Source organism: Stenotrophomonas sp. 05L414_2, from assembly GCF_056397905.1.
This window is the reverse complement of record NZ_JBFTOJ010000003.1, coordinates 1-54,943: the sequence shown is the minus strand read 5'-3', so window position 1 is coordinate 54,943 and position 54,943 is coordinate 1. Positions and strand designations below refer to the sequence as shown.

53 protein-coding genes are annotated in these 54,943 nt (G+C 66.6%); 27 read left to right on the top strand and 26 right to left on the bottom strand.

Annotation, left to right across the window (positions count from 1 at the left end; translation table 11 throughout):
* The coding region (locus AC1DJN_RS01180; protein WP_478038612.1) for a PepSY domain-containing protein at positions 1–243 on the bottom strand (243 nt) is incomplete at its 3' end.
* A 156-nt stretch (positions 244–399) separates the two neighbouring features.
* On the opposite strand from AC1DJN_RS01180, the gene AC1DJN_RS01175 reads away from it, so the two are divergent.
* Positions 400–834 (top strand): PepSY domain-containing protein, encoded by a 435-nt coding sequence (locus AC1DJN_RS01175; RefSeq protein WP_478038610.1) that lies wholly within the window; start codon positions 400–402, stop codon positions 832–834.
* Positions 835–961: 127 nt separating this feature from the next.
* On the opposite strand, the gene AC1DJN_RS01170 is transcribed toward AC1DJN_RS01175, so the two are convergent.
* From AC1DJN_RS01170 to AC1DJN_RS01160, 3 genes are all read right to left on the bottom strand, one after another.
* Positions 962–1,453, bottom strand: coding sequence for a hypothetical protein (locus tag AC1DJN_RS01170; protein ID WP_025874569.1), 492 nt, complete (start codon positions 1,451–1,453; stop codon positions 962–964).
* 125 nt (positions 1,454–1,578) lie between these two features.
* Positions 1,579–2,787, bottom strand: a complete 1,209-nt coding sequence (locus tag AC1DJN_RS01165; RefSeq protein WP_312964959.1) for an NAD(P)/FAD-dependent oxidoreductase — start codon at positions 2,785–2,787, stop codon at positions 1,579–1,581.
* A gap of 12 nt (positions 2,788–2,799) precedes the next feature.
* Positions 2,800–3,294, bottom strand: coding sequence for a lipocalin family protein (locus AC1DJN_RS01160; RefSeq protein ID WP_033832422.1), 495 nt, complete (start codon positions 3,292–3,294; stop codon positions 2,800–2,802).
* A gap of 182 nt (positions 3,295–3,476) precedes the next feature.
* Here AC1DJN_RS01160 and AC1DJN_RS01155 point away from each other — a divergent pair, with 182 nt between their 5' ends.
* Together AC1DJN_RS01155 and AC1DJN_RS01150 are read left to right on the top strand one after the other, a co-directional pair.
* Positions 3,477–3,725 (top strand): hypothetical protein, encoded by a 249-nt coding sequence (locus AC1DJN_RS01155; RefSeq protein ID WP_025874572.1) that lies wholly within the window; start codon positions 3,477–3,479, stop codon positions 3,723–3,725.
* Positions 3,726–3,815: 90 nt separating this feature from the next.
* Complete coding sequence (locus AC1DJN_RS01150) at positions 3,816–6,242, top strand: DUF3772 domain-containing protein (protein WP_442251422.1); 2,427 nt, start codon at positions 3,816–3,818, stop codon at positions 6,240–6,242.
* Between the two features lie 667 nt (positions 6,243–6,909).
* Here the strand turns inward: AC1DJN_RS01150 and AC1DJN_RS01145 are convergent.
* Complete coding sequence (locus tag AC1DJN_RS01145) at positions 6,910–9,015, bottom strand: phosphoglycerol transferase I (protein WP_313115216.1); 2,106 nt, start codon at positions 9,013–9,015, stop codon at positions 6,910–6,912.
* A 261-nt stretch (positions 9,016–9,276) separates the two neighbouring features.
* Positions 9,277–10,920 (bottom strand): ABC1 kinase family protein, encoded by a 1,644-nt coding sequence (locus tag AC1DJN_RS01140; protein WP_223483053.1) that lies wholly within the window; start codon positions 10,918–10,920, stop codon positions 9,277–9,279.
* A 212-nt stretch (positions 10,921–11,132) separates the two neighbouring features.
* Between AC1DJN_RS01140 and AC1DJN_RS01135 the strand changes: the two genes are divergently transcribed.
* Positions 11,133–12,059 (top strand): DUF808 domain-containing protein, encoded by a 927-nt coding sequence (locus tag AC1DJN_RS01135; RefSeq protein ID WP_025874576.1) that lies wholly within the window; start codon positions 11,133–11,135, stop codon positions 12,057–12,059.
* Positions 12,060–12,581: 522 nt separating this feature from the next.
* Here AC1DJN_RS01135 and AC1DJN_RS01130 read toward each other — a convergent pair.
* On the bottom strand, positions 12,582–14,120 hold the full coding sequence (locus AC1DJN_RS01130) for a GGDEF domain-containing protein (RefSeq protein WP_312965195.1): 1,539 nt from the start codon (positions 14,118–14,120) through the stop codon (positions 12,582–12,584).
* A gap of 106 nt (positions 14,121–14,226) precedes the next feature.
* Between AC1DJN_RS01130 and AC1DJN_RS01125 the strand changes: the two genes are divergently transcribed.
* The 3 genes from AC1DJN_RS01125 to AC1DJN_RS01115 all read left to right on the top strand — a co-directional run bounded on the left by AC1DJN_RS01125 (position 14,227) and on the right by AC1DJN_RS01115 (position 16,218).
* Positions 14,227–14,862 carry a Rossmann-fold NAD(P)-binding domain-containing protein gene (locus AC1DJN_RS01125; protein WP_478038607.1) on the top strand — a complete coding sequence of 212 codons (636 nt, stop codon included), beginning with the start codon at positions 14,227–14,229 and terminating at the stop codon, positions 14,860–14,862.
* Complete coding sequence (locus AC1DJN_RS01120) at positions 14,862–15,569, top strand: helix-turn-helix transcriptional regulator (RefSeq protein ID WP_025874579.1); 708 nt, start codon at positions 14,862–14,864, stop codon at positions 15,567–15,569. Before AC1DJN_RS01125 ends, AC1DJN_RS01120 begins: the two co-directional genes overlap by 1 nt.
* Before the next feature lie 262 nt (positions 15,570–15,831).
* A complete protein-coding gene (locus AC1DJN_RS01115; protein ID WP_478038605.1) occupies positions 15,832–16,218 on the top strand; it encodes a VOC family protein in 387 nt (128 codons plus the stop codon).
* A gap of 184 nt (positions 16,219–16,402) precedes the next feature.
* Here AC1DJN_RS01115 and AC1DJN_RS01110 read toward each other — a convergent pair whose 3' ends face one another.
* Genes AC1DJN_RS01110 through pdhA form a run of 4 tightly spaced genes read right to left on the bottom strand, consistent with a single transcriptional unit; the run spans position 16,403 to position 20,291 of the window.
* On the bottom strand, positions 16,403–17,797 hold the full coding sequence (locus AC1DJN_RS01110; protein WP_099785666.1) for a dihydrolipoamide acetyltransferase family protein: 1,395 nt from the start codon (positions 17,795–17,797) through the stop codon (positions 16,403–16,405).
* Positions 17,794–18,147, bottom strand: coding sequence for an SH3 domain-containing protein (locus AC1DJN_RS01105; RefSeq protein WP_025874583.1), 354 nt, complete (start codon positions 18,145–18,147; stop codon positions 17,794–17,796). Before AC1DJN_RS01105 ends, AC1DJN_RS01110 begins: the two co-directional genes overlap by 4 nt.
* 1 nt (position 18,148) lies before the next feature.
* Entirely contained in the window at positions 18,149–19,216 is a 1,068-nt protein-coding gene (locus AC1DJN_RS01100) for an alpha-ketoacid dehydrogenase subunit beta (protein WP_025874584.1), read from the bottom strand.
* Complete coding sequence (pdhA, locus tag AC1DJN_RS01095) at positions 19,209–20,291, bottom strand: pyruvate dehydrogenase (acetyl-transferring) E1 component subunit alpha (RefSeq protein ID WP_032976633.1); 1,083 nt, start codon at positions 20,289–20,291, stop codon at positions 19,209–19,211. The genes AC1DJN_RS01100 and pdhA overlap by 8 nt, the downstream gene beginning before the upstream one ends.
* Before the next feature lie 325 nt (positions 20,292–20,616).
* Here pdhA and AC1DJN_RS01090 point away from each other — a divergent pair, with 325 nt between their 5' ends.
* From AC1DJN_RS01090 to AC1DJN_RS01075, 4 genes are all read left to right on the top strand, one after another.
* A complete protein-coding gene (locus AC1DJN_RS01090) occupies positions 20,617–21,492 on the top strand; it encodes a tryptophan 2,3-dioxygenase (protein ID WP_025874586.1) in 876 nt (291 codons plus the stop codon).
* Positions 21,493–21,671: 179 nt separating this feature from the next.
* The gene (locus AC1DJN_RS01085; protein ID WP_025874587.1) at positions 21,672–23,171 is read left to right on the top strand and encodes a peptide MFS transporter; all 1,500 of its coding nucleotides are present in this window, start codon (positions 21,672–21,674) and stop codon (positions 23,169–23,171) included.
* Positions 23,172–23,187: 16 nt separating this feature from the next.
* Complete coding sequence (locus AC1DJN_RS01080) at positions 23,188–23,790, top strand: thioredoxin family protein (protein WP_312964845.1); 603 nt, start codon at positions 23,188–23,190, stop codon at positions 23,788–23,790.
* Between the two features lie 120 nt (positions 23,791–23,910).
* A complete protein-coding gene (locus AC1DJN_RS01075) occupies positions 23,911–25,050 on the top strand; it encodes a hypothetical protein (protein ID WP_032976635.1) in 1,140 nt (379 codons plus the stop codon).
* 131 nt (positions 25,051–25,181) lie between these two features.
* Here the strand turns inward: AC1DJN_RS01075 and AC1DJN_RS01070 are convergent, their stop codons facing one another.
* Together AC1DJN_RS01070 and AC1DJN_RS01065 are read right to left on the bottom strand one after the other, a co-directional pair.
* Positions 25,182–25,409, bottom strand: coding sequence for a hypothetical protein (locus tag AC1DJN_RS01070; protein WP_478038603.1), 228 nt, complete (start codon positions 25,407–25,409; stop codon positions 25,182–25,184).
* Positions 25,410–25,945: 536 nt separating this feature from the next.
* A complete protein-coding gene (locus AC1DJN_RS01065; RefSeq protein ID WP_049467584.1) occupies positions 25,946–26,440 on the bottom strand; it encodes a MarR family winged helix-turn-helix transcriptional regulator in 495 nt (164 codons plus the stop codon).
* Between the two features lie 129 nt (positions 26,441–26,569).
* Here AC1DJN_RS01065 and hppD point away from each other — a divergent pair, with 129 nt between their 5' ends.
* Together hppD and hmgA are read left to right on the top strand one after the other, a co-directional pair.
* Positions 26,570–27,682 (top strand): 4-hydroxyphenylpyruvate dioxygenase, encoded by a 1,113-nt coding sequence (gene hppD, locus AC1DJN_RS01060; RefSeq protein ID WP_301869906.1) that lies wholly within the window; start codon positions 26,570–26,572, stop codon positions 27,680–27,682.
* A 78-nt stretch (positions 27,683–27,760) separates the two neighbouring features.
* Positions 27,761–29,059, top strand: coding sequence for a homogentisate 1,2-dioxygenase (gene hmgA, locus AC1DJN_RS01055; RefSeq protein ID WP_032976636.1), 1,299 nt, complete (start codon positions 27,761–27,763; stop codon positions 29,057–29,059).
* A gap of 206 nt (positions 29,060–29,265) precedes the next feature.
* Here hmgA and AC1DJN_RS01050 read toward each other — a convergent pair whose 3' ends face one another.
* Positions 29,266–29,802, bottom strand: coding sequence for a hypothetical protein (locus tag AC1DJN_RS01050; protein WP_282279471.1), 537 nt, complete (start codon positions 29,800–29,802; stop codon positions 29,266–29,268).
* Positions 29,803–29,926: 124 nt separating this feature from the next.
* Here AC1DJN_RS01050 and AC1DJN_RS01045 point away from each other — a divergent pair, with 124 nt between their 5' ends.
* Together AC1DJN_RS01045 and AC1DJN_RS01040 are read left to right on the top strand one after the other, a co-directional pair.
* Positions 29,927–30,571, top strand: a complete 645-nt coding sequence (locus AC1DJN_RS01045; RefSeq protein WP_049467575.1) for a hypothetical protein — start codon at positions 29,927–29,929, stop codon at positions 30,569–30,571.
* A gap of 73 nt (positions 30,572–30,644) precedes the next feature.
* Positions 30,645–31,604: a sodium:calcium antiporter gene (locus AC1DJN_RS01040; RefSeq protein ID WP_312964400.1), complete on the top strand. Its 960-nt coding sequence runs from the start codon at positions 30,645–30,647 to the stop codon at positions 31,602–31,604.
* A gap of 108 nt (positions 31,605–31,712) precedes the next feature.
* Here the strand turns inward: AC1DJN_RS01040 and AC1DJN_RS01035 are convergent, their stop codons facing one another.
* The 8 genes from AC1DJN_RS01035 to AC1DJN_RS01000 all read right to left on the bottom strand — a co-directional run bounded on the left by AC1DJN_RS01035 (position 31,713) and on the right by AC1DJN_RS01000 (position 39,568).
* Positions 31,713–32,099: a Na+/H+ antiporter subunit G gene (locus AC1DJN_RS01035; RefSeq protein ID WP_025874597.1), complete on the bottom strand. Its 387-nt coding sequence runs from the start codon at positions 32,097–32,099 to the stop codon at positions 31,713–31,715.
* Positions 32,096–32,380, bottom strand: coding sequence for a K+/H+ antiporter subunit F (locus AC1DJN_RS01030; protein WP_025874598.1), 285 nt, complete (start codon positions 32,378–32,380; stop codon positions 32,096–32,098). The genes AC1DJN_RS01035 and AC1DJN_RS01030 overlap by 4 nt, the downstream gene beginning before the upstream one ends.
* A complete protein-coding gene (locus AC1DJN_RS01025; protein WP_478038601.1) occupies positions 32,377–32,883 on the bottom strand; it encodes a Na+/H+ antiporter subunit E in 507 nt (168 codons plus the stop codon). Before AC1DJN_RS01025 ends, AC1DJN_RS01030 begins: the two co-directional genes overlap by 4 nt.
* Positions 32,880–34,415 carry a monovalent cation/H+ antiporter subunit D gene (locus AC1DJN_RS01020; protein ID WP_478038599.1) on the bottom strand — a complete coding sequence of 512 codons (1,536 nt, stop codon included), beginning with the start codon at positions 34,413–34,415 and terminating at the stop codon, positions 32,880–32,882. The genes AC1DJN_RS01025 and AC1DJN_RS01020 overlap by 4 nt, the downstream gene beginning before the upstream one ends.
* Positions 34,412–34,789, bottom strand: a complete 378-nt coding sequence (locus AC1DJN_RS01015) for a Na+/H+ antiporter subunit C (protein WP_025874601.1) — start codon at positions 34,787–34,789, stop codon at positions 34,412–34,414. The genes AC1DJN_RS01020 and AC1DJN_RS01015 overlap by 4 nt, the downstream gene beginning before the upstream one ends.
* The gene (locus AC1DJN_RS01010; protein ID WP_442251369.1) at positions 34,789–37,617 is read right to left on the bottom strand and encodes a monovalent cation/H+ antiporter subunit A; all 2,829 of its coding nucleotides are present in this window, start codon (positions 37,615–37,617) and stop codon (positions 34,789–34,791) included. Before AC1DJN_RS01010 ends, AC1DJN_RS01015 begins: the two co-directional genes overlap by 1 nt.
* Positions 37,618–37,949: 332 nt before the next feature.
* Positions 37,950–38,435, bottom strand: coding sequence for an Mpo1 family 2-hydroxy fatty acid dioxygenase (locus tag AC1DJN_RS01005; protein ID WP_025874603.1), 486 nt, complete (start codon positions 38,433–38,435; stop codon positions 37,950–37,952).
* 206 nt (positions 38,436–38,641) lie between these two features.
* Positions 38,642–39,568 carry a phosphoribosylaminoimidazolesuccinocarboxamide synthase gene (locus AC1DJN_RS01000; protein WP_032976644.1) on the bottom strand — a complete coding sequence of 309 codons (927 nt, stop codon included), beginning with the start codon at positions 39,566–39,568 and terminating at the stop codon, positions 38,642–38,644.
* Between the two features lie 144 nt (positions 39,569–39,712).
* Here AC1DJN_RS01000 and AC1DJN_RS00995 point away from each other — a divergent pair, with 144 nt between their 5' ends.
* The 5 genes from AC1DJN_RS00995 (at position 39,713) to yegS (ending at position 43,119) form a co-directional block, all read left to right on the top strand.
* Entirely contained in the window at positions 39,713–40,042 is a 330-nt protein-coding gene (locus AC1DJN_RS00995; RefSeq protein WP_025874605.1) for a J domain-containing protein, read from the top strand.
* A gap of 57 nt (positions 40,043–40,099) precedes the next feature.
* A complete protein-coding gene (gene rpe / locus AC1DJN_RS00990; RefSeq protein WP_025874606.1) occupies positions 40,100–40,774 on the top strand; it encodes a ribulose-phosphate 3-epimerase in 675 nt (224 codons plus the stop codon).
* A 60-nt stretch (positions 40,775–40,834) separates the two neighbouring features.
* A complete protein-coding gene (locus AC1DJN_RS00985; RefSeq protein WP_025874607.1) occupies positions 40,835–41,314 on the top strand; it encodes a GNAT family N-acetyltransferase in 480 nt (159 codons plus the stop codon).
* A 26-nt stretch (positions 41,315–41,340) separates the two neighbouring features.
* Positions 41,341–41,928, top strand: a complete 588-nt coding sequence (locus AC1DJN_RS00980) for a hypothetical protein (protein ID WP_033832404.1) — start codon at positions 41,341–41,343, stop codon at positions 41,926–41,928.
* Between the two features lie 258 nt (positions 41,929–42,186).
* Positions 42,187–43,119, top strand: a complete 933-nt coding sequence (gene yegS / locus AC1DJN_RS00975; protein WP_059065388.1) for a lipid kinase YegS — start codon at positions 42,187–42,189, stop codon at positions 43,117–43,119.
* A gap of 8 nt (positions 43,120–43,127) precedes the next feature.
* On the opposite strand, the gene AC1DJN_RS00970 is transcribed toward yegS, so the two are convergent.
* Positions 43,128–43,985 carry an ankyrin repeat domain-containing protein gene (locus tag AC1DJN_RS00970; protein WP_282279462.1) on the bottom strand — a complete coding sequence of 286 codons (858 nt, stop codon included), beginning with the start codon at positions 43,983–43,985 and terminating at the stop codon, positions 43,128–43,130.
* Positions 43,986–43,996: 11 nt separating this feature from the next.
* Positions 43,997–44,869 carry an ankyrin repeat domain-containing protein gene (locus tag AC1DJN_RS00965; protein ID WP_282279461.1) on the bottom strand — a complete coding sequence of 291 codons (873 nt, stop codon included), beginning with the start codon at positions 44,867–44,869 and terminating at the stop codon, positions 43,997–43,999.
* 103 nt (positions 44,870–44,972) lie between these two features.
* Here AC1DJN_RS00965 and AC1DJN_RS00960 point away from each other — a divergent pair, with 103 nt between their 5' ends.
* From AC1DJN_RS00960 to AC1DJN_RS00930, 7 genes are all read left to right on the top strand, one after another.
* Complete coding sequence (locus tag AC1DJN_RS00960) at positions 44,973–47,354, top strand: Tle-like phospholipase domain-containing protein (protein ID WP_478038597.1); 2,382 nt, start codon at positions 44,973–44,975, stop codon at positions 47,352–47,354.
* 176 nt (positions 47,355–47,530) lie between these two features.
* Entirely contained in the window at positions 47,531–49,006 is a 1,476-nt protein-coding gene (gene trpE, locus AC1DJN_RS00955) for an anthranilate synthase component I (RefSeq protein ID WP_282279459.1), read from the top strand.
* 67 nt (positions 49,007–49,073) lie between these two features.
* Positions 49,074–49,856: an SIMPL domain-containing protein gene (locus tag AC1DJN_RS00950; RefSeq protein ID WP_032976650.1), complete on the top strand. Its 783-nt coding sequence runs from the start codon at positions 49,074–49,076 to the stop codon at positions 49,854–49,856.
* Between the two features lie 2 nt (positions 49,857–49,858).
* Complete coding sequence (locus AC1DJN_RS00945) at positions 49,859–50,446, top strand: anthranilate synthase component II (protein ID WP_025874614.1); 588 nt, start codon at positions 49,859–49,861, stop codon at positions 50,444–50,446.
* A gap of 16 nt (positions 50,447–50,462) precedes the next feature.
* Complete coding sequence (gene trpD, locus AC1DJN_RS00940) at positions 50,463–51,494, top strand: anthranilate phosphoribosyltransferase (RefSeq protein WP_025874615.1); 1,032 nt, start codon at positions 50,463–50,465, stop codon at positions 51,492–51,494.
* A 74-nt stretch (positions 51,495–51,568) separates the two neighbouring features.
* On the top strand, positions 51,569–52,363 hold the full coding sequence (trpC, locus tag AC1DJN_RS00935; RefSeq protein WP_059065380.1) for an indole-3-glycerol phosphate synthase TrpC: 795 nt from the start codon (positions 51,569–51,571) through the stop codon (positions 52,361–52,363).
* On the top strand, positions 52,360–53,076 hold the full coding sequence (locus AC1DJN_RS00930; RefSeq protein ID WP_282279457.1) for a haloacid dehalogenase-like hydrolase: 717 nt from the start codon (positions 52,360–52,362) through the stop codon (positions 53,074–53,076). The genes trpC and AC1DJN_RS00930 overlap by 4 nt, the downstream gene beginning before the upstream one ends.
* Before the next feature lie 151 nt (positions 53,077–53,227).
* On the opposite strand, the gene AC1DJN_RS00925 is transcribed toward AC1DJN_RS00930, so the two are convergent.
* Positions 53,228–53,989 carry a sulfite exporter TauE/SafE family protein gene (locus tag AC1DJN_RS00925; RefSeq protein ID WP_025874618.1) on the bottom strand — a complete coding sequence of 254 codons (762 nt, stop codon included), beginning with the start codon at positions 53,987–53,989 and terminating at the stop codon, positions 53,228–53,230.
* A 137-nt stretch (positions 53,990–54,126) separates the two neighbouring features.
* A complete protein-coding gene (gene crp, locus AC1DJN_RS00920; RefSeq protein WP_025874619.1) occupies positions 54,127–54,816 on the bottom strand; it encodes a cAMP-activated global transcriptional regulator CRP in 690 nt (229 codons plus the stop codon).
* Between the last annotated feature and the right edge of the window lie 127 nt (positions 54,817–54,943).

The following is a 54,943-nucleotide window of genomic DNA, read 5'->3' as shown; positions in this document are numbered from 1 at the left end:
GTCCAGCTCCACCACCACGCCGTCGGCGCGCAGGATCTCCACTTCGTACACGCCATCGTCCAGTTCCACTTCCAGCAGCTGGCCGGGGTGGCGCTTGAGCGCATCGCGCACCACGCCTTCCAGCGGCACGTAGCGGCCTTGCTGCACGGCGCGGCGCGCGACCTGCTGCGCCGGGTCTTGGGCAGGGCCGGCGGCGGTCGGGGCGCTGGCCAGGGCCAGCAGCAGGGACAGGGAGGGCAGGATCGGCACGTGAGTGGCTGGAAGCATGGGAACAAGTGACAGGCGCGAGTGTGCCGCGGCCGACTAACGGTTGGCTAACAGCGCCGGCTAGGCCGCTGTTAACCACGCCGTGCATCGTGGCGTTGCCGGGATGGTCCGRCACCGAACAGGAGAACCCCCATGTTGAAGTCGCTCACCCTCGCTACCGTTGTCGCCCTGGCCGTGGCCCCCGCCGTACAGGCGGCACCGCTGGGCATGGCCCAGGTCGAACAGACCCTGCGCAAGGCCGGCTACACCCAGATCCATGAGATCGAGCGGGATGATGGCCTGTGGGAAGCCGATGTCAGCCGTGCCGACGGTCGCTTCAGCGAGGTGTATGTGGACCCGAAGACCGGCGAGATCTTCGACGAGCACGAYRGSCGTGCRCAGCTGAGYACCGAGCAGGTGCTGGCCAAGGCGCAGTCGCAGGGSCTGCGYGAGATYCATTCGCTGGAACGCGAYGGTGCGACGTGGTCGCTGGAAGCGCGCAATGCCCGCAACCAGAAGGTGGAAGTGCGCCTGAGCGGTCATGACGGCCGCATCCTGCACAGCGAGCGCGATGGCTGGCTGGATTGACGCCTGCTTCGGGAAGGTGTGTCGACCAAGGTCGACACCTACCTGGTAGAGCCGGCCGCTGGCCGGCTGCTGCACGGTGTTTCCGGGATCAGGAGGTACCCGGCCAGCGGCCGGCCCTACCGTGCGCTTACCAGCCGTAAGGCGGCGGGTAATCCCAATAGCCCGGGCCACCACCGTAATACCCACCACCGCCGTACGGCCCGAAGAAGCCCGGGCCCTTGCCTTCGCTCACGTGGATGTTGACGTTGACCCCACGGGTCTTGCCTTCATCGTTGGTGTAGTTCTTGCTGAGATTCAGCGTGGCGGCGTTGTAGTGGGTGTTGCCGTAATTCTTGGCATAGCCGATGCCGGTGGTGAAGCTGCCGGAGACCTTGACCTTGTCGTCCTGCACGTCGGCGATCCTGCCGTCGCCATGCACGCGCGGGCCGGTCTTGTCGCCGTAGAACGTGCCGGGCGGATCCTGTTGCAGCGTCGGATCGTTGAGATAGCGCATAGGCGTCTGCGGCACGGACAGGTCCAGGCCGGACGCCTGCGGCGCGGTGGCGCCGGCGGCGGACTGCGCCAACGCGGTCCCGGGCAGGGCGGCCAAGCACAGCAGCAGGGTCAGGGGGCGGATCATGACGGCACTCCAGCGCAGAGGGGCCGCGCAGCACGCGGCGGTACAGGCCGACGCTAGCAGGCGTTGCTTGAATGATGCCTGTCGGCGCCCGTTTGCGGTAGAGCCAGGCCATGCCTGGCTTCACGCTACAACCGCCCGAACCCGAACAGGTCCTGGAGCGGGTGCCGGCGCCGCTCGATCCGTGCCCGCAGCAGCCCGGCGCCGATCATCGAATAGGTGATGCCATTGCCACCATAGGCCATGGCGAACTGTACCCGTGGCCCCCATTGCGCATGCGGCCCGAAGAACGGCAGGCCGTCAGCGGTCTCGGCAAAGGTGCCCGCCCATGAAAACGCCGGAGTCGGCTGCAGGTGCGGGAACCATTGCAGCAGCTGCTTCATCAGTTTGCGGGCCTTGCTGTCCACCCGGCCATCGCGGCGGGCGGGAATATCGATGGCATCGTCCAGCCCGCCAACCAACAACCTGCGGTCGCCAGTGGCACGCAGGTACAGGTAGGGGCGCGCGCTCTCCCAGACCATCGTGCGCTGCAGCCAGCCCAGCTCGTCGGCGTTGATCGGGTCGGTGATGAAGGCGTAGCTGCTGCGGTTGCGGGCCACGCGCGGGTCCAGCCACTGCTGGTTGGCATAGCCCATCGCCAGCACCACGTGGCGGGCGCGGATCTGCATGCCGGATTCGGTGCGGGCGGTTACGCCGCGCGCAGTGGGAGTGAGGGCATGCAGAACGGTGCGGTCATGCACCGCGCCGCCGCGCCGCTGCAACCGCCGCAGCAGCCCGTAAGTGAAGCAGTAGGGATCAACCCGTGCGGCCTGGCGGGTCAGCAGGGCGCCTCCGGCATCGACGCTGAAACGTTCCTGCAGCGCATCCCGGTCCAGCCAGCGCGCATCCAGGCCGATGCCACGGCGCGCCTCGCCTTCGGCCATCAGCCGCGGTACGTCACGGCGGCGGCTGGCCAGGTACAGGCTGTCCATCTGCTTGAAGTCGACGTCCTTCAGGCCGCGCGCGACCTCGCCCAATGCAGGGATCGCGTCCGCACAGGCCTGGTAGGCCAGCGCCGCAGCGTCCTGGCCATACTGCGAGGCCAGCTCCAGCAGATGGGTATCGATCTCGTACTGCAGCAACGCGGTACTGGCTGCGGTGCTGCCCCAGCCGATGTCACGCTGCTCGACCAGCGCAACGGCGTGGCCATTGGCCGACAGCTCATCGGCGATCAGCGCGCCGGTGATGCCACCACCGACCACCAGCACATCGCACTGCAGATCCTGTTCCAGCGGCGGAAAGGCTTGGATCAGGCCGTTGCGCACCGCCCACCACGGGTAACCACTCTTCAGGTCCATGCGAGGTCAGGCTCAGGCGGTGGGGTGGCCGGTATGCGGGGTCAGGATCAGTTCGGACAGATCGAAGCCCTGCAGGCGCGCGCTGGCCAGATAATGTTCCTGCACGGTGGCATCGAGCCGGGGCTCACGTGCCAGCAGCCACAGGTACTTGCGATCCGGGCTGCCGACCAGGGCAACGCTGTAGTCCGGCGCCACCTGCATCACCCAGTAGTCACCCTTGGCGAAGGGCAGCCAGCGCAGGCCCTTGGGCAGGAAGCTGACTTCCAGCCGCGCGCTGTCGTTGTCGATCGCGCAGGCCTCACCGGTGGCTTCCTCGATCTCGCCGTCCATGCGGCAGCGGTTGGTGACGCCCACGTTGCCGTTGTCGAGCAGCTGGTAATGGGCCGACACATCGGTGCAGCCCTCCGGCTCGTGGCGCATCGGCAGGCGGGCGATCTCGTACCAGGTGCCCAGGTAGCGGGGCAGCTTGAGGTCGGTGACGGTCTTCAGGGGAGGCAGGTCGGTCATTGTCAGGCGTGGCAGGAGAGGACCTCCACGATGCCGAGGACACTGCCACGGGCGGGTGAAGCCGGGGCGAGGGCCATGTCCAGAACATTCCGTCGCCCGGGCGGAGCGCGTGCCGTCATCGGCGCAGCGGTATGCTTCCGCCAGCGCCGCGTTTTTCCGATCCAACCGAAGTGGAGGTGCCGATGTACCAGGTGATCCTGTTGAAGAGTGAAACCCAGTTCGCCCGCGAGCAGTGGCCGCAGGTGGACGATCTGGTGGACTACGAAGGCGTGGCCTACAGCCTGCGCGCCGGGCCGCGCCAGCCGTTGCCGACCGACCACGCCTGGCACCCGATCGCGGTGTATGCGCCGGATGAGATCACCGAGGAAGAATTCCAGGACTGGTACGCGCTGCAGCAGCCGCAGGTGGAAGAGCTGCGCCTGAAGTACTGAGCCGCAACCAGCGGCCAGCGCCTGCGCATCCGCCGTTTACAGTACCTGCCGTATAGTCGCGCGCAGGCGCGGTGGTCCGCGCAAAACGGTGTGGCTGGCTTGTCTTCCTTCTTCCGAACGATCCTGGTGCGTGGCCCCTGGTTGGCCCTGCTGTTGTGCTGCACGCTGCTGCTGGCTGTGCCGGCGCTGGCCCAGGATGACGACCCCACGCCCAAGCAGCAGCTGGCACAGATCGACAGCACGCTGAAGGATGTTGAGCGCAAGCGTGTTGATGCCGAAGCCACCGAAACGCTGGGCACGCTTTCGGAAAATGCGTCACAGGCCAAGCGTGATGCCGAGGCGCTGGAAAAGACCCTGCAGCCGCAGCTGGACCAGCTCAACGAGCAGCTGACGCAGCTGGGCGAGGCGCCCAAGGACACCACTGAACCGCCGGAGCTGGCGGCGCAGCGGCGCACGCTGACGCGCCAGCGCGATGCCCTGGCGGCATCGATTGCCCAAGCCAAGTCCAGTGCCGTCCGTGCGCAGCAGTTGAGTGCGGACATCGACAAGCAGCGCAACGCGCAGCGCACCGAGGAACTGGGGCGCAAGGTCGCCTCGCCACTGTCGCCAACGCTGTGGCGGCAGGTGGCCGACCAGTTGCCGAACGATATCGCCCGCGTCACCCCTTTGGCCCAGCAGGGCCGGGCCGCGCTGACCACGGCCATTGCCACCCATGGCTGGGGCACGTTGCTGCTGGGGCTGGCGGCGGCACTGGTGATGATGTTCCCGCTGCGCCTGTGGCTGCGCGCGCTGGGGCGCCGGTTCGCTGCGTCCGAGCGTGCCCCCGACGGCCGCCTGCGCCGCTCTGGTCTGGCCATGTGGCTGCTGCTGGTGGGCACCCTGCTGCCCGGCTACGCCGTGGTGGTGCTGGTGGCTGCACTGGATGCCATCGGCGCGATTCCGCCGCGCCTGCAGAGCGTGGCCGAAGGCGTACAGGCGGCGACGTTTGCTGCGGCCTTCATTTCCGCGCTCAGCGCCTGCCTGCTGGTGCCCAAGCGGCCTTCGTGGCGGCTGCTGAACCTGGATGACACCGCCGCGCTGAAACTGCGCAAGTACGCCTGGGGTGCCGCGGCACTGGCCTGGCTGAGCACGGTGCTGGTGGCCATCGATCGCGCCACCCGCACCAGCGACGTCACTACGGTGGCGCTGGACGGCGTGATCGCGCTGACCTATCTGGGCCTGATCATGGCCATGCTGGTGACCCTGGCGCGCCTGCATCGGCGCCAGACCGCCGAGGCCGAGGCGAAGCTGGAAGCGCAGGCCGACGGCCAGGGCGCGGCCGTTCCGGTGCGGCGCAGCAGCTGGCTGGTGCTGGCACGTGTGGCTGGCAACATCGCCGTGGTGGCCGCGATCATCGCCACCCTGATGGGCTATGTGAACTTCGCCAAGTTCGTCAACCAGCAGCTGATCGGCGGCAGCATCGTGGTGCTGGCGGCGACGCTGCTGTTCAAGTTCGTCGATGATTTCTCCACCTGGCTGCTCAACGCCGACAGCAAGGTCGGCCAGACCATCCTGCTCAGCACCGGTCTGAGCGTGTCGCGGCTGGAGCAGGCCGGTGTGCTGCTGTCTGCCGTGCTGCGCACGTTCGTGGTGCTGATCGCGCTGCTGGCACTGGCGGCGCCGTTCGGCAACATCGGCTCGGTGGTCGAGCGCGTCGCTTCGCTGGCCAACGGCATTTCCATCGGCGACATCACGCTCAAGCCTGCGCGTATCGCCATCGCCCTGCTGGTGATGCTGGTCGGGTTGGGGCTGACGCAGCTGCTGCAGCGCTGGTTGACCGACACCTACCTGCCCAAGACCGAACTGGACCTGGGCGCGCGCAATTCAATCAGCACGATCACCCGCTACGTGGGCATCATCTTGGTGGCGCTGTGGGCGCTGACCGCCATGGGCCTGAACCTGAAGAACCTGGCGTTGCTGGTCAGTGCGCTGTCGGTAGGTATCGGCTTCGGCCTGCAGGCGATCATCCAGAACTTCGTCTCCGGCCTGATCCTGCTGGCCGAGCGGCCGGTGAAGATCGGTGACTGGGTGAAGCTGGGCGATCAGGAAGGCGACATCCGCCGCATCAACGTGCGCTCCACCGAGATCCAGGTGAGCGACAAGTCCACGCTGATCGTGCCCAACTCGGAACTGATCACCAAGACCATCCGCAACATGACGATGGGCAACAACCAAGGCCGCATCCAGATCCAGTTCGCGGTGCCGGCCAGCACCGATGTCGCGGGACTGCGGCAGGCGCTGCTGGATGCCTACGGTGCCCACAACACGGTGCTGCAGCAGCCGGCGCCGTCGGTGTACATCGACAGCATCGCTGGCGGCCAGATCACCATCAACAGCTTCGCCTACGTGGCCAGCCCGCGGCAGGTGTATGGCACGCGCAGCGATCTGTACTTCAGCCTGCTGCAGATCCTGGCCGAGCGGAACATCCCGCTGTCCACGCCGACCGACATCCACATCACCCGCGATCCGCCGCAGTAAGAGGGTCGGTCTGCGCCCTGCACCCGCCGAAGCGGTAGTGCCGGCCGCTGGCCGGCAACCTCAGGAGCAACAGCCGAAGCTGGTTTCCTGTGGGATGGCGGGGTGGGTCCGGTTGCGGGGGACGCCGTAAACCCGTCATTGGGGGCTTGGCCGCGGCATCCATGCCGCGGACACCCCCGCAACCGGACCCACCCCGCCTTCGACAGATTTCTGCGATCTGGCGGAATTGCATGGCGTGCTCCTGGGGTGTCGACCTTGATCGACACGTAGACCCACGCCATGCGTGGATGCTCTTCAATGAACTATCGAAATATTCGATTTCATGCAGATGGGGTCAGATCCGCTTTCCGTAAGAAAACGGATCTGACCCCGGATTGATTTCCATATCTGACAGAAGTGTCGACCAAGGTCGACACCTACCGACAGCTGCAGGAATCTGTCAGAGGCGGGGAGGTGTGGGTTGGCAGGACCGTTGGCGCCATGGATGGCGCCATCGAGCCCCCAAGGACGGGTTTACGGCGTGTCCTGCCAACCCACACCGCCCCGCCATCCCACGGAACACCAGCTGTTGCTGTTGCTGTTGCTTTGGCTGTTGCCGTTGAGGTTGCCGGCCAGCGGCCGGCACTACTGCTTCGGCAGGTGCAGGGCGCAGCCCTGCCGAACCCCTTTACCCCCGCGGTCGGCCGCGCGAGGGCACAAGTGCGAAGGTATCCACCGCCAGCTTCTCGGCATGGTTCAACCACGCGCGGATTTCCAGATCATCCACTTCGTGGTCGAGCCCGAATGACACGTTGATCTTGCCATCGGCATCAGGCTGCACCCACTGCTGGGCCAGCACCACCTTGCGCTGCGAGGACACCGCTTCGATCCAGAAACCGCGATCCGGGCGCGTGCTCGCCACCAGCTGCAGCATGTACTGGCCGGCGCGGGTACGGCGGCCCTTCTGCGTGATCATGTGCGCCTGGCGCACGCTGGGGCGGGGGCCTTGGAAGGCATCCAGTGGTGCATCCACGTCGATGCCGTTGCGCAGCTGGCCGTCCCGGTACAGCTTGATGCCGTTGTCGCGGTTCACCAGCAGCGCGCACCAGTCGCCGTCGGCCGAGCCATCCTCGAACGCGGTGCAGCGATCGACGTAGGCGAGCGTGTTGTCCGGGTCGGCATCGTCGAACTGGCGCGAGGTGTTTTCCAGGTACACCGATTTCAAGTCCCAGTCCTTGTCGTAYTCCAGCAGCACCGGCGGCTGCACGTGCTGCAGGCCCACCACCACCTGGTCGTCGCCGTCGATCTTCAGCTGCCGCGTCGGCTCACCCAGCCACAGCGAGCGGGCGAAGGCCAGGTACTGCGGATAATCGCGGCCGCCATCGCGGCGTGCCGCGGCGCTGGCACTCGGCGCGCGCTTGTCGTCCAGCAGCGAACGGCCAAAGCCCATCGTCTGCAGGTTCGGATCGAGCAGGCTGAGCAGGGTGGCCCCGGAATCCAGGGTCGAGCCGTCTTCAGCGGCCAGCTGGCGCGGGGCGACGCCATCACCGAGGAACAACAGCAGGTTCTCGCGCTTCTGCTTGGTCAGGATATGGCTGAGGTCATTGGGCATGGCCAGGTGATCGGAGGCGATCACGATCAACGTGTCCTTGCCGTACGGGCTGGCCTGGATGCGTTCGACCAGCTGCGAGATCAGGCGGTCGGTGCACTTGAGCGCATTGAGCATGCCGATGTTGCCGTACTGGCTCTGGTAGCGCTCGCCCTTGCAGGCCACCGGCAGGTGCCCGGCCGGGTGGTGCGTGTCCATGGTCAGCGTGGTCAGCATGAACGGCGCATCCTGTCGCGACAGCTGCTCGAAGCGCTGGTAGGCGGTGTCCAGCAGCACGTCGTCATGCACGCCCCACGCCGAGTAGTGGATACGGCCGATCTTCTTCTGCTGCTTGAACCACGCCAGGTCATGCACTTCATCGAAGCCGTGGCTGGCCAGGAACTGGCCCTTGCCGGCGAACTGGCCGTTGGCACCACCCAGGTAATGGTTGGTGTAGCCCTGCTGCTTGAGATAATCGCCCAGGCACACGGCCTTGGGCAGGAAGCTGCCCATGCGGTCCATGCTGTTCTCATCCCCCTGCGAGGTGGTCAGCGGCACGCCGCACATCGACGACACCAGGCCGGCGATGGTCCAGCCACCGCCTTCGGCCGAGGCCAGGCCGCGTACATCCAGCGACCTGGCCGCCAAGCGGTTGAGATTGGGCATCAGGCCGGGAAACACGGCCTCATCCAGATAGGTGCGCTCCAGGCTCTCGCCGTAGATCCAGACGATGTTGCGTGGGCGCTGCAGGGCCTGCGTGGGCACCTGGTATTCGGGGGCGATACGGGCGAAATCCACCGGGCGCAGCTGCTGATAGAGGCGCTGCCCGTCACGTGCCAATGGACTGATCATGATCGTGGCCACCCACAGCACGGCGAAACCGGCAAACCATGCACCACCGGCTGTGGGGCGGCGCCAACGCTTCACCCGCGTAGCGAACAGCGGCAGCAGCGACACGGCGGCCAGCACGATGAAGCCGGCGATATAGCCCTTGAAGTCGGCGACTCCGGCGCCTTCCATGTCCGCACCCAGGTGGTACAGGGTGGCGGCGTTGAGTCCGTCACCGGACAGCTTGTCGATCAGCCACCAGGCACTGAGCGCCAGCAGCAACAGCGAGAACAAGCCTGCTTTCCACCACACCCACTTTGCGGACGCGAGGAACAACCAGGACAGCAGCAACAGCGACAGCAGCAGAATCCAGAGCATAGGCAGCTTCGGCAGTGACGGGGTGGCGATGGACGTCGTACCGACGCGTGTCCATCCGACCGGCGCTGCTGCAAGCACATCTGCATGACAGGCCGATGACCCGATAGTGCATGCACGAACCTGACTGAAATGTTTGTTGAAATCGAGCGCGCGATATCACGCTGCGAACGTAAATCGAGCGTGAAAACTCACGCTCGATTGCATTAAAAAACTGCATGAATGCACTGTTTTCGCTGATCCACGCCGAGCGTGGATGCGACACTATCGATGCCCGCGTTCCTCGCGCGAACGCGCACGGCGATCGAACAACAATGCGCTGGTCACGATGCCCAGCCCAAGCACCACGCCGATCAACAACAGCACCAGTGCGATGGCGGGATAGCCCAGCACATGCCAGCCGGTGTCGATCTTCATCATCATTGCCGCCGCCATGATCAACGCGGCGCTGATGATGCCGGCGGCTACGCGGTTGGCGATCTTCTGCAGGTTCTCCATCAGCCGCGATTCTTCCAGCCCGGTCACCTTCATCTGCAGGCGGTTCTCGGCCAGCAGCGCCATGATGTCCGACAGCTTGCGCGGCCCGTCGCGCAGCAGTTGCTGCAGCTCCATCGCCTCGCTGGCCAGGTTGGCGGCCGACAGCGATTTTTTCAGGCGCGCGCGCATCACGTGCTGCAGCTGGCGTTCGACGATGCGGCGCGTGTCCAGATCCGGTGCCAGCAGGCGGCATACGGTTTCAAGGTTGAGCAGCGCCTTGCCCAGCAGGCTCAGCTCCGGTGGCGTGCGCAACCCGGATGAGGTGGCGATGCGCACCATGTCCAGCACCACGCGCCCTTCGGAGAAGTTCGCGCTGGCGGCATAGCGTGCGATCAGCTGGCCGGTCTCGCGCAGGTAGCGCTCCTCATCGAATGCCTCCAGCCGCGTGCTGATGCTGATCAGGTCGTCGGCCACTTCCTCGCCGCGGCCATCGACGGCGGCAAACAGGATCTTCAGCAGGCGCTCGCGCAGCCGCGGCGGCATGTGCGCGACCATGCCCAGGTCGAAGATGGCCAAGCGCCCGTCAGGCATCACCCGCAGGTTGCCGGGGTGCGGGTCGGCGTGGATTTCGCCGTGCACGAAGATCTGGTCCAGGTAACCGCGGATCAGCGCCGCCGCCAGCGGGTCCATCGCCTGTTCGGTGCGGCGCACATCGGGAATGGCATCCACGCGCACGCCGGTGGCCAGTTCCATGGTCAGCACGCGATGGCTGCTGTAGTCCCACAGCGGCTGCGGAATCCACAGGCGCCGGAACGGCTTCAAGTGCCGGCCGAAACGCGACAGGTTCTCGGCCTCGGCGTGGTAGTCCAGCTCCTGCATCAGCGTCTTGGCGAATTCGTTGAGCCAGTCGCGCAGGCGCACGCGGCGACCGATCTGGGTCAGATGGTCGGCGGCCAGGGCGAAGCTGCGCAGCACCTCCAGATCCGAACGCAGCTGCGCGGCCACCTCGGGCTTCTGCACTTTCACCGCTACCTCGCGGCCGTCATGCAGTACCGCGCGGTGCACCTGGGCGATCGACGCGCAGCCCAGCGGTTGTGGGTCGAATGCGGCGAACAGCTTGTTCACCGGCGCCCCCAGCTCCTGCTCGACGATGGCGTGGATGCGTTCGACCGGAATCGGCGCCACCTTCTCCTGCATGCGCTCCAGCGCGGTGGCGAACTCCACCGGCACCATGTCCGGGCGGGTCGACAGCATCTGCCCCAGCTTGACGAAGGTGGGCCCCAGCGCTTCCAGGTCACTGACGAACTGCTCCGGATTGCCGTCCGGTGGCACGTCGGTGTGGCTGCCGGCAGCGTCCAGGTTCATGCCGGAGAACACGCCGGAATGGCGGTAGCGCATCAGCAGGCGCAGGATCTGGCTGCGCCGGTTCATGCCTCTGATCAGCGGCGGATTGCCTGTGGCGGTGGACGGATTGCTCAAACGACACTCCTCGAAGACGACGACCCGATGTCCGTGATCCCGCCGCCGGCGGGACCGGATTACGCTTCCAGTGTCCCTGCCGCCCGGTGGGCGCGCGGTGAACCCGCTACCGCAGGTGGCGCCGGATCGGTCAGAATCCGCTCATTCCCTTTACTGGATCCCCCATGGCCGGTGCCAGCCTGTTTGCCCTGCTTGACGATATCGCCTCCCTGCTCGACGACGTCTCGGTGCTGACCAAGGTCGCCGCCAAGAAGACCGCCGGCGTGCTGGGCGACGACCTGGCGCTGAACGCGCAGCAGGTAACCGGCGTCAACGCCAACCGTGAATTGCCGGTGGTGTGGGCGGTGGCCAAGGGCTCGCTGGTGAACAAGGTGATCCTGGTGCCGGCGGCGCTGGCGATCAGTGCGCTGGAAGCCTGGCTGCACAGCCGCGGCTGGAACGTGCCGCTGATCGTGCCGCTGATGATGATCGGCGGCGCCTTCCTGTGCTTCGAGGGCGTGGAGAAGCTGGCGCACCGTTTCCTGCATTCTGCCGATGAGGACGCCGAACACCAGGCCGAGCGGCGCAAGGCGCTGGCCGATGCGCAGGTGGACATGGTCGCGTGGGAAAAGGACAAGGTGAAGGGCGCCATCCGCACCGACTTCATCCTCTCGGCCGAAATCATCGTGCTGTCGCTGGGCGTGGTTGCCACGGCGTCGTTCATCAACCAGGTCAGCACCCTGGTGGTGATCGCGCTGGCGATGACCGTGTTCGTCTACGGGCTGGTCGCCGGCATCGTCAAGCTGGACGACCTGGGCCTGTACCTGTCGCGCAAGGGCGCGGCGCTGGCGGCAGTCGGCCGTGGCCTGCTGGTGTCGGCACCGTGGCTGATGAAGTTCCTGTCGGTGGCCGGTACCGCAGCGATGTTCCTGGTTGGTGGCGGCATCCTGGTGCACAACGTGCCGGCGCTGCACCACGCGGTGCAGGCGCTGGGCGGTGAAGGCCAGTGGGGCTGGCTGGTCAACGCGCTGGGCAACATGGTGGTCGGCATCATCGCCGGTGCCATCGTGCTGGCGGCGGTGACCGGGTTTCAGAAGCTGCGCGGCAAGTAAGCGCCGGCCCGCTGCCCGGAAGAGGCCGACCTTGGTCGGCGGTTTGTTGTCCGCGCGTGCCAACCAAGGTTGGCACCTACCCAGCGGTTTCCGGTGCCTTGCCCGGAAGAGGCCGACCTTGGTCGGCGGTTTGTTGTCCGCACGTGCCAACCAAGGTTGGCACCTACCCGGCGGTTTCCGGCGCCTCGCCCGGTAGAGGCCGACCTTGGTCGGCGGTTTGTTGTCCGCGCGTGCCAACCAAGGTTGGCACCTACCCAGCGGTTTCCGGCGCCTTGCCCGGTAGAGGCCGACCTTGGTCGGCGGTTTGTTGTCCGCGCGTGCCAACCAAGGTTGGCACCTACCCAGCGGTTTCCGGTGCCTTGCCCGGTAGAGGCCGACCTTGGTCGGCGGTTTGTTGCCCGCGCGTGCCAACCAAGGTTGGCGCCTACCCAGCGGTTTCCGGCGCCTTGCCCGGTAGAGGCCGACCTTGGTAGGCGGTTTTATTCCCGCAAGCACCAACCAAGGTTGGCACCCACCCGCGAGCTAGCCCGCGTGTACCCGGTTCTTGCCTTGGCGCTTTGCTGCGTACAGCGCGTCATCGGCGCGCCGCAGCAGCGTATCGGCATCGTCTCCCGGCTGCCATTGCGCCAGGCCCGCGCTGAAATGCACGGGGATGCGCCGCTCCTGCAGGGTCAGCACGCGATGCGCCAGTGAGCGCTGCAGCCGCTGCACCGTGGCCATGCTGTCCGCGCCGGGGGTTTCGGGAAGCACCAGCACGAACTCGTCGCCGCCCAGCCGGGCGATGCCATCAGTGGCACGCAGCAGCAGGCGGCACACCGCCACCAGGTGCTGCAGCAGCGCGTCGCCGCCGGCATGGCCGTGTTCGTCGTTGGTCTGGTGGAAATCATCCAGGTCGATCACCGCCAGTCCGAGCGGCGAGTGGTTGCGTGCGGCGCGGGCCAGCTCGCGCTGCAGCAGTTCATCCAGGCCACGCCGGTTCAGGGCCTGGGTCAACGGATCGATACGCGCCAGATCGCCGGCCGCGCGCAGATCCTGTTCCAGCTGGTTGATGCGCTGTTCGGCGCGTTCCACTTCCTGCCGCGCGCTGGCCAGGTGATCGCGCGCCTGCGCCGCCTGCTGCTGCACTTTGCCGGTGTCCTGCATCACTTCCTGCAGCAGGTGGTTGAGGTCGGCGATGCTGCGCGCCTCGCGCAACTGCAGCGCGTAGCTGCCGATGCGGTCGTGGTATTCACCGGTGCTGGCAGCCATGCCATCCATGCGCTCGATGAACTCGCCCATCAAGCTACGCATGGCCGCTTTCGAATCGTCGATTCCCTGCCGCAGCAGGCCCTGCTTGTAGATCACCTCGCGCAGCTCGGCGCGGGTGCGCTCGACCGATTCGGCTTCCAGCGGTCCGGCCAGCAACTGGCGCACGGCCGCGATCTGGCCCTGCAGCCAACTGCGGTCATCCAGCAACTCGCTGACGTTCTCCAGCAGCAGGGCGAACAACTCAAGCAACAACGCCTGCTGTTCCTGCCAGCTTTCGGCGCGCACGCCGATCTGGTGGCCCAGCTCGCGCGCGCCCTGTTCGATCGGTTCCAGTGCCGCGCCCGGTTGCCATTGGCGCAGGCGTATGGCCAGGGCCTGCGCCTGCTCGCGCAGGTCGGGATCGTGCTGCAGCAGCGCGACCACCGCGCCGCCCAGCAGCAACCGCAGCTGCTCGGACAGGCGCAGGCTGTCGGGCTGGCCATCGGGCGAGTGCTGGTCGATGGTGCGGATGTATTTATCGATCAGCTGCCGCATCGCCCGGCCATAGCGCGGCCAATCGGCACTGGCCTGTGCTGATTGCAGGCGATCACCCATGTCGCCCAGCTCGCCCGGCAGGGTGGCCATGCCATTGGCGAAGGCGGCCAGCAGCGGCTCGGGGGCATCGGCCCCGGCAAACAGCTGCTGCAACGCCACGCTGCTACCGCCCTGCAGTACCACCCGATCGCCGCGCCCGTCATCGACCACCGCGCGCACGCGCGCAGGCGGCCCGATGGCGGTGCCGGGGGCAGGGCGGGGGTCGGGCTGGTCCGTCATGGAACGCATCCTGGGATGGCAGGGGGGCTGGTCACAGCATATCGGCGCAACCGGCGGTGGCTTGAACCGATAGGATGGGCGACAGGATGCCGCAGTGGAGGTGGGTATGCGTGTGATGTTGCTGGGGGYGACGGGACTGGTCGGAGGCCACGCCCTGTCGCAGCTGCTGGCCGACCCCCGCTGCAGCGCCGTGGTCGCGCCCAGCCGTCGCCCGCTGGCTGCGCCGCACGGGAAACTGCACAACCCGGTGCTCGACTTCGCCCGGCTGCCCGATGCGCCGGACTGGGCCCGGGTGGACGCGGTGGTCTGCGCCCTGGGCAGCACCATCGCCCAGGCCGGCAGCCGCGAGGCGTTCCATCGCATCGATCACGACTATCCGCTGGCCTTCGCCCGCCTGGCCCTTGCGCAGGGTGCCCAGGCCTTCGCGCTGAACTCGGCCGCAGGCGCCAACCCGCGTTCGTCGATCTTCTACAGCCGGGTCAAAGGCGAGCTGGAGCGCGACCTGCGCGCGCTGGGTTTCCCGTCGCTGACGCTGGTGCGGCCGGGGCTGATCGGCGGTGAGCGGCAGGAGGTCCGCCGTGGCGAACACTTCGCGCTGCAGGTGCTGGGTGTGCTGGGGCCGGTGTTGCCACGTGCGTGGCGGATCAATCCGGCACCGGAGATTGCCCACGCGCTGGTGGATGCGGCGCTGGCGGCAAAGCCGGGCGAGCACGTGGTGCCGTCGCGCGATCTGGTCGGCTGATGTCCCGCGCGCTGCGCCTGAACCAGCTGCTTCAGGTACTGCGCCGCCATCGCCGGCCGGTGGCCGGGCAGGCGCTGGCCGAGGAACTGGGCATCAGCCTGCGTACGCTTTACCGCGATATTGAAACGCTGCGCGAGCAGGGCGCCGACCTGCGCGGGGAAGCCGGTGTCGGCTACCAGCTGGAACCGGGCGATGTGCTGCCGCCGCTGACCTTGCCACCGGCCGAGATCGACGCGCTGGTGCTTGGCCTGCGCTGGGTGGCGGCACGCACCGAGCCGGCCCTGGCCGAGGCCGCGCGTGATGCCCTGGCGCGCATTGCGCACGTGCTGCCGGCGGCGCGACGCGATGCGCTGCGTGACAGCGGCCTGCGGGTGGGGCCATCGCGAACGACGGCCAAGGTACCCCCGGCGCGGCTGCAGGCCGTGCGCGAAGCGGTGGGCACGCAGCAGCGGCTGCAGTTTGCCTATGAAGATGCGCAGGGCCGGCGTACCGAGCGCGTGGTCTGGCCGTTCGCACTGGGGTACTTCGATGAAGTGCCGATGCTGGCGGCGTGGTGCGAGGGCCGCGAAGACTTCCGTCATTTCCGCCTGGATCGCATTCGCCATGTGCGTGCGTTGGAAGAGCACTACCTGGTGCCACGCGCGACCTTGTTGCGGCGCTGGCAGAAGGCGCAGGGCATCGCTCCGGATTGGCTGGACCGTTCGTGACGAGGTCGAGCTTCCTCGACTGCTTCTGGTCGTTGCTCTGGCTTTGGTAGATGTCGAGCTTGCTCGACGCTCTTGCTCTTCGCTCTCTGCGCTCGGTAGGTGTCGAGCTTGCTCGACGCTCTTGCTCTTCGCGGAGAGCAGTCGAGCAAGCTCGACATCTACCAAAGCCAGAGCAAAGGCAGTCGAGCCTGCTCGACACTGCTGACAGGATCTGTCAGCAGGGCAGGGCCACCATGACCGCTCCCAACCACGGAGCTTTCCCATGTTCAAGCCAAGCACCCTGCTGCAGTACRTGCGCGACGTTGCCACCAGTGCCACCTTCTACAGCGGCATCCTCGGCACGGCACCGGTCGAACAGTCGCCCGGCTTTGCCCTGTTCCTGCTCGGCGATGGCGCCGCGCTCGGCCTGTGGCAGCGCGATGACGTGCAGCCGCCAGTGGATGCGGAGGGCGGTGCAGCCGAGCTGGCGATGGTGGTGGCCAATCCTGATGAAGTGCGGCAGTTGCACGATGCCTGGCGCGCACTCGGTGTGCAGATCGCCCAGGCGCCGGTAACGCTGGAATTCGGGCACACCTTCGTCGGTGTCGACCCCGATGGCCACCGCCTGCGTGTCTACAGCCGCGCCGAGGGCATGGTCGCGCGCGATTGATCCAGGAATTTCGTATAGCAGAGCCCAAGCTCGGCTTGTTTCATGCCTTCATCCACGCATGGCGTGGATCTACTGAAAAGCAGCCGAGCATGGCTGGGCGACATAGTGGAGCAGGCACAAAAAAACGCCGGGCAATGCCCGGCGTTTTTCAACTCATGTGCCAACCAAGGTTGGCACCTACCGGTCAGCTGGCCAGCGCCAGATCGTCCATCATCGCGCGCAGGAAGCGGGCCGCTTCACCGCCGGTGGCGGCGCGGTGGTCGAAGGTCACCGACAGCGGAATGACCTTGTGCGCTTCCACGCCGCCCATCACCGGGGTCATCTGGTGGCGGGCACGGCCGGCACCGACGATGGCCACGCACGGCGGCACCACGACCGGGGTCGCGTAGCGGCCGGCGAACATGCCGAAGTTGGACAGCGAGATGGTGTAGCCGCTTAGTTCCGAGGCCGCGATCGAACGCGCTTCCACCTGCTCGCGCAGACGGTTCACGCCTTCACGGATGCCACGCGCGTCGAGCATGTCGGCGTTGCGCAGGGCCGGCACGAACAGGCCGTCGTCGGTATCCACGGCGATGCCGATGTCCACCTGCGCGTGCAGGGTGCGGGTCAGCGCTTCACCGTCGAACCAGGCGTTCATCGCCGGCACCTTCTGCGCGGCGACCACGATCGAGCGCACCAGGCGCGCGGTGACGTCGTTGCCCGGCAGCCAGGCGTGGATGTCGGCGTCGTCGTTCAGCGTGGTCGGCACGACCTTGCTGTGCGCATCGGCCATGACGCGGGCCATGTTGCGGCGCACGCCCTTCAGCGGTTCCGGCTGGCCCTTGGCGACCACGCCCGGCGGCTGGGTGCGCATCGGCTTGCCGGCAGCAGACAGCGGGGTGCGTGCGTCGGACTGTACCGGTGCGGCCACCTGGGCCGGCGCCGGTGCGGCGGCAGCCGGTGCAGCAACCGCTGCCGGAGCCGCGCCGATCTTCGCACTGCCGTCGGCGGCGGCCTGTTTGACGTCGGCCATGGTCACCGCGCCATCGGCGCCGGTGGCACGTACGCGGCTCAGGTCCACGCCCAGCTTGCGCGCGGTGGCACGCACCGCCGGCACGGCCTTGACGCCGCCCACGGCCAGCGCCTGTTCGGCGTGCACAGCGTTGGAGCTCTGCATCGCGCCGACCACGGTGCCGGCGTCATCACGCTCGGCGGCGGCCGGCTTGGCTTCTTCTGCAGCCACCGGGGCGGCTGCGGTGGGAAGCGGCGGCGGCGTCGGAGCTGCGGCGGCAGCCGGAGCGGCATGGCCGTGGCTGTGGCCGGTGTCCTGACCATCGGCACGCTGCGGCAGGTTCGGGTCCAGCGCGAAGCTGGCCAGCACCGCGCCGGTCGGGATGATGTCGCCGGCAGCGCCGGACAGCTTCAGCACCGTGCCGGAGAACGGCGAGGGCACTTCGACGACGGCCTTGGCGGTCTCCATCGAGACCAGCGGCTCGTCCAGCTTGATCACATCGCCTTCCTTGACGAACCACTCGACGATGGTCGCGTCCGGCAGGCCTTCGCCCAGGTCGGGCAGGTTGAAGTTCTTGGTCTGGCTCATTTGCAGTTCTCTTCCAGCAGTTCCAGTTCGCGGGCAGGCAACCAGCCCGTCGCGCCATTGGCGCGCTCGGACCACCACCACCCGCCGTGTTCGTGATGAAGCTTGACCATCTCGCCGTTCTCCACATCCAGCTCGCGGGCGTCGTAGTCGCGCAGGGCTTCGGCGCGACCATCGTCCAACAGCTGCAACCACGCTACCGGTGCCCATCCGGCGCGCCCATCGCTGGTGCGCACCCAGGCAAACGCCGGCCATTCCTCGTCACGTACACCTACTTCGACGATCTGGCCGGTGCGGAACCGGAGCGGGTTGGGATACTGGCTGCGGTAAGCCCCGAGAAGGCGGGCCCGCATGTCAGCCTGCCGCCACCGCGCGCTTGGCCGCCGCCACGATCCGCTCCACGCTCGGCAGGTACTTCATCTCCAGGCGGAACAGCGGAATGTGGGTGTCGTAACCGGTGACGCGCTCGACCGGAGCCAGCAGGTCGTAGATCGATTCCTCGGCCAGGCGTGCGGCGATTTCCGCGCCGAAGCCCGCGGTCTTCGGGGCCTCCTGCACGATCACGCAGCGGCCGGTCTTGGCCACCGACTCGGCGATGGTGGCAAAGTCCAGCGGACGCAGCGTAGCCACGTCGATGACTTCGGCACTGATGCCTTCGCCGGCCAGCTTGTCGGCCGCTTCCAGCGCTTCCTTCACCTGCGCACCCCAGGTCACCAGGGTCACGTCGGTGCCATCGCGCAGCACGAAGCACACGTCCAGCGGCAGGGCTTCGCCGTCGTTGACGACCACTTCCTTGTACTGGCGGTAGATGCGCTTGGGCTCCATGTAGATCACCGGATCCGGCTCGCGGATCGCGGCCAGCAGCAGGCCATAGGCGCGCTGCGGCGAGGACGGCAGCACCACGCGCAGGCCCGGCACGTTGGTGAAGATCGCTTCGTTGGCCTCGCTGTGGTGCTCCGGCGCACGGATGCCGCCACCCCACGGCACGCGCAGCACCATCGGGCAGTGCAGGCGGCCACGGGTGCGGTAACGCAGGCGCGCGGCGTGGCAGATGATGTGGTCGACCATCGGGTACATGAAGCCATCGAACTGCGCTTCGGCCACCGGCTTCATGCCCTGTGCGGCCAGGCCGATGGTGAGGCCGGCGATGGTGGTTTCATCCAGCGGGGTGTCGAGGATGCGGTCGGCGCCGAAGCGCTGCTGCAGGCCGGCGGTGGCGCGGAACACGCCGCCGTTGACGCCCACGTCTTCGCCCAGCACCAGCACCGACTTGTCGTGCTCCAGCTCCCAGGCCAGCGCCTGGGTGATGGCTTCGATGAGGGTGATCGGGGTGTCGGTCATGTTCTGTTCTCCGCGCGCGACGGCAGCGCTGTCGGCGGCGTTGGTGTGCGCGCTGGACGCGCCGTTCTTGATCTCATCCATGGCGCTGCTCCAGGGCGATCGCCTGGGCACGCTGGGCCAGCAGGTCCTGCGGCGGGTCGGCATAGAGGAAATCGAACATCGCCTCGACCGGCTGCACCGGCGTGTTGAGGTACAGGTTCACTTCCTCGTCCACGCGCTTGCCGCACTCGGCGGTCCAGGCAGCTTCTTCTTCCTCGCTCCAGACACCGGCGTTGGTCAGGTACTTGCGCAGGCGCAGCATCGGCTCGCGCTGCCAGGCATCCTTCACTTCGGCGTCGTCGCGGTAGCGACGGGCGTCATCGGCGGTGGTGTGGTCGGACAGGCGGTAGGTCATCAGTTCCAGCACGGTGCCGCCGTCGCCGGCCAGCGCACGCTCGCGCGCCTGCAGCATGGCGGCCATCACCGCGATCAGGTCGTTGCCGTCCACCTGCAGGCAGTGCAGGCCGCCGGCCAGGCCCTTCTGTGCCAGCGTCTCGGCACCGGTCTGCGCCGAACGCGGGACCGAGATGGCCCAGCCGTTGTTGACGATGCACAGGATCAGCGGCAGCTTGTAGGCACCGGCCGAATTCAAGGCCGCGTAGAAGTCGGTCTTGGAACTGCCACCGTCGCCGCATACGGCCACCGCGATCTGCGGTTCCTTGTTGAGCTTGAACTTCAGCGCAGCGCCTGCGGCGTGCAGGCACTGGGTGGAAATCGGCACGCAGAACGGGAAGTCCTTGGCGGCATTGCCACCGTAGTCGTTGCCGCGCTCGTCGCCGCCCCAGTACATCAGCACGTCGTGCGGGCGCACGCCACGCATGAACATCGCGCCGTACTCGCGGTAGGACGGTGCGAACACGTCGTCCTTCTGCATCGAGGCGCCGATGCCCACATGCGCGGCTTCGTGGCCGAGGCATGCGGCGTAGGTGCCCAGCTTGCCGGTGCGCTGCAGCGCGATCGACTTGCCGTCGAACACGCGCACGAACAGCATCTGCTTGAACATCGGCAGCAACGCGCGTGGGTCGCGCAGGGCTTCGGGCAGGTCATCGCGGACGAGCGTGCCGTCCGTGTCCAGATACTGCAGGTATTCGATCTTGAACTCAGCGGCAACCGTCATTGCGTACTGCACCTTCGACAGAGAAGTTACAAATGATATGAATCGCCATGTTAAGGAATGYGTACGAAAAAGCCGTCCTGCGGCGCAGCACGGCCCACCGGCCTTTGTACCCCCTTCCGGGCGCATGATGCCAATAACTTCAACGTATTCAGCCATTGCTGCAAAGCATCACAAGCGACGCYGGGCTGAGCGCCAGTAGAACGGCGCAAACGGTTCCACGCGCAACCACCGTTCCACAGCCCTACCGCACGCCCCGGTACGGTCATCACGGCTGCCAGCGCGGCGGCAACGCGCTACCCTTGCCGCCCCCGATCTGGTCCCGCCCATGTCCGTCGACAACAACCAACGCGATCTCGAAGCCGGTATCCACACCGATCTGCAGGGGCGGCTGACCTACGGCGGCTACCTGCGGCTGGACCAGCTGCTCAGCGCGCAGCAGCCGCTGTCCAACCCGCCGCATCACGACGAGATGCTCTTCATCATCCAGCACCAGACCTCCGAGCTGTGGCTGAAGCTGCTGGGCCACGAGCTGGGTGCGGCGATCGGCTTCCTGCAGCGCGATGAGGTCTGGCAGTGCCGCAAGGTGCTGGCGCGCAGCAAGCAGGTGCTGCGCCAGCTGACCGAGCAGTGGTCGGTGCTGGAAACGCTCACCCCGTCCGAGTACATGGGCTTCCGCGACGTGCTGGGCCCGTCCTCGGGCTTCCAGTCGCTGCAGTACCGCTACATCGAGTTCCTGCTGGGCAACAAGAACGCGCAGATGCTGCAGGTGTTCGAGCACGACACGGCCGGGCAGGCGCAGCTGCGCACCGTGCTGGAGGCGCCGAGCCTGTACGAGGAATTCCTGAAGTACCTGGCCCGCTTCGGCCACGCCGTGCCGGCGGTGTACGAGGCGCACGACTGGACCCAGCCACACGTGGCCGACGACAGCCTGCAGCCGGTCTTCGAACGCATCTACCAGGACACCGACCGCTACTGGCGCGAGTACGCGCTGTGCGAGGACCTGGTGGACCTGGAAACGGCCTTCCAGCTGTGGCGGTTCCGCCACATGCGCACGGTGATGCGGGTGATCGGCTTCAAGCGCGGCACCGGCGGCTCGTCCGGCGTGGGCTTCCTGGCCAAGGCGCTGGAACTGACCTTCTTCCCTGAATTGTTCCAGGTACGCACCACCCTGCAGGCCGCGCCCCCGCCGGATCTGGCCTGATCCCCATTCAGCTTGGCCGCCCGCGGCTGGCTGGATCGTTTCAGATGCAAGTTCAGCGAGCAGGCTGCGACCTGCCTCAAACGGCGTGTATTTGACGTGAACGCCAGAAGTCGGTGATCCTCGCGCGTTGCTTCACCGCACATCGGACGTGCCTCCATCCACCGAACCAGGAATTCCGCATGAGCGTAAACGCCACTGCGAACACCCCAGAGCCGGCGCTGCCGGACTTCAACACCACGATGGGCCACCCGCGCCCGTTGTGGATGCTGTTCATGACCGAGTTCTGGGAGCGCTTTGCGTTCTACGGCATCCGCTGGGCGTTGGTGCTGTACATCGTTGCCCAGTTCTACAACGGCAACGCCGCCGGTGAAGGCGACGCCAGCCGCATCTACGGCGCCTACCTGGCGCTGGTGTATGCCGCGGCGATCTTCGGCGGTTACGTCGCCGACCGCGTACTGGGTTACCAGCGCTCGATCCTGACCGGCGCGATCATCATGGCCGTCGGCCTGTTCATGATCTCGCTGCCGCAGGAGCACATCTTCAAGCTCGGCCTGGCCACGATCATCGTCGGCAACGGTCTGTTCAAGCCCAACATCTCGACCATGGTCGGCAAGCTGTACGGCCTGAAGGACGAACGCCGCGACTCGGGCTTCACCATCTTCTACATGGGCATCAACATCGGCGCGATGATCGCTCCGGTGCTGACCGAGTACCTGGCCCGCAAGGTCTTCGGCACCTCGGAAATGCCGTCCTACAAGGTCGTGTTCATCGCTTCCGGCGTGGGCATGCTGATCTCGCTGGTGTGGTTCTACATCGGTCGTGCCGGCCTGAAGGGCATCGGCGCACCGCCGGCCGGTGCCGAAGGCTTCGGCCGCATCGTCATGGTGCTGGTCGGTTCGCTGTTCGCCATTCCGGTGGCCTACTTCCTGCTCGCCACCGGCGCCACCGCGCTGGCCTGGATCCTCGGCGTGATGTTCGCTGCCCTGGCCGTGCTGCTGCTGGTGGAAGGCATCCGCGAGGGCAAGGTGCAGCGCGACCGCGTGATCGCCATGCTGATCATCTTCGCCTTCAACGTCATGTTCTGGATGTTCTTCGAACAGGCCGGCAGCTCCTTCACCTTCCTGGCCGAGAACATCGTCAACCGCCAGCTGGGTGAGTGGACCTTCCCGACCGCGTGGTTCCAGTCGGTCAACTCGGTGGCGATCATCACCCTGGCGCCGATCATCGCCTGGATCTGGGTGGCCCTGGGCCGCGCCAATCCGTCCATTCCGCGCAAGTTCGGCCTCGGCCTGCTGTTCAACGGCGCGGCCTTCGCCCTGCTGATGTTCGCCCTGTCGACCATGGTCGTGGACGGCAAGATCCCGTTCTGGACCCTGTTCATGGTCTACGTCATCCAGTCGGTCGGTGAGCTGTGCCTGTCGCCGATCGGCCTGTCGATGGTGACCAAGCTGGCCCCGGTGCGCCTGGTCGGTTTCGGCATGGGTGGCTGGTTCCTGTCCACCGGCATCGGCAACAACCTGTCGGGCATCTTTGCCGGTGCGGTCAGCGGTGAAGGCGGCATGACGGTCGAATCGGCCCTGAAGGGGTATACCTTCGGCTTCTGGGCCTTGATCGGTTCGGGTGTGGTCCTGTTCCTGGTCGCGCCGCTGATCAACAAGCTGATGCATGGCGTGAAGTAATGAGAGGGTAGTGGGCATGCGTACATCGTTCGGTGGTGCAGTGGTGGCAGTGGTGTGTGCGGCGCTGATCGGCGCCTGTTCGCAGCCTCAACCTCCCGCGGCCCCCGAGCCCACGCAGCCCCTCGACACTCGCCCCACCGAGCCACCGGTCGCTGACCCCAGCGAACCGGTGGCCTCGGGCAACACCCCGGCGGCGGCCGACATCGCCGCCATTGCCGGGCTTGGCGCGCAGTTCGACCCCGTCCGCAATCCCGTTGCCGACCTGGAAACGGCCAAGGTCGAGGCCCAGCGCGGCAACAAGCGCATCATCCTGGAAGTGGGCAACGCCGCGTGCGAGCCCTGCCATGCGCTGGATGAAGCCGTGGAAGGCAATGGCGATCTGCGCCGCTTCCGTGATGCCCACTACGTGTGGGTGAAGGTCAACGACAGCGCCGAGAACCCGAACGCGGCGTTCCTCGGCCAGTTCCCGCCGCTCGAAGGCGAGCACCCGCACCTGCTGGTGATCGATGCCGACGGCACCCTGCTGGCGCCGCAGCCCAGCGAAGCAATGCGCAAGGGCAATGCCGTGCAGACCGCACGCGTGATGGCGTTCCTCAAGCAGTGGGCGCCTGACCGGTAGCGCCCGGCGTTTCCCGCCCGCTGCCCGGACATCCACGCGTGGCGTGGATCTACAGATCATTACCCTTCGGCCGTTAATGGCAAGGACCTCACTGCGCCACCCGGCGCGACCGGAGCGCCCATGCACAGCGACCACGCCGAACGCCTGCCCGAACCTGCCAGCCCGTTGGCCGAAGGAGAGGCACCCGATGGCGTGAGCCTGCCTGCGCAGGAAGCGCTGCTGGATGACGCCGGCACCGGCGACGACACGCTGGAGTTGGCACCGCCGCGGCATCGGCTGCCGCAGATCGCCCTGCCCGACAACGTGGTGCTGAAAGGCGCGGTGCAGAAGCTGGTGGAACAGAAGGCGCGGCTGGATCGACTCGCCGCCGAAGGACAGCTGGCCGGCCTGCTGCCGCCGGAATGGCACGGCAACGGCGTGCGTGCGATCGACCTGTCCAGTTTCGTGCAGGGCGTGCTGCCGTTCCTGCAGCCCGCTGAGCGTGGYGAAACCGCACCGGCCCGCCTGCCGGTGCGCCATGTGCTGGGCGACGACAGCCGCTGGGGCCTGGCCGATGTGCCCGAACCGAAGTCACTGGCCTGGTACCTGGCCAGTGATGACCGCGCCAACGCGGGCAGCAAGGATGTCGCCGAGGCCTATCTGGTCGGCGCGCTTGGCCTGGCCTGGATGCAGGAAGGGCGCAGCCGTCCCGGCTTCCTGCGTGCGATGGAACAGGACAGCCTGGCGGCCCGGGTGACCATGCTGGGCTACCCGCCGCCGAGCGAGCTGGCGTTGTACAGCGTGACCGCACACGGCCAGCCGCAGATCTGGTGTGTGCATGGGCGGCGCAGGCTGCGTCCGCTGGTGGCGCCATGGCTGAGCGTGCCGCTGCTGACCGCCTATGGCGTGCCGGCACCGGTGGCGTGGCCGGGCAGCTTCCCGCCCGTCGAGGCCGTGGCCGAGGCGATTGCCGCCGCCCGTCCGGGCAAGCTGCTGCCAGAAGTGGATCTGGGCAGAGTGGTGGCGAAGATCGCCGAAGATGCCTCGTCCGAAGCGTGGCAGCCGGTCAGCCTGCTGCAGCTCAACACCTGGTCGCCGCGCTGGCCGTTCTTCCTGGGCACCTTCGTCGGCCTGCCGTCGCTGCTGCTGGTCACTGCCGCACTGGCGTTGCCCGGGGCGGTCGAAGCGGCCACTGTCGCCGCCTCGCTGGGCTTTGCCGGTGGCGCCATCGGCGCGCTTGCGGTGCCGTGGATCCATGCGCGGCGCAAGCATCTGAGCTGATCGAGTGGGTCATCCACGCATGGCGTGGATCTACTGGGAAGCGCCATAGCGCACCCACCTATGGTGCGGATCCATCCGTGTGCGTGATGCGGTAGATCCACGCCATGCGTGGATGCTCCTCCATCCGCATCTCAGGGTTCGGCAATCACCCGCAACGCACTGGCATAGCCCTTGGCGAGACTGGTCAGGTCAAGCAGCCGGTTCAACGACAGCAGCAGGCCTGGCTGGCAGGCCTTCAGGCGATGATGCTCAAGCCAGGCCTCGGTGAYGGTTTCCAGTGTGGCCAAGGCCTCATCGATGCGCTGCAGGTCGGCATCGCGGTCGATGGGCCCGGTGGTGGGGTGATGGGGGCGTGTCATGGCGAAGCTCCGTGGCGGGCCGCCGGGAAGGCGGCAGGCGGTGCGTGGTTGAAAGACCGTGATCCGAAGGAGAACGGCGGCCATGCGGCCCCACGCACCGCCCGCCAAAGCAGGGCAGCGCGAGTCGTTGCCGCCCGCGATGGGCGGCGACGGGTGCGGCGTGGTTTCCTTCGGATCATCGGGCTTTCAACCCCGGCAGCGGAGCGCCGCTGCGTTCCCACCCTCAGGCCTGTGCAGCCCGCCGTCCAATAGGCAATGCCACTCGATGCGCGAATGTCGATACAGCCGCTCTGTGGATCAGGACTCTACCGGCCCCATTCCGAGACATCAGGCGGTAAACGCGACATGTCGAGTCGAACCCAGCTGAAAGACCGTTCGTCGGCGGGCAATGAACGCCGCGCGTTGCACGTCATCAATGGCCTGCGCCGGATCCCTCACAGCGCAGCCCGCGACATCATCCACGCCTGGCGTGRATCCATTTGTCGACCAAGGTCGACACCTACCAAGAGCGGCGGCGGGGGGGCGCCGCCCCGGGGTCAGACCCCTTCGCCCATCCGCTCCAGGCCATCGCCGGCCAGGCGCAGGATCAGCTTCTCCAGCACCTGCTCCTCTTCCTCGCTCAGCACCGACATCAGCTTGCGGGTGATCTCGATCACCATCGGCGCGATCGTCTCGTATACCTCGAACCCCGCCGCCGACAGCGCCAACACCGAACGGCGGCGGTCATCGCCATGCGTCTCACGCTTGATGAAACCGCGCTCCAGCAGGCGGGCCACCGCGCGGCTGACCGCGACCTTGTCCATCGCCGTGCGGTCGGAGACCTCGCTGGCCGACGACCCGGGGTACAGCGCCAGGATGGTGATCACCCGCCACTCCGGAATGGCCAGGCCATAGCGGTCGCCGTACAGCTTGGCGATGTTGCCGCTGACCCGGTTGGACAGCACGCTCAGCCGGTACGGCAGGAACTGTTCCAGGTCGAGCAGGACGTGGGAGGCACGCAGGCGGGTGGAAACGGGATCGGCGGGGCTCATGTTGCGGTGCACCTTGCTGGTGGTTTCAAGTGTAACTATAAGTGTTGGGTCCGTACCCTGCATTCTCGCCGGGTCCAACCCCGCCCGCACCTGGTTTGTGCCGATGCGGCACCGATTCGGAGCCACGCCATGAATACCGCAGTCCCGTCCGCCTCGCATCCCAACCCCGGCATGCAGGTCACCACCTTCGAAAACCCGATGGGCATCGACGGCTTCGAGTTCGTCGAATTCGCCGCACCGGCCGGCCGTGGTGCCGAGCTGCACGAGTACTTCCGCAAGATGGGCTTCAGCGCGGTGCTCAAGCACAAGCAGCGTCCGATTACCGTCTATCGCCAGGGCGACGTCAACTTCCTGGTCAATGAAGACCCCGATTCGTTCGCCGCCGACTTCGCTGAAAAGCACGGCCCGTGCGCCTGCGGCTTCGCCATCCGCTTCAAGAAGCCGGGCGCGGAGGTCTACCAGACCGCGCTGGGCAATGGCGCCGAAGCCATCGCCTTCAAGCCGGATAGCAAGGCGGTGAACGCCCCGGTCATCAAGGGCATCGGTGACTGCATGCTGTACCTGGTGGACCGCTACGGCGATGCCGGCAGCATCTTCGATGGCGACTACGAGCTGATCGCCGGCGCCGAGCTGCGCCCGAAGGGCTTCGGCCTGACCTTCATCGACCACCTGACCCACAACCTGTACTTCGGCAACATGCAGCAGTGGTCGGACTATTACGAGCGCCTGTTCAACTTCCGCGAGATCCGCTACTTCGACATCAAGGGCCTGAAGACCGGCCTGGTGTCCAAGGCGATGACCGCGCCGGATGGCATCGTGCGCATTCCGCTGAACGAATCGTCCGACCCGAAGAGCCAGATCAACGAGTACCTGGATGCGTACAAGGGCGAGGGCATCCAGCACATCGCCTGCTTCACCGAGAACATCTACGAAACGGTCGAAGCCATGCGCGCGCAGGGCGTGGATTTCCTCGACACGCCGGAGACCTACTTCGATGTGATCGACCAGCGCGTGCCCAACCACGGTGAGGACGTCGCCCGCCTGGCGAAGAACAAGATCCTGATCGACGCCGACCCGGAAACCCACCAGCGCAAGCTGCTGCAGATCTTCACCCAGAACTGCATCGGCCCGATCTTCTTCGAGATCATCCAGCGCAAAGGCAACGAAGGCTTCGGCGAAGGCAACTTCACCGCGCTGTTCGAGAGCATCGAACGCGACCAGATCCGCCGCGGCGTGCTGTAAGGTTTCCACAACGGCACCTTCTCCACCGGTAGCGCCGGGCCACGCCCGGCGGCTTTCCCCAGGCTTCCAGGAACCCCCATGTCTCCCTCCATCACCGCCCGCGGCTACCAGTCCGGTTTCGGCAACGAGTTCGCCAGCGAGGCCGTGCCCGGTGCGCTGCCCGTCGGCCAGAACTCGCCGCAGAAGGTGGCCCATGGCCTGTATGCCGAGCAGCTGACCGGTACCGCATTCACCGCACCGCGCGGCAGCAATCGCCGCAGCTGGCTGTACCGGATCCGTCCGGCGGTTACCCACGGTGAGTTCACTCCCTTCGCGCAATCGCAGCTGCAGTGCGATTTCAGTGCACAGCCGGCTTCGCCGAACCAGCTGCGCTGGAGCCCGCTGCCGCTGCCGGAACTGCCCACCGATTTCGTCGAAGGCCTGTACACGATGGGCGGCAACGGCTCGCCCGACGCGCATGCCGGTGTCGGCATCCATCTGTACGCGGCCAACCGTGACATGGTCGGCCGCTACTTCTACGACGCCGACGGCGAACTGCTGATCGTGCCGCAGCTGGGCAGCCTGCGCCTGCTGACCGAGCTGGGCGTGATCGAGATCGAACCGCAGCAAATCGCGGTGATTCCGCGCGGCGTGCGCTTCCGCGTCGAGCTGCCGGATGGCCCGAGCCGCGGCTACATCTGCGAGAACTTCGGCGCACTGCTGAAGCTGCCCGACCTGGGCCCGATCGGTTCCAACGGCCTGGCCAATCCGCGCGATTTCGAGACCCCGCATGCCGCGTTCGAAGACGTCGACGGCGATTTCGAACTGATTGCCAAGTTCGACGGCCGCCTGTGGCGTGCGCCGATCAATCATTCGCCGCTGGACGTGGTCGCCTGGCACGGCAACTACGCGCCGTACCGCTATGATCTGCGCCGCTTCAACACCATCGGCTCGATCAGCCACGACCACCCGGATCCGTCGATCTTCCTGGTGCTGCACTCGCCCAGCGACACCCCGGGCACCAGCAACATGGACTTTGCGATCTTCCCGCCGCGCTGGCTGGTGGCGCAGAACACGTTCCGCCCGCCGTGGTTCCACCGCAACATCGCCAGCGAGTTCATGGGCCTGGTGCATGGTGCCTACGACGCCAAGGCCGAAGGCTTCGTGCCGGGCGGTGCGTCGCTGCACAACTGCATGAGCGGCCACGGTCCGGATGCCCCGACCTTCGACAAGGCCTCCAATGCGGATCTGTCCAAGCCGGATGTGATCAAGGACACCATGGCCTTCATGTTCGAGACCCGTGGGGTGATCCGCCCGACCGCGCAGGCGCTGGCAGCAAGCCACCGGCAGGGCGATTACCAGCAGTGCTGGAACGGCCTGCGCAACAATTTCCGTTGATCGTCTGCATCCACGCATGGCGTGGATCTACCGGAAAGCGCGATACCGCATCCACGCATGGCGTGGATCTATCGGGAAGCGCGATACCGCATCCACGCATGGCGTGGATCTACCGGGAAGCGCGATATCGCGTGCACGCGTGACGTGGATCCATCCGGGCAAGTGATGTAGTAGATCCACGCCATGCGTGGATGCTGTTCACCGGTTCAGGCAATGGCCGCGAACGCGCTGCAATGCTCCACCGGCAGCGCCTCCATCAGCCGCTGCCGCACGCGCTGGCAGTACCCTTCCGAGGTCAGCGCCGGCAGCACCTGCAGCGCCGATTGCATCACCCGCAGCACCTCGCCTTCGGCACGCGCCTGCTGCAGGTCGCGGAACAGCGCCGCTGCGTTGGGATGCCGCTGCATCTCCAGGATTCCCAGCACATAGATGCGCGCGGCTACCAGCGAGCGGCGGCGCTCGACCGGCGCCGCAGAAGCGGCAGTGACTGACGGCGCCAGTGGAGCCGGCATCGCAACCGGCGCAGGTGGCGTGGAGGCGGGTGCGTCCGCAGCGGTCACCAGATATCCGCCCTGGATCAGCTGGATCACCATCGCTGCCGCGTCCTGCCCAAGTAGTGCGGTCAGCTCGGCGATGCTGCGCTGGCCATCACACAGGATCAGCAGGCGTCGCTGGCGCATGTCCAGCGGTGCGCGGTGGGCCTGCAGCGCGGTTCGGGCGAGGTCGGTCTTGCGCGGTTGCATGGGGAGGACAGCCAAGTCGGTGCTCGCCCAGCCTGAATGAGGGCGATGAAACCGCGATGACAATGCAGCGCCTGCACGCCGGCTGCGGTAGCGTGCACCCACCCTGTGCCAAGGATCCGCACCGATGAAGCATCTCCCGATGGCCGGCCTGCTGCTGTTGTCGTTGGCCGCCTGCAACCGTAGTCCCGACACCGCCGCACCGGCAGCGCCGCCCGCGGCCACCGCACCGGCGAAGGATGCCTCCGTTCCCGCCGACGCCGACCTGGCCACCGCTTCGCCGGTGGATCCGCGCAGCGACAGCCCGGCACGCCTGGATGGCTTCGGCGGCGCCACGCTGGGCGCAGGCATCGCCGAGGTCCGCAGTGGCTTCGGCACCCCCTTGCAGGGTCTGGGTACCGACGCCACTGGCAAGCCGCTGCCTGCCGACGATGCCAATGAAGGCTGCTACTTCCTGCGCCCGCAGGGGGCCGAAGACCCGCGYCTGATGTTCGAAGCGCGCAAGCTGGTCCGCTACGACGTACGCAGCCCGTCCATCGTCGCCCCCGGTGGCGGCCGGGTCGGCATGACCCTGGGCGAGCTGCAGGTGCTCTATCCCGAGCGCGCCGACGTCGGCCCGGACAAATACGACGACAAGGCCCAGCACCTGCGCGTGCGCCCGGCGCAGGAGGGGGCGGCGATCATCGATTTCGCCCTCGGCGCTGACGGCAAGGTCGGCGCCTGGCGGGTCGGCAGGACCCCGCAGGTGGACTACGCCGAAGGCTGCGGCTGATCGGCCATCCTCGGCTCACCCGTCGCGGGTGGGCCGAGCGTAGAATCGCGCCACGACCGCTGGGGAGCGCCCGATGATCGCTATTGCTATTGCCTGGTTCCTGCTCGGCCTGCTGTTGCTGGCCCTGGGTGGGGACTCCGTCGTCAAAGCCGTGTCCGGCCTGGCGCAGCGTTTCGGCGCCAGTGCATTCACCGCAGGCCTGCTGTTGCTGGGTATCACCACCTCGCTGCCGGAGCTGGCGGTCAACGCCCGCGCGCTGGTGGTGGGCCAGCCGGAGCTGGCCTTGGGCAATGCCGTCGGCAGCAGCGTGGTCAACCTCGGCCTGACCCTGGCGGTGGCCGCGATGGTGGCGCCGTTGCTGCTGCGCGCGCGCCTGCAGGCCGTGCTGTGGTGGGGGCTGCTGGCCGCGGGCCTGCTGCTGATCGTGTTCGGGCTCGATGGCCGCCTGCTGCGCTGGGAGGCCGGCGTGCTGGTGGCCGGGTTCGTGGTGGTGCAGTTCCTGCTGCTGCGTCGCGGACGCCATGAGAGCGCCGAGGTACAGGCGATCATTGCCGAGTCAGCCCTGAGCCGCACCAGCCTGCCGTTGAACGTACTGCGCCTGCTGGTTGCCGCACTGGCGTTGTATTGGGGCGCGCGCCTGGTGGTCGGTGCCGCCGCTGATTTCGGCGCCGCGCTGGGCTGGACGCCGCTGCTGGTGGGTCTGCTGCCGGTGGCGATCGGCACTGCGTTGCCGGAGGTGGCGGCCGCGGTCGCGGCAGCACGCCGTGGTCACGGCGACATGGTGCTGGGCCACGTGCTCGGCTCCAGCGTGGTCAACCTGATGCTGGTGATCGGTGCGATGGGGCTGCTGCAGCCGCTGGCGTTGCCAGCCTCGTTCGTGCGCCTGGAACTGCCGGCGGTGCTGGCCTTCGCACTGGTGCTGTACCCGATGCTGCGCGGCGACCTGCGCATCAGCCGCATCGAAGGTGCGGTGCTGCTGGGCGCGTTCGTGGCCTGGCTGGGGCTGGAAATCGCGCTGGTCACACCGGTCTGAGGTAGTGCCGGCCGCTGGCCGGCAACCTCGGCGAACTCGCAGCCAGGCATGGCCTGGCTCTACTGGCGGTTATCCGGGGTCGTGCCGACCAACGGTCGGCACCCACCGTCAACGCGCGGTGGTTTCCTCTTCGCGCTCCGGTTCCGGCGGCGGCAGCTGCTCGTCTTCGGCACGCTCGTTGCCCGGCAGGCTGGGGCGCGTTTCCATCAGCAGCGACAGTGCGGCCTTGGCCATCAGGTGCGCGCTGATCGGTGCGGTGATGAACAGGAACACGGTGATCAGCAGCTCGCGCGGCTGCGGGTCCTGGCCCAGGAAGATGTGGTAGCACACCGAGCACACCAGCACGCAGCCCACGCCCAGCGTGCTGGCCTTGGTCGGTGCGTGCAGGCGCTTGAAGAAGGTGGACAGCTTCACCAGGCCCAGTGCGCCGACCAGGATGAAGAAGCAGCCGAACAGCAGCAGGATCGACAGCGCGATCTGGATGAAGGTGATCATTCGACGATGTCCCGGCGCAGCACGAACTTGCTCAGCACCACGGTGCTGCCGAAGCCGAGCATGGCGATGATCAGTGCCGCCTCGAAGTAGATCGCCGAATTGAGGTACATGCCGAACAGCATCAGCTCGGCGATGGCGGTCACCGACAGCGTATCCAGTGCAAGGATGCGGTCGGGCACGGTCGGCCCGCGCAGCAGGCGCCAGGTGGCCAGCAGCATGGCCAGGCCGACCACGTGCATGCACACCACCAGGGTGGTCTGGATGATCTGGAATCCAGTCATGGGAAGATCTCCATCAACGGGGCTTCATAACGGCGCTTGATCGTGTCGATCAGCTCCTGCGGGTCTTCCAGGTGCAGCACGTGCACCAGCAGGAATTTGCGGTCGTCGCTGAGGGCGGCCGACACCGTGCCGGGGGTCAGGGTGATCATGCTGGTCAGCGCGGCGATGCCGTGGATGTTGGCGATGTCCAGCGGCAGCCAGATGAAACCGGGGTGGATGTTCTTTTCCGGGCCCAGCACCTGGATGGCCACGCGGATGTTGGACATCAGGATGTCCCACAGGGTCACGAACAGCAGCTTCGGCAGCGGCCGCAGGGTGCCGATGCGGGCGAACTCGCGGTCCAGGCGCGCGGCKAACAGCGGAATGACCACGCCCAGCAGCAGGCCCAGCAGGAACTGGCCGAGTGTGAAGCTGTCGGACATCAACAGCCAGAACACCACCACCATCACGCTCAGCGCGGGCGAGGGCAGCAGGCGGCGGATCGGGGAACGCTTGGCGGTCATGGCTGGCGGATCTCCGGCGTGGTCGCGCGCAACTGCTGCACGTAGTCGCCCGGCTGCAGCAGCTGGGTGGCGATGGCGTCGGTGTGCTGCATCAGCGGGGCAGCGAACAAGGTCATGCCGATGCCGTACGCCAGCAGGATGCAGGCGGCGAACAGCTCCACACGGCGCAGTGGTGCCTTGCGCGGTGGCGGTGCATCGGGATCGGGCAGCGGCACGCGCCAGAACAGGCGGATGCCGCCGCGGGTCAGGCCCATGATGACCAGCAGGCTGYTGACCAGCACTGCGGTCCACACCGCGCCGGTGTACTGCGCCGGCATGCCGGCCAACAGCGCGGCCTTGGCCAGGAAGCCGGACAGCGGCGGCAGGCCGGCCACCGACACCGCCGCAATCAGGAACAGCACGGCCGGGGTCTCCTTGCCGGGCATCGGTGCGATCACTTCCTTGCGGTCGCTGGCGCCGCCACGGCGGCGTCGGATCAGGTCGGCGACCAGGAACAGTGCGGCGGCGACGAAGCTGCTGTGCGGCAGGTAGTACAGGCCGGCCGACAGCACCTCAGGCGTGCCCACCGAGAAGGCGATGAACAACGTGGCCGCCGAGACGATCACCAGATACGAAATCAGCACGCGCAGGCGCGCGGCGGCCAACGCGCCCAGGCCGCCCAGCACCAGCGTCGCTACGCCGGCCCACAGCAGCCAGTCGCGGCCGTAGCCGGCCATCGCCCCCGCATCCTCGCCGAACCACAGCATCTGGATGCGCAGCACGGCATACAGGCCCACCTTGGTCATGATCGCAAACAGTGCCGCCACCGCAGCCGGTGCACGCGCATACGATTCGGGCAGCCACAGGTACAGCGGCATCAGCGCGGCCTTGGCACAGAACACCAGCAGCAACAGGCCCATGGTCGCCTTCACCAGGGTCAGCTGCGCAGGCGGTACTTCGGCGATGCGCTGCGACAGCTCGGCCATGTTCAATGAACCCAGCGAGGCGTACAGCAGGCCCAGTGCGATCAGGAACAGGGTCGAGGCGGTGACGTTGAACACCACGTAGTGCAGGCCGATGCGCATGCGCAGGCCACGGCCGCCACTGAGCAGGAGGCCGTAAGAGGCGATCAGCATCACCTCGAAGAATACGAACAGGTTGAAGATGTCGCCGGTCAGGAAGGCGCCGTTGAGGCCGACCAGCTGGAACTGGAACAGCGCATGGAAGTGCGGTGCGCGCCGGTCCCAACCCGAACACGCATGCAGCAGGCAGGGGATGGCCAGCAGCAGGGTGGTCAGCAGCATCCACGCCGACAGCCGGTCGGCCACCAGTGCGATGCCCAGGCGCGACGGCCAGTCACCCAGCAGGTACACGCGGATGTCGCCGCCAGCGGTGTCGGCGAACAACAGGCCGACCACCACCGCCAGCGCGCCCAGCGCGGTCCACGCCACGGCGCGTTGCACCTTCGGCCCATAGCGGCGGTGTTCGACGAACAGCGACAGCGCAGCGCCGAGCAGCGGTACCAGGATCGGCAGGATCACCAGATGATTCATGCGCGGTCCTCGCCCCGGCGCGGCGGTGCATCGTCGTCCGGCTCGTGCGCGTCCACGTGGTCACTGTGGTTGTCGCTGCGGCTGCGCATGGCCAGCACGATGCTGACGGCGGTCATCGCAAAGGCAATGACGATGGCGGTCAGCACCAGCGCCTGTGGCAGCGGGTCGGTGTAATTACCCAGGTGGCTTTCCACGCCTTCCTGCAGCACCGGCGCCTTGCCCTGCACCACGCGGCCACCGGCGAAGATCAGCAGGTTGGTGGCGTAGGACAGGAAGGTCATGCCGAGGATCACATCGAAGCTGCGCGCGCGCAGCAGCAGGTAGATGCCGATGGCGGTCAGCACGCCGATCGCAGAGGCCAGGGCCAGTTCCATCAGTGCATCTCCCCCGTTCGTGCCGAGCGGCGTTGCAGGTCGATCTCGCCCTTGTGCGCGGTGCGCGTCCGCGAGGGTTTGACGGTGGCCATCATCGACAGCATCAGCATCGCGCCACCGAACACCACCAGGTACACGCCGATATCAAAACCAATCGCGCTGGCCAGCGGTACATCGCCGATCAACGGCAGGTGCAGGTCCAGGTGGCCGCTGGTCAGGAACGGCACGCCGAACAGCATCGACGCGGCGCCACTGAGGATGGCGATCAGCAGGCCGGTACCGATGCAGCGGATGTAGTCGAAGCCGAAGCGTGACTCCACCGAGGCGGTGCCCTGGATCACGTACTGGATCAGCAGCGGCACCGCCAGCACCAGGCCGGCGATGAAGCCGCCGCCCGGCGCGTTGTGGCCGCGCAGGAACAGGAAGATGGAGACCGTCAGGGTCAGCGGGAACATGATCTGGGCCAGATCGGCAGGCACAGGCAGCTTGATCGGCGGACCGGGCATGATCTGCTCCGGCGCCATCCGCGTGCGACGCAGCAGCGCATGCACGACCAGTGCGGCGATGCCGAACACGGTGATCTCGCCGAAGGTATCGAAGCCGCGGAAGTCGACCAGGATCACGTTGACCACGTTCTGGCCGTACGCCTCGGGCAGGGCGCGGGCAAGCAGCTCGCCGGCCATGGTGTTCGGCGGCAGGGTCATCGCGCTGTACGCCAGCGCGCCCAGGCCGGCACCGGCCACGATCGCGATCAGCGCATCACGGCGCTTGCGCCAGCGCGGCCGCTCCGGGCCGGACTGTGCCGGCAGGTAGTTCATGCCTAGCAGCATCAGCACCAGGGTCACCATCTCCACCAGCAGCTGGGTCAGCGCCAGGTCCGGTGCGGACAGGAACACGAAGGTCAGCGCCACCATCAGGCCGACGCCGCCGACCAGCAGCACGGCCAGCAGGCGCTGCTTGTACATGCGCAGGGTCGCCACCGCGCAGGACATCATCACCAGCCACAACGCCCAGCCCAGCAGCGGTATCGGCTGCGGTCTGGTCCATTCCGGCGAGGCCGGGTTGGCAATGTAGGGCGCGGCGGCGACCACGATCGCCACCAGCACCAGGCCCAGCAGCATGCGCTGCAGGCTGCCGTTGGCGATGCCGGCGGTCAACCGCTGCGCACCGGCCGACAGCAGGTCCAGCTGGTGGTGGAAGACGTTGCGTCCCGGCGTGGTGTTGGTTACCGCATGCAGATCGATCAGCTTGCGCAGGCCGAAGTAGAGGGCTACGCCACCGACCACGCCAGCGGCGCTCATCGCCAGCGGCAGGTTGAAGCCATGCCAGATCGACAGGTTGTATTCGGGCATCGCGCTGCCGAGGATCGAAACGGCTGCCGCGTGCAATACCGGGGCCACGGTCACGGCCGGGGCAATACCCACCGCCACGCAGATCACCACCAGGATCTCCACCGGCACCTTCATCCAGCGCGGCGGTTCGTGCGGCACGCGGTCCAGGCCATGCGGGCCCTTGCCGAAGAACGTGTCGTGCACGAAGCGCAGGCTGTAGGCCACGCCGAACACACCAGCCAGCAGCGCGGCGATCGACACCGCCGTGCGCATGGTGTCGGTACCACCGGCCGACAGCGCTTCGGCGAACAGCATTTCCTTGGACAGGAAGCCGTTGAGCAGCGGGATGCCGGCCATCGCCAGCGAGGCGATGATCGCCAGCGCGCTGGTGAACGGCATCAGCCTGCGCAGGCCACCCAGCTTGCGCATGTCACGGGTGCCGGTCTCGTGGTCGATGATGCCGGCGGCCATGAACAGCGAGGCCTTGAAGGTGGCGTGGTTGATGATGTGGAACACGCCGGCGACCACCGCCATCGGCGTGGACAGGCCGAACAGCAGGGTGATCAGGCCCAGGTGCGAGATCGTCGAATAGGCCAGCAGGCCCTTCAGGTCATGCTGGAAGATCGCGTTCCAGGCACCGATCAGCAGGGTGATCGCACCGATGCCGCTGACCGTGTAGAAGAACAGATCGCTGCCGGCCAATGCAGGATGCAGGCGCGCCAGCAGGAACACACCGGCCTTCACCATGGTGGCCGAGTGCAGGTAGGCCGACACCGGGGTCGGCGCGGCCATCGCATGCGGCAGCCAGAAGTGGAACGGGAACTGCGCGCTCTTGGTTAAGATGCCCGCCAGCACCAGGAACAGGGCATAGGGGTACAGCGCGCTGGCGCGGATCTGCTCGCCGGCGGCCAGCACCACGTCCAGGTCGAAGCTGCCGACGATGCGGCCGATCAGCAGCACGCCGGCCAGCAGCGCCAGGCCGCCGCCGCCGGTGATCACCAGCGCCATCCGCGCGCCCTCGCGCGCGTCCTGGCGGTGCGACCAGAAACCGATCAGCAGGAACGAGCTGATGCTGGTCATTTCCCAGAAGACCATCAGCAGCAACAGGTTGCCCGACAGCACCATGCCCAGCATGGCGCCCATGAACAGCAACAGGTAGGTATAGAAGCGGTGCGCGTTGTCCTGGCTGCTGAGGTAATAGCGCGCATACAGCACCACCAGCGCGCCGATGCCCAGCACCAGCCCCGCGAACATCCAGGCCAGGCCATCCAGGCGCAGGGTGAAGTCCAGGCCGATCTGCGGCAGCCACGGCACCATCGTGCGCACCACCTGGCCATCAAGTACCGATGGGGTCAGCCAGGCGAGGATCGCCAGCCCGCCCAACGGCGCCAGCGCCGCCAGCCAGGCAGCAGTCGAGCGCGAACTACGGGGGAAGGCTGCGACAGCCACTGCCATGAGGAACGGCAGGGCCAGCAGCAGGGGCAGGCTGGGGAGCATGCAGGGAATCCATGATTCACGAGCAGGTCAGGGAGCATAACAGGCTGCCAAATGTCGCCGAAACCCATTGAACAGCGATCAATTGCATGTAACGTGCGCTGATTCATTTTTTCTGCGATGCAGCATGCCGCGCGGATGACCCATCAGGACCCGGTGGGCAGGTCCACCCTACGCCCACGCAGGGACAGCGCAGCCCCTGTCGCACAGGGACCGCCGCCGCTGGGCGGGGCAAGGTGAGGAGGTCACCGCGGCAGGCTGGCAGGCGCGCCGTGCAGTGTCGGTGACGGGATCTGCCCGTTCAGGAAACGAAGGCGTCGACGCGGCGACGCTGGTCAGTAGCGCCAGTCGAGCTTGCGATAGGCCTTGGCCATCACCCACGCCGGGCCGATCAGCAGGTAGGTCAGGTCGGTCAGGAAGCTGGGCTTGCGGCCTTCGAACTTGTGGCCGATGAACTGCGCGATCCAGGCGACGACGAATACGCCGATGGCCAGCGAGCGCAGGTTGTGCAGGCCGATTTCCGCTTCCAGCAGCCGGCACAGGCAGCCGAACACGAAGAACTGGATGAGCATGCCGATGCCCAGCGGACGCGACAGCTTGTTGTAGAAGCACCACGCGCTGAACATCGCGAACGCCGACCAGATGCCGTACTGGAACCAGGTGATCAGCGGCGGCACGCACCACAGCAGGGCCACCACCGACCACAGGATCGCCGGCACCGCCACCACGTGGATGCGCTGGTTGACCACATTGCGGTGGTCGTCGGAGTAGCTGGCGAAATAGCGGTCGATCGGACGCGCAAGCTGGGTGCTGGTCTGCATGTGGCCAGCATACCCCGGCCGGGGCCGGCAGTAGAGCCAGGCCATGCCTGGCTGCAGGTTCGCGGGGTTGCCGGCCAGCGACCGGCACTGCCAACCGTCAGTAGAGCCAGGCCATGCCTGGCTGCACGTTCGCCGGGCTTGCCGGCCAGCGGCCTGCACTACCGCATTCAGAACGCCCCCGCCACGCGGGCCGGGGCGCAGGGGAATCAGTCGACGCTGATCCCGGCCAGGCGCTGCAGCGCCTCGGCATACTTGGCGCGGGTGCGCTCGATGATCTCCGCCGGGATGCTCGGGCCCGGGGCGGTCTTGCCCCAGTCCAGCGTCTCCAGGTAGTCACGCACGAACTGCTTGTCGTAGCTCGGCGGGCTGGTGCCCACTTCGTACTCGTCGGCAGGCCAGTAGCGCGAGGAATCCGGCGTCAGCATCTCGTCCATGATGTACAGGCGACCGTCGGCGTCGGTACCGAACTCGAACTTGGTGTCGGCCAGGATGATGCCGTGCTCGCGTGCGTAATCGGCCGCGAACTTGTAGATGCGCAGCGTCGCGTCGCGCACCCGCTCGGCCATTTCCGCACCGACCGTCTTCACCATCGCGTCGAAGTCGATGTTCTCGTCATGGTCGCCAACGGCGGCCTTGGTCGAGGGGGTGAAGATCGGCTCGGGCAGCTGCTCGGCCTGGCGCAGGCCGTCGGGCAGCTCGATGCCGCTGACCTTGCCGGTGCGCTGGTAGTCCTTCCAGCCGCTGCCGATCAGGTAGCCACGGGCGATGGCTTCCACCGGTACCGGCTTCAGCTTGCGGGTGACCACCGCGCGCTTGGCGTACAGGGCCGCGTCCACGCCCTCGGGCAGCACGCTGGCCACATCGATGCCGGTCAGGTGGTTGGGCATCAGGTGCGCGGTCTTGGCGAACCAGAAGTTGGACACCTGGCAGAGCATCTCGCCCTTGCCCGGGATCGGGTCGGGCAGGACCACATCGAACGCCGACAGGCGATCGGTGGCGACCATCAAGAGGTAGTCCCCCGGTGGGGTACCGGCCGGCAGTCGCTCGCGCGGGATATCGAACACATCACGCACCTTGCCGCGGTGGCGCAAGGGCAGGCCGGGGAGATCGGATTGCAACAGCGTGGTTGGCACGGGCACTCCTGGGGCTTCGTCGAGACGGCTGCCCAGGGGACCCGGCGGGCCCGCAACTGGTCAGCGGGCGGCCTAGTGTAAAGCGGTCCGGGCCCGCTGTGACGTAAAATGAGCGTCCATTTCGTCGGCCGACCCCGGAGCGCCATGCGCTGGTACGGAAAACTGCTCGGATTCATCGCCGGCGCCCTGCTGTTCCGGCCCAATCCGCTGTTCGGCGCGGTGGTCGGCCTGTTGCTGGGGCATGCCTTCGACAGCGACTGGTTCCGCCTGAACAAGGAGAACCCGTACCGCGAGCTGGGGCTGACCTCCGAGGCCACCGATGCCGAGGTCGAGCGCGCCTACCGCAAGCTGATCTCCCAGTACCACCCCGACAAGCTGGGCGGCGCCGCCCCCGAGCTGCAGCAGCAGGCCGAGCAGAAGTCGCGGCGCATCAACGCCGCCTACGACCGCATCAAGACCCTGCGCAAGCGCTGACCCCATTGCCCCGCCTGCGGGCGGGAGACCCCTTTCCCCGTTCCGAAGGCCCCGGCCATGTCCAACTGCCTCATCGCTCCTTCCATCCTCTCGGCCAACTTCGCCCGCTTGGGCGAGGAAGTCGACAACGTCCTGGCCGCAGGTGCGGACTGGGTCCATTTCGATGTGATGGACAACCACTACGTGCCCAACCTGACCATCGGCCCGATGGTCTGCCAGGCGCTGCGCAAGCACGGCGTCACCGCGCCGATCGACGTGCACCTGATGGTCGAGCCGGTCGACCGCATCATCCCGGACTTCGCCGAGGCCGGTGCCACCTACATCAGCTTCCACCCGGAGGCCAGCCGCCACGTGCACCGCACCATCCAGCTGATCCGCTCGCTGGGCTGCAAGCCGGGCATCGTGCTCAACCCGGCCACCCCGGTGGACATCCTCGACTGGGTGCTGGACGACCTCGACCTGGTGCTGCTGATGTCGGTCAACCCGGGCTTCGGCGGCCAGGCCTTCATTCCGTCGGCCTTGGACAAGCTGCGCGTGGTGCGCCAGAAGATCGATGCCAGCGGCCGTGACATCCGCCTGGAGATCGATGGTGGCGTGAAGGCCGACAACATCGGCGAGATCGCCGCCGCTGGCGCCGACACGTTCGTCGCCGGCTCGGCCATCTTCAACGCCAAGACCAGCTACCAGGACGTGATCGCGCAGATGCGCGCCAACGTCGCTGCAGCGCGCTGACAAAAAGGGGACGGAGGGGATTAAGCTCGCTTAATCCCCTCCGTCCCCTTTTTTCTGCTCATGGCACTCCTGAACATCCGCCCGGCCACCGTCGCCGACGCCGGCCTGATCCTTCGGTTCATCCGCGAACTGGCGATCTACGAGAAGGCAGAGCAGTCGGTGCAGACCGATGAGATCGGCATCGCCGAAAGCCTGTTCGGCGCCGACGCCACCGCCCGCGCGCTGGTCTGCGAGGCGAACGGCGAAGCCATCGGCTACGCGGTGTATTTCTACAACTATTCCACTTGGCTGGGGCGCAAGGGCATCTACCTGGAAGACCTGTACGTGAGCCCGGAAAAACGCGGCTCCGGCGCGGGCAAAGCGCTGCTGAAGTACATCGCCCGCCAGGCGGTAGCTGAAGGTTGCGGTCGCTTCGAATGGTCGGTGCTGGACTGGAACACGCCGGCCATCGAGTTCTACACCGCAGCCGGGGCCAGACCGCAGGACGAGTGGACGGTGTACCGGTTGGAAGGTGAGGCGCTGAAGGCATTCGCCGGGTAGGCCGTTTCCTGGTGACTGGTGTGCCGATGAAATACGCCATTGCCGCACTCCGCCAGCGGCTGCCGGCCTCGATTGCTGTCTGCAGGCAGGCGCTGGAGGCTGCCGGCGGCGACCTGTCACAGGCGCACGCCTTGGTGGTTGATCAGCTCGTGGCCGATTACGGGCACCGCACAGGGTTGGGGGTCGCCGAGGCCGCCATCGAGCTGCAGGCCGCTGGCCATGACGTGGAACGCGCCATGATGCTTTGGCGTCGCCGCCACCCATCACCGCCGCCGCGGCCATTCGCGGCGCTTGAAAAGGGATGGGCGCTGGCAGCGGAGCTGGCTTCGGTGGACACCGGGTTGCGCTGCTTCGCCCATGTCATTCCTGGCGAACAAGACACCTACGAGCTGCGCATGATCACCCATGCCGCACGCTTCACCGAGACCGCCTATGGCTTCGACTACGACTACGCCATGCAGGACGCGCAGACCCGGGTGGAACGCAGGTTCGTGACCGGAATTCCGGCGCTCAACCTTCTGTTGCAGGAGTACGCAATTGATGAAGCGATGTTGTGCAGCATCGATGCCTTCGACAGCTGCCTCCTGCACGGTCCCATCGAGGCTTACCTGTGAGCCGGCCTCTACACCCGCGCGATGGGTAAAAAAAAGCCACGCCAAACACTGGCGTGGCCTTGCTGCATGCGTGGGAGGCTGATCCTGCCTCCATCCGTCGTCCCTGCTATGGCCTTCCATTCTCCCGGTGGCCGATGACACCTGCATGACATGCCGCGCGGGCGAGCCCAGCGCCCTGACCTGAACGGTGGCCGCTGCCTTTCACTGGCCCCGAACGCGCGGTTGCTAGCCTGTGCCGCCCTTCCCTGGAAGCACCGCATGAGCACCCCCCGCTGGCGCCTGATCCTCAACGGCAAGTCCGCAGGCAACGATGACCTGCGCGAGGCCGTGGGCCACTGGCGCGAACGCGGCGTGCAGCTGGAAGTGCGGGTGACCTGGGAAGACGGTGATGCCGAGCGCTACGTCGCCGAGGCCATCGACCACGGCGTGGACGTGATCGTGGCGGCCGGCGGCGACGGCACGCTCAGCGCGGTCGCCGAGACGCTGGCGCATCGCGACGAGCCGGCTGAGGCGCTGCCTTCGCTCGCGCTGGTGCCGATGGGCACCGCCAACGATTTCGCCACCGCTGCCGGCATTCCGGTGGAGCCGCAGGAGGCCTTCGCACTGGTTGCCAGCGGCCACCCACGCCCCATGGACCTGCTGCGCGTCGATGCCGACGGCAAGCCATGGTGGTGCGCCAACCTCGCCAGCGGCGGCTTCGGCACCCAGGTCACGGTGGAAACCGATGCCGGCTTGAAGAAGATGCTCGGCGGCCTGGCCTATGTCATCACCGGTATCGCCAAGCTCGGCCGCATCGAACCCATCACCGCACGCCTGAGCGGGCCGGACTTCCAGTGGGAAGGTGGGTTCATCGCGCTGGGTATCGGCAACGGCCGTCAGGCCGGTGGCGGCCAGCAGCTGTGCCCCCAGGCACTGATCGATGACGGCCTGCTGGACGTCACCGTGGTGCCGGAACTGGAGGGTGAAGTCGCAGCCACCCTTGGACAGATGCTGACCGGCGGCAAGGAGGCGGCGCTTGAACGTGTCGCCACGCGCGCGCAGCTGCCGTGGCTGCAGATCGACGCACCGCAGCCGTTGACGTTGAACCTGGACGGCGAACCGGTGCAGGCACGCCGCTTCCGCATCGACTGCGTGGCGGGCAGGGTGCGGATGCATCTGCCGGATGACTGCGTGCTGCTTTCCGGCAGCTGAGACAGGAATCAGAGCAGCGGAATGTCTTCTTCCTTGCTCGGGAATTTGAAGGCCTCGCGCTTCCTGCGGATGTGTTCGGGCATCGGCGGGCGGGGGATGTTGCGCTCAGCCAGCCATTGCTGGCATTTCTTCTGCCACGGCAGGTTGTCCGGCGTGGTGATTTCCCAGTAGATGTCCTCGACCATCTTCTGCCGGCCAGGCTGGCTGGACCCTTCCGGCTTTGCAATCGCTGGATCAGCACCATGTTCCAGTAGCCAGTAAGCGTAGTCGAAGCCGCCTCGCGTCGTGTACCAGCTCAGGACCGTGTCATCGCCCAGGTCCAGGCTTGATTCATTGATGTTGGCCCCGTTCTCAATCAGTACCTGGATGTTCTTCCACTGATTTCCGCTGAGGAATGCCTGCAGCAGTAGAGTCTCGTTGGCTGAGTTGCGGGTGTTGGGGTCTCCGCCATGCTTCAGGAGCAGCTCCAGGAAGCGAGGGTCGTCCATCTTTGCCGCGTAGACCATCGCATTGTTGTAACCAAGCCTGCGCCCGTCCACCGTCTTGTATACGCGTGCATTCGGATCTGCGCCGTTGTCCAGAAGTGCACGTAGCCCATCAAGATTCTTCGCGCGAAGGGGCCACGCCACCAAGGGGATGCCAGCATCGCGAGCGAAGGCCTTGTCGGGATCGACGCCTTCGTCCTTTACCAAGCGCGTGATCGTGTCGGCATCCCCTTGCTCGCTGGCAACGGCCAGCTCAAGCGCCTTGCCCTTGAAGTAGCTGCTGGCACCATGCGTTGACTGTGGCGTGCAGCCCGGAATCAGAAACAGCGCTGCTGCCAGAAGGGCGGGATACGCAATGATGCGACGCAGGTGAACGTCCATGTCAGAGCTCCTTACAGCAGCGGAATGTCTTCTTCCTTGCTCGGGAATTTGAAGGCCTCGCGCTTCCTGCGGATGTGGTCGGGCATCGGCGGGCGGGGGATGTTGCGCTCAGCCAGCCATTGCTGGCATTTCTTCTGCCACGGCAGGTTGTCCGGCGTGGTGATTTCCCAGTAGATGTCTTCGACCATCAATTGCCGAGCAGATTTGCCCGAACTTTCCGATACGTGCTCGGGAATGGTGGGGTCTGCGCCGTGCTCCAGCAACCAGTAGGCGTAGTCGAATCCGCCTCTTCCTGTGTACCAGCTCAGAACAGTGTCGTCTCCCAGGCTTCTGCGGTTGGATCCATTCACGTCTGCGCCGTGATTGACCAAGGTCTGGACATTCTTCCACTGGTTCCCGCTGATGAAGGCTTGGAAGAGAAGCGTTTCATTGTTGACGTTTCGTGTGTTGGGATCTCCACCGTGCTTCAGCAGCAATTCCAGGAACCGAGGGTCGTCCATCTTTGCTGCGTAGACCATGGCGTTGTCGAACCTGATCAGTTCTCCGTGCATCTGTTTCGATTCACGCGCATTGGGGTCTGCTCCGACATCGAGCAGTGCTTTGAGTCCCTCGATGTTGCGGGTCCGCAGCGGCCATGCAATCAGAGGGATTCCATCCCGCGTTGAAAACGCTTTGTCCGGGTTGACGCCTTCTTCCTTTACGAGGTGGTGTATAGCATTGGCGTCGCCGTCTTCAGCAGCGATGGCGAGTCGTAACGCAGCACCCTCGAAATAGTTTTCGGCATCACGTGCAGACGTTCCAGAGCACCCCATCACAAGCAGAAGTGTGATCCATGCCACGCTTGCGAGGAATTTTGTCGTCATATTGTGAAGAATGACGGTCATGTTTTTCCTATCGATTCGCTGATGAGGTGACACTAGCAAAAGGTTCTGGTAATCCATAGGTGCTGCGAAACAGGCGGCACTTCAAAGTGCAATGGAGATTGCCATGAGTGGTTCGGAGAACGAGACGCGTGCGCGCGCAGTCAACGAGCAGAATCTTCTCGTACAGAAGTTGCGCGAAAGTGGGAATGAAGAAGAGGCCGAGCGCCTGCAGGAAACCTACCATGCGCGTGAAATGGCGGGACTGGCTGCTGATGTGTATAAGTCGGCGAAGCACGAGGGAGAGCCCCCGGTAGGATGGACGCGCGCAAGTAGTGATCCCGACACACTCCGTAAGGCCGGTATCAACATCTCGGACGCCGAACTCAAGGAAATGCTTCAGCCGAGGAGGTCCGGATTCCGTGCCGAAATCTACATCCCGGACAAGCGCGTCTTTGGCGAGGATGCGAAACCTGTCGTGGTCTACAAGGGATCTACGGGTGAGATTGTTGACCCTCTCGCGCCCGATGGAAAACGTGAATCCGGCGGCGAGGATTTCCTCAACAACGGCCAGCAGGGCATCGGCATGCGCAGCGATTACTACGATCGCGCGATGGAACTTGCCGTAGCCATGAACAGACGCCTGCCCGGTGGCTTCGAAATCGCCGGTCACTCCCTCGGTGGCGGCATGGCGTCCGCCGCCTCCGCAGTCACCGGCGCACGTGCCACTACGTTCAACGCCGCCGGCCTGCATCCGGCTACCCCGGCACGTTTCGCCAAGGRCAACGGCCTGCCAACCTTCGATACGCAGCAGACCGTGCACACCTATCAGACCACCGGTGAAGTGCTGAACGATGTGCAGAACGGCATGCACCGCCTGAGCGAGCAGCAACGTCGTGGCTACGGCGTGCTTGCCAACGAGCTGGGCATGGTGCTGAAGGATCCGGCCATGCAGAAGGTCGTCGGTGAAAAGCTGCGCGAGATGCTGCCCCCGGGGGCGCAGACCTCCGCCGCACAGTTCATCGAACAACTGGCGAGCCAGCCGGGCCAGCAGGCGCTGCGCGATATTCCGCTCGCGGCAGGGCGCCTGGAATTGTTGCTTGAGCCCAAGACCCGCGATGCGCAAGGGGCGCTCGTCGATCGCCCGCACGTGGCGCCGCCCAGCCAGGTGGCGGAACTGGCGGGGCCGTTGTCCACTGTGCTGCACGCCACGGCCTACGGCATGCGTAGCGGTCGCCTGGCCGGCGAGCAGGTCGAGCGGGCGGGCGCTGCCACTGCCCAGGTGCTGGACAGAACGGGCGATGGCGTCGAGCGTGTGCTGAAGACCGAAGGCATGGTCATCGGCCAGGTAGTGAACATGGGCTCGGCCAGCCTGCAGTTGGGTACCCGGGCGACGAGCACGGTGGTTGCTTCGGGGCGCGAACTGACCGGAAGCATCGAATCCACCCTGCACCGCGTCGAATCGCAGACCCGCTCCCATGGTCTCTCCGCACTATCGTGGGTCGCTGGCCGGGTGGGCGCGGACAACGTCGCCGGCAGGCTTGCCAAGCAGGCCGAAGACGTCCGTGACCACGGCGAGCAACATGCGCAGCATGCGACGAAACAGGCCCTTGCCGATGCCGCAGGCACGCGCGCGGCGGGCGAGCGCGTGGCCGCCGCCATCAACCACGACGGCCAATGGGTCGCTGGCAAGCTGCAGAACGGGTTCGCGACCGCTGGCGCCCACGTTGACCGCGGCTATGACCTGGTGGCCTCCCATGTGAAGGGCATTACCGACAAGGCGCCGATCACCCTGTCCGCGGTAGGGGGTGCTGCGGTGGGCATCGGGGCTGCTGCTGCGACCCACTTGCCGACCGGCAACCTGGTGTTGGACGCAGCGAAGCTGCACAACCTCGACAAGTCCGAACGCGTCATCCGCGGAATGATGCCGGCCTTCAGTGAGGCGACCGCCCGCCATGGCATGGATCCGACGGTCATCCCCAGTCTGGACTCGGAACTGATCAAGCAGGAGGCCGCCGCCCGGAAACTGGTCGAGCGGCCCCCGCACGTCCAGGCTGCCGCCGAAAGCCGGCAGGCCAGCCGTGCCGCCGAACCCTCGGCGCAGGCGATCGGCATCGACCATCCCTCCCATGCCGGCAACCCCCTGTTTGTGGGAGCCCAGACCGGGGTCCACGCGCTGGACCGCGCCCACAACCGGGTGCCTGACCTGCAGAGCGACCAGCTCGCCGGCGCACTGGCCGTGCAGGCCAGGCGCGAGGGGCTGGAGTCCATTTGCCACGTGGTGCTCAGCGACGACCACAGCCGCGCCTTCGCGGTGGATACGCCCGACCTGAACGCCGCGCACCGTCGACATGCCCACGTCGAAGTGGCGGCGGGCATGGCCCAGCCGTTGAGCGCGAGCACCGCCCAGATGGACGCGATCAATGCCACTCGCGAGCAGGCGCAGGGGGTGTCGCTGGCCCAGCAGCAGGTGCACGAGACCCAGGAACAGGCACGGCGGATGGGCTAGGGCGGCGCAAACCGCCCGTCGCCAAAGGGTTTCCCTGCGGCCAAAGCTGCGATACAGTCATTGGGTGTCCAGCCTGACGACCCCGCATACCCTTTCTTCCGCACGCCGTTGGTGGCGATGGTGGCCTGTTGCCGTCGTCCGTCCCCATAACGCTGTGTCCCGGAAGGAAAGTCGTCTTGATCTCGCACGCTCAGTTTCAGCAGCAGGCCGCTGAAGGCCACACCCATATTCCCGTTGTCCGCGAAGTGCTGTCCGACCTGGACACGCCGCTTTCGGTCTATCTGAAGCTCGCCGACGGCCCCAATACCTACCTGTTTGAATCCGTCGAAGGCGGCGAGCGCTTTGGTCGTTACTCGATCATCGGCCTGCCGGCACGTCGCGTGTACGCCTTCCACGGCCACACCCTGACGGTGCGCGAGGACGGCCAAGTGGTGGAAACCCGCGAGGTGGCCGATCCGTTTGCCGAGGTCGAGGCGCTGCGCAGTGCTCACTCGGCGCCGAAGCTGGAAGGCCTGCCGGGCTTCACCGGTGGCCTGGTCGGCTGGTTCGGGTTCGAGTGCATCGGCTACATCGAGCCGCGCCTGGCATCGCCGGCCGGCCGCGACGAACTGGGCACTCCGGACATCCTGCTGCTGCACTCCGATGAGCTGGCGGTGTTCGACAACCTGAAGGGCCGGCTGTACCTGATCGTGCACGCCGACCCGCGCGTCGAAGGCGCCTTTGAACAGGCCCAAGCGCGCCTGGACGCATTGGCGGCCAGGCTGCGCGCGCCGGGTGCCGGCTATCCGGCACCACTCACCAGCGACGTGCTGGACGAGTCCGATTTCGTTTCAGGTTTCACCCGCGAAGGCTTCGTCGATGCGGTCCAGCGCAGCAAGGAGTACATCCGTGCCGGCGACATCTTCCAGGTGGTGCTCAGCCAGCGCCTGAGCGTGCCATTCAAGGCGCGCCCGGTGGATGTGTATCGCGCGCTGCGTGCACTGAATCCGTCGCCGTACATGTATTTCCTCGATGTCGGCGACCTGCAGGTGGTCGGCTCCTCGCCGGAAATCCTGGTGCGTCTGCAGGACGGTGAAGTGACCGTGCGCCCGATCGCCGGCACCCGCCCGCGCGGCGCCACGCCGGAACTGGACCAGGCGCTGGAAGTCGAGCTGCTGGCCGATCCGAAGGAACGCGCCGAGCACTTGATGCTGATCGACCTGGGCCGCAACGACGCCGGCCGCGTGTCCAAAGCCGGTACCGTGGAAGTGGGCGAGCAGTTCGTGATCGAACGCTACAGCCACGTCATGCACATCGTCAGCGAAGTGACCGGGCAGCTGCAGCCGGGCCTGAGCTACGCCGACGTGCTGCGCGCCACCTTCCCGGCCGGTACGGTCAGCGGCGCGCCGAAGATCCGCGCGCTGGAAGTGATCCGCGAACTGGAACCGATCAAGCGCAATGTCTACGCTGGCAGCATCGGTTACATCGGCTGGCACGGCGATGCCGATACCGCGATCGCGATCCGCACCGCCGTGATCAAGGACGGCCGCCTGTACGTGCAGGCCGGCGCCGGCATCGTCTACGACTCGGACCCGGACAAGGAATGGGACGAGACGATGAACAAGGGCCGCGCGCTGTTCCGTGCCGTCGCCCAGGCCGCCAAGGGCCTGTGAGTTTCCCCGTGCTGTGGCCTGCGCCGCAGCACCCCTCGCTGTTTCCGTTCAAGACAAGGAGTACCGCATGAAGCTGCTGAGCGCATTGCTGTGGTCGTCGCTGCTGGCCACGATGGCCCCGTCTGCCTGGGCGCAGGCCAACACCATTCCCTCGCAGCCGCACCTGCTGGTGAAGGGCGAGGGCGCGCGAACGGTGATGCCGGACCGGTTCACCGTCGAACTGCTGGTCAAGTCCACCGATCTTCAGCCGGATACAGCGCGCTCGCGCGTGCAGGGCAATGTCGATGCGGTGCTGGGTGCGTTCAAGCGCAACCATGCACTTCCGGCAAGCGTGGTGGCGGACAACCTGACCATCCAGCCGGACTACCGCTACAGCGTGCAGGGCAAGCAGGAATACTTGGGGACACGGGTGAGCCGGCGGCTGAAAGGCAGCTTCGGCACCACCGGCGACCTGCAGGCCTTCCTGCGCGCGGTCGATGCCAGCGATGACCTGCAGATCAGCAGCATGCGGCCTGGCTACTCGAAGGAAGCCGCACTGCGTGGCGAACTCAAGGCCGAAGCGGCAACGCAGACACGCGCCTCCGCCAAGCACCTTGCCACGGCCTATGGCGCGCGCATCACCGGCCTCTACAGCATCTCCGACGTGGCCCCGAACTTCGCCTACGGCGTGCAGGCAGGCAACTGGCCCCGCAGCGGCGATCTGGTGACGCCGCCTTCGCCGCCCTCGCCCGAGGCGCCGATGAACAGCATCGAGACCACGGGCTCGCGCCTGTCCGAATCCATCGAAGCCGGCCCCATCACCTACACCGAAAACGTGTACGCCATTTTCCTGATAAGCGACGGAACCTGACCATGTTGTGGATGATCGACAACTACGACAGCTTCACCTACAACCTCGTGCAGTACCTGCAGACGCTGGGTGCCGAAGTGAAGGTGGTGCGCAACGATGCGATGAGCGTGGACGAGATCGCCGCGCAGAAGCCCGAACGCATCGTCATTTCGCCCGGCCCGTGCACGCCCAACGAAGCGGGCGTGTCGCTGGAGCTGATCCGGCGCCTGGGCCCGACCACGCCGATCCTCGGCGTGTGCCTGGGCCACCAGGGCATCGGCCAGGTCTACGGCGGCACGGTCATCCGCGCCGGCAACATCATGCACGGCAAGACCTCGCCGATCCGCCATGAAGGCAAGGGCGTGTTCGCCGGCCTGCCGGACGGTTACCAGGCCACCCGCTACCACTCGCTGGTGGTGGACAAGAACAGCCTGCCCGACGCGCTGGAAGTGACCGCGTGGACCGAGAACGAGGATGGCTCGATCGAAGAGATCATGGGCCTGCGCCACCGCCAGTTCCCGGTGGAGGGCGTGCAGTTCCATCCCGAATCGATCCTCACCGAGCACGGTCACGCGCTGCTGCGCAATTTCCTGCAGCGCCCGGCTGCCTGATCCAAGGAGTATTCCGATGAGCTTCTCCCCCCAGGAAGCCCTGCAACGCACCATCGAACACCGCGAAATCTTCTTCGACGAAATGGTCGACCTGATGCGGCAGATCATGCGCGGCGACGTCTCGCCGATGATGACCGCCGCCATCCTCACCGGCCTGCGTGTGAAGAAGGAGACCATCGACGAGATCGCCGCCGCGGCGACGGTGATGCGCGAATTCGCGCTGGCCGTGCCGGTCGCCGATACCACCCACCTGGTCGACATCGTCGGCACCGGTGGCGATGGCTCGCATACGTTCAACATCTCAACCTGCGCGATGTTCGTTGCTGCAGCCGCCGGCGCGCGCGTAGCCAAGCATGGCAACCGCAGCGTGTCGTCCAAGTCCGGCAGCGCTGATGCGGTCGAGGCATTGGGCGCGGCGATCGAGCTGCAGCCGGCGCAGGTGGCGGCGGCCATCGAACAGACCGGCATCGGTTTCATGTTCGCGCCGATCCACCATCCGTCGATGAAGGTGGTGGCGCCGGTGCGTCGCGAGATGGGCGTGCGCACCATCTTCAACATCCTCGGGCCGCTGACCAACCCGGCCAGCGCACCGTCGGTGCTGATGGGCGTGTTCCATCCCGACCTGGTGGGCATCCAGGCGCGCGTGCTGCGCGAGCTGGGTACCGAGCGTGCGATGGTGGTCTGGGGCCGCGACAACATGGACGAGATCTCGCTGGGCGCCGGCACCCTGGTGGGTGAGCTGCGCGACGGCAAGGTGCGCGAGTACGAGATCCATCCGGAAGACTTCGGCATCGCCATGTCGGCCAGCCGCAACCTGCGCGTGGACGGCCCGGAGCAATCCATTGCCATGCTGCGCGCGGTGCTCGACAACGAGCCGGGTCCGGCGCTGGACATCGTCGCCCTGAATGCGGGCGCAGCGTTGTACGTGGCCGGCGTAGCCAGCGATATCGGCGACGGCCTGGCCCGCGCCCGCGCGGTCATCGCCGATGGCAGCGCCCGTGCCCGCCTGCAGCAGTATGTCGATACCACCCGCGCGCTGGTTGCCTGAGCGCGCGGTTCAGCCTGACCCACCCGATGGCCGATAATGGTCGTCCTCACCGCCCCAGCACCGACCCGACGACGATGAGCGATATCCTGCAGACGATCCTGGCCCGCAAGGCCGAAGAAGTAGCCCAGCGCCGCGCCCAGCGGCCGCTTGAGGAGCTGCAGGCCGCGCTGGCCGATGCGCCACCGGTGCGCGGTTTCGTGCGCGCGCTGCAGGCCGCGGTGGCCAATGGCGATCCGGCGGTGATTGCCGAAGTGAAGAAGGCCAGCCCGTCCAAGGGCGTGATCCGCCCCGACTTCCGCCCGGCCGACATCGCGGTCAGCTATGAGTTCGGCGGCGCCAGCTGCCTGTCGGTGCTGACCGACGTGGATTTCTTCCAGGGGGCCGACGTCTACCTGCAGCAGGCCCGCGATGCCTGCACGCTGCCGGTGCTGCGCAAGGACTTCGTGATCGACGCCTACCAGGTGGTCGAGGCGCGCGTGCTTGGCGCCGACTGCATCCTGCTGATCGTCGCTGCGCTGGACGATACGCAGCTGGCCACGCTGTCCGAACTGGCGATGTCGCTGGGCATGGACGTGCTGGTGGAAGTGCATGACATCGACGAACTGGAGCGTGCGCTGCAGGTGCCGGCGCCGATGATCGGCATCAACAACCGCAACCTGCGCACCTTCGAAGTGTCGCTGCAGACCACGCTGGACATGCGCCTGGCCGTGCCGCGCGATCGCCTGCTGGTCACCGAGAGTGGCATTCTTGGCCCGCAGGACGTGGCGCTGATGCGCGATGCCGGCATCCACTCGTTCCTGGTCGGCGAGGCCTTCATGCGCGTGGAAGAGCCGGGTGAGGGTCTGCGTCAGCTATTCTTCGCAGCATGAAAACGCACTATCCAACGCCGCGCGAGGATGCGCCGCTGGTGGTCTTCGACTTCGACCACACCCTGTATGACGGCGATTCGGGCACCCACCTGTTCGCCTCGCTGATCAAGCGCAACCCGCTGCGGATGCTGGCGGCGCTGCTGGTCACCCCGATCGCCGGGCCGATGGTGGCGATGCTGCCGACCCGCCGTGCCGGTATCTCGGTCTATGTCTGGATCGGCAGTTTCGGGCTGCACCGCGCGCGTGAGTTCAACAAGGTGATCGACGCCTACGTGCTGCGCAACGAGGCGCAGATGCGCGCCAAGCTGTTGCCACAGGCGCTGGAGGTGTTCGCCGCGCATCGTGCCAAGGGCGACCGCGTGGTGGTGGCCACCGGTGCGCCGCCGGAGTTGGCCCGTGCGATCCTGGCCTTTGTCGCTCACCAGGACGTGCCGGTGATCGGCACCGAAGTGGGGCCGCGTCTGGGCGGGGTAGGGCCGACCCGACACTGCCACAACGAAGAGAAGATGCGCATGCTGCGCGAGCGCGGCTACGGCGACATCGACATCGCCTATTCCGACAGTACCGCCGACCTTCCGCTGCTGCTGGCGGCGAAAGCGCCGGTGGTGGTCAACCCGAAGCCGGCCAAGGTGGAATTCTTCCGCCGCGTGCTGCCGGCCGGCACCCGCATCCTCAACTGGGGCTGCGTGGACCGCGGTGGCGAGAAGGCGTAATCGATCCCGCCTGCCCGCCGGGCAGGGACCCGGTAGTGCCGGCCGCTGGCCGGCAACCTGGCAAGCGTTTCCGCAGTTCATGAGGTTGCCGGCCAGCGGCCGGCACTACCGAAGCCCGCGCGGGTAGYGCCGGGCCACGCCCGGCGGGCGGTCAGCGGCCCAGGTACCCGAACAGTGCATGGCCCACCTGGAACAGGCTGATGCCCAGCACCAGCACGCCCACTGCGACCAGCACCCAGCGCTCCTTCACCCGCTTCACCAGCACCGCCGCCACCGGCGCGGCCATCATGCCGCCGATCAACAGGCCGGCGACGATCTGCAGGTGCTGCACCCCCATCGACAGCAGGAACGTGGCCGAAATGGTCAGGGTGACCACGAACTCGGCCGCGTTGACGGTGCCGATGGTGGTCCTGGCCTGGCCACCGCGGGCGAGCAGGGTGGAGGTGGCCACCGGGCCCCAGCCGCCGCCGCCGCTGGCATCGAGCAGGCCAGCGAAGAATCCCAGCACCGGCACCCGGCGGATCTCGCCCTTGGGCATCCAGCGGCCGGCCGCGCGGGCCAGGATGATGATGGCTAGCACCAGCAGGTACAGGTAGATCAGCGGGCGGATCAGGTCGCCAGGGACCTGTGTCAGGACGTACGCGCCGAGTGCACCACCCAGTGCGCCGGGCAGGGCGAGGCGGAAGAACAGGCGTTTGTCGACATTTCCTGCTACCAGATGCGACACACCGGATGCGCCGGTGGTGAACACCTCAGCGGTATGGACGCTGGCGCTGACCTGTGCGGGAGGCAGCCCCATGCTGAGCAGCACCGATGAAGAAACCAGCCCGAATGCCATGCCCAGCGCACCATCGACCAGCTGTGCGCCAAGGCCGATGAGGATGAACCACCAGAATTCGCTGCTCAGTTCCATGGATCGAGCCTAGCGGAAGCGGGTGTGCGGGACATGCGATGGCACGTCGCACGTATGGCGACCCGCCGGGCATGGCCCGGCGCTCCCGGCGCAGATCCTGTGGTAGCGCCGGGCCATGCCCGGCGGACACCGGGTGGTCAACGGGTGCCGTACAGCACCACGGTCTTGCCGCGGGCGTGCAGCAGGCCGTCGGTCTGCAGCTTCTTCAGCACCCGGCCGGCCATTTCGCGCGAGCAGCCGACCAGGCGGGCCAGTTCCTGGCGTGAGACGCGCAGCTGGCTGCCCTGCGGATGGCTCATCGACTCCGGCTCCTGCGCCAGATCGTGCAGGGTGCGCACGATACGGTCGGTGACATCCAGGAACGCCAGGCGGCTGGCCTTGCGGCTGGTGTCCAGCAGGCGCTTGGAGATCTGCTGGCCCAGCGCGTACAGCAGGCGCGGGGCATCGGCCGACAGCGGGCCGAGGAACAGCTGATGCAGGCGCTCGTAGCTGATTTCAGCCAGCTCACAGGCGGTGCGGGTGCGCAGGATCACCTCGCGGCGGTCCGACTCCACGAACAGGCCCATCTCGCCGACGAACTCACCGGCGCCGAAATAGCCCAGCACCAGCTCGCGGTCCTCCTCCTCCTCGGCCATGATCGAAACCGAGCCGCTGATGACGTAATACAGGGTTCCCGCCGGGTCACCGGGTCGGAAGACGTCGGTACGGGTGGGATAGCGCCGCCGGTGGCTGTGTGCCAGGAAGCGGTCGATTGTTGCGATGTCCAAGGCCAATGGGCTGCTAGCTAGGCGCACGGTTGACACGATAGGGGCGCTCCCTCTGCGCATGAACGGATTCACGGGGTCGATAGCGGAGCTTAACCAGCGCAATTGTTAAGGGCAAACAGTGTGCCAGAACCTGAGCGTCTTCACGTTCCCCCTGGAGACACTTATGCCGCATAATTCCCCCTTTCCC

Coding starts and splice junctions, on each gene's coding strand:
- AC1DJN_RS01170 (WP_025874569.1), bottom strand. CDS start 1,453: ATGATCCGCCCCCTGACCCTGCTGCTGTGCTTGGCCGCCCTGCCCGGG.
- AC1DJN_RS01165 (WP_312964959.1), bottom strand. CDS start 2,787: ATGGACCTGAAGAGTGGTTACCCGTGGTGGGCGGTGCGCAACGGCCTG.
- AC1DJN_RS01160 (WP_033832422.1), bottom strand. CDS start 3,294: ATGACCGACCTGCCTCCCCTGAAGACCGTCACCGACCTCAAGCTGCCC.
- AC1DJN_RS01155 (WP_025874572.1), top strand. CDS start 3,477: ATGTACCAGGTGATCCTGTTGAAGAGTGAAACCCAGTTCGCCCGCGAG.
- AC1DJN_RS01140 (WP_223483053.1), bottom strand. CDS start 10,920: ATGAACCGGCGCAGCCAGATCCTGCGCCTGCTGATGCGCTACCGCCAT.
- AC1DJN_RS01135 (WP_025874576.1), top strand. CDS start 11,133: ATGGCCGGTGCCAGCCTGTTTGCCCTGCTTGACGATATCGCCTCCCTG.
- AC1DJN_RS01130 (WP_312965195.1), bottom strand. CDS start 14,120: ATGACGGACCAGCCCGACCCCCGCCCTGCCCCCGGCACCGCCATCGGG.
- AC1DJN_RS01120 (WP_025874579.1), top strand. CDS start 14,862: ATGTCCCGCGCGCTGCGCCTGAACCAGCTGCTTCAGGTACTGCGCCGC.
- AC1DJN_RS01110 (WP_099785666.1), bottom strand. CDS start 17,797: ATGAGCCAGACCAAGAACTTCAACCTGCCCGACCTGGGCGAAGGCCTG.
- AC1DJN_RS01105 (WP_025874583.1), bottom strand. CDS start 18,147: ATGCGGGCCCGCCTTCTCGGGGCTTACCGCAGCCAGTATCCCAACCCG.
- AC1DJN_RS01100 (WP_025874584.1), bottom strand. CDS start 19,216: ATGGATGAGATCAAGAACGGCGCGTCCAGCGCGCACACCAACGCCGCC.
- pdhA (WP_032976633.1), bottom strand. CDS start 20,291: ATGACGGTTGCCGCTGAGTTCAAGATCGAATACCTGCAGTATCTGGAC.
- AC1DJN_RS01090 (WP_025874586.1), top strand. CDS start 20,617: ATGTCCGTCGACAACAACCAACGCGATCTCGAAGCCGGTATCCACACC.
- AC1DJN_RS01085 (WP_025874587.1), top strand. CDS start 21,672: ATGAGCGTAAACGCCACTGCGAACACCCCAGAGCCGGCGCTGCCGGAC.
- AC1DJN_RS01080 (WP_312964845.1), top strand. CDS start 23,188: ATGCGTACATCGTTCGGTGGTGCAGTGGTGGCAGTGGTGTGTGCGGCG.
- AC1DJN_RS01065 (WP_049467584.1), bottom strand. CDS start 26,440: ATGAGCCCCGCCGATCCCGTTTCCACCCGCCTGCGTGCCTCCCACGTC.
- hppD (WP_301869906.1), top strand. CDS start 26,570: ATGAATACCGCAGTCCCGTCCGCCTCGCATCCCAACCCCGGCATGCAG.
- hmgA (WP_032976636.1), top strand. CDS start 27,761: ATGTCTCCCTCCATCACCGCCCGCGGCTACCAGTCCGGTTTCGGCAAC.
- AC1DJN_RS01050 (WP_282279471.1), bottom strand. CDS start 29,802: ATGCAACCGCGCAAGACCGACCTCGCCCGAACCGCGCTGCAGGCCCAC.
- AC1DJN_RS01040 (WP_312964400.1), top strand. CDS start 30,645: ATGATCGCTATTGCTATTGCCTGGTTCCTGCTCGGCCTGCTGTTGCTG.
- AC1DJN_RS01035 (WP_025874597.1), bottom strand. CDS start 32,099: ATGATCACCTTCATCCAGATCGCGCTGTCGATCCTGCTGCTGTTCGGC.
- AC1DJN_RS01030 (WP_025874598.1), bottom strand. CDS start 32,380: ATGACTGGATTCCAGATCATCCAGACCACCCTGGTGGTGTGCATGCAC.
- AC1DJN_RS01015 (WP_025874601.1), bottom strand. CDS start 34,789: ATGGAACTGGCCCTGGCCTCTGCGATCGGCGTGCTGACCGCCATCGGC.
- AC1DJN_RS01010 (WP_442251369.1), bottom strand. CDS start 37,617: ATGCTCCCCAGCCTGCCCCTGCTGCTGGCCCTGCCGTTCCTCATGGCA.
- AC1DJN_RS01005 (WP_025874603.1), bottom strand. CDS start 38,435: ATGCAGACCAGCACCCAGCTTGCGCGTCCGATCGACCGCTATTTCGCC.
- AC1DJN_RS00995 (WP_025874605.1), top strand. CDS start 39,713: ATGCGCTGGTACGGAAAACTGCTCGGATTCATCGCCGGCGCCCTGCTG.
- rpe (WP_025874606.1), top strand. CDS start 40,100: ATGTCCAACTGCCTCATCGCTCCTTCCATCCTCTCGGCCAACTTCGCC.
- AC1DJN_RS00985 (WP_025874607.1), top strand. CDS start 40,835: ATGGCACTCCTGAACATCCGCCCGGCCACCGTCGCCGACGCCGGCCTG.
- AC1DJN_RS00980 (WP_033832404.1), top strand. CDS start 41,341: ATGAAATACGCCATTGCCGCACTCCGCCAGCGGCTGCCGGCCTCGATT.
- yegS (WP_059065388.1), top strand. CDS start 42,187: ATGAGCACCCCCCGCTGGCGCCTGATCCTCAACGGCAAGTCCGCAGGC.
- AC1DJN_RS00970 (WP_282279462.1), bottom strand. CDS start 43,985: ATGGACGTTCACCTGCGTCGCATCATTGCGTATCCCGCCCTTCTGGCA.
- AC1DJN_RS00965 (WP_282279461.1), bottom strand. CDS start 44,869: ATGACCGTCATTCTTCACAATATGACGACAAAATTCCTCGCAAGCGTG.
- AC1DJN_RS00950 (WP_032976650.1), top strand. CDS start 49,074: ATGAAGCTGCTGAGCGCATTGCTGTGGTCGTCGCTGCTGGCCACGATG.
- AC1DJN_RS00945 (WP_025874614.1), top strand. CDS start 49,859: ATGTTGTGGATGATCGACAACTACGACAGCTTCACCTACAACCTCGTG.
- trpD (WP_025874615.1), top strand. CDS start 50,463: ATGAGCTTCTCCCCCCAGGAAGCCCTGCAACGCACCATCGAACACCGC.
- trpC (WP_059065380.1), top strand. CDS start 51,569: ATGAGCGATATCCTGCAGACGATCCTGGCCCGCAAGGCCGAAGAAGTA.
- AC1DJN_RS00930 (WP_282279457.1), top strand. CDS start 52,360: ATGAAAACGCACTATCCAACGCCGCGCGAGGATGCGCCGCTGGTGGTC.
- AC1DJN_RS00925 (WP_025874618.1), bottom strand. CDS start 53,989: ATGGAACTGAGCAGCGAATTCTGGTGGTTCATCCTCATCGGCCTTGGC.
- crp (WP_025874619.1), bottom strand. CDS start 54,816: ATGCGCAGAGGGAGCGCCCCTATCGTGTCAACCGTGCGCCTAGCTAGC.